Origin of the sequence: Micromonospora zingiberis, assembly GCF_004331455.1 — a bacterium.
Lineage (GTDB): Bacteria > Actinomycetota > Actinomycetes > Mycobacteriales > Micromonosporaceae > Micromonospora > Micromonospora zingiberis.
The window spans coordinates 56,383-114,053 of the sequence record NZ_SJJR01000009.1 but is presented as its reverse complement, the minus strand read 5'-3'; the positions used below and the strand labels follow the sequence as shown (position 1 = coordinate 114,053).

48 protein-coding genes (2 of these 48 only partly in view) are annotated in these 57,671 nt (G+C 70.5%); 18 read left to right on the top strand and 30 right to left on the bottom strand.

Translation table 11 applies throughout. From position 1 onward, the window contains the following. Positions 1-2,136, bottom strand: the 5' portion of a protein-coding gene (locus E0H26_RS15360; protein ID WP_131304328.1) for a helix-turn-helix transcriptional regulator. It extends 441 nt beyond the left edge of the window; 2,136 of the gene's 2,577 nt are visible here — the first part of the coding sequence; its start codon is at positions 2,134-2,136; the stop codon falls past the left edge of the window. A 207-nt stretch (positions 2,137-2,343) separates the two neighbouring features. After that, positions 2,344-2,685 carry a cupin domain-containing protein gene (locus E0H26_RS15355; RefSeq protein WP_131304327.1) on the bottom strand — a complete coding sequence of 114 codons (342 nt, stop codon included), beginning with the start codon at positions 2,683-2,685 and terminating at the stop codon, positions 2,344-2,346. Positions 2,686-3,615: 930 nt separating this feature from the next. Between E0H26_RS15355 and E0H26_RS15345 the strand changes: the two genes are divergently transcribed. Then, a complete protein-coding gene (locus E0H26_RS15345; protein ID WP_131304445.1) occupies positions 3,616-4,242 on the top strand; it encodes an Eco29kI family restriction endonuclease in 627 nt (208 codons plus the stop codon). Here E0H26_RS15345 and E0H26_RS15340 read toward each other — a convergent pair. Further along, the gene (locus E0H26_RS15340) at positions 4,199-4,849 is read right to left on the bottom strand and encodes a very short patch repair endonuclease (protein ID WP_240742192.1); all 651 of its coding nucleotides are present in this window, start codon (positions 4,847-4,849) and stop codon (positions 4,199-4,201) included. The two genes, E0H26_RS15345 and E0H26_RS15340, sit on opposite strands and share 44 nt — an antisense overlap. Before the next feature lie 172 nt (positions 4,850-5,021). Beyond that, positions 5,022-6,308, bottom strand: coding sequence for a DNA cytosine methyltransferase (locus E0H26_RS15335; RefSeq protein ID WP_240742191.1), 1,287 nt, complete (start codon positions 6,306-6,308; stop codon positions 5,022-5,024). Positions 6,309-6,432: 124 nt separating this feature from the next. Here E0H26_RS15335 and E0H26_RS15330 point away from each other — a divergent pair, with 124 nt between their 5' ends. Beyond that, positions 6,433-7,170 carry a GIY-YIG nuclease family protein gene (locus tag E0H26_RS15330; RefSeq protein ID WP_131304325.1) on the top strand — a complete coding sequence of 246 codons (738 nt, stop codon included), beginning with the start codon at positions 6,433-6,435 and terminating at the stop codon, positions 7,168-7,170. Between the two features lie 255 nt (positions 7,171-7,425). Here the strand turns inward: E0H26_RS15330 and E0H26_RS15325 are convergent, their stop codons facing one another. Further along, complete coding sequence (locus E0H26_RS15325) at positions 7,426-8,148, bottom strand: SDR family oxidoreductase (RefSeq protein ID WP_131304324.1); 723 nt, start codon at positions 8,146-8,148, stop codon at positions 7,426-7,428. Between the two features lie 101 nt (positions 8,149-8,249). Here E0H26_RS15325 and E0H26_RS15320 point away from each other — a divergent pair, with 101 nt between their 5' ends. Further along, on the top strand, positions 8,250-9,089 hold the full coding sequence (locus tag E0H26_RS15320; RefSeq protein WP_206025152.1) for a LysR family transcriptional regulator: 840 nt from the start codon (positions 8,250-8,252) through the stop codon (positions 9,087-9,089). 221 nt (positions 9,090-9,310) lie between these two features. On the opposite strand, the gene E0H26_RS15315 is transcribed toward E0H26_RS15320, so the two are convergent. The 6 genes from E0H26_RS15315 to E0H26_RS29345 form a co-directional block, all read right to left on the bottom strand. Next, positions 9,311-11,746, bottom strand: a complete 2,436-nt coding sequence (locus E0H26_RS15315; RefSeq protein ID WP_131304322.1) for an alpha/beta hydrolase family protein — start codon at positions 11,744-11,746, stop codon at positions 9,311-9,313. Positions 11,747-12,008: 262 nt separating this feature from the next. Beyond that, positions 12,009-14,198 carry a DUF4153 domain-containing protein gene (locus tag E0H26_RS15310; protein WP_131304321.1) on the bottom strand — a complete coding sequence of 730 codons (2,190 nt, stop codon included), beginning with the start codon at positions 14,196-14,198 and terminating at the stop codon, positions 12,009-12,011. 98 nt (positions 14,199-14,296) lie between these two features. Next, positions 14,297-14,854: an ester cyclase gene (locus E0H26_RS15305; RefSeq protein WP_131304320.1), complete on the bottom strand. Its 558-nt coding sequence runs from the start codon at positions 14,852-14,854 to the stop codon at positions 14,297-14,299. An 88-nt stretch (positions 14,855-14,942) separates the two neighbouring features. Further along, positions 14,943-15,632, bottom strand: coding sequence for a dihydrofolate reductase family protein (locus E0H26_RS15300; protein ID WP_131304319.1), 690 nt, complete (start codon positions 15,630-15,632; stop codon positions 14,943-14,945). Between the two features lie 76 nt (positions 15,633-15,708). Next, positions 15,709-16,995, bottom strand: coding sequence for an RNA polymerase sigma factor (locus E0H26_RS15295; RefSeq protein ID WP_240742190.1), 1,287 nt, complete (start codon positions 16,993-16,995; stop codon positions 15,709-15,711). Then, a complete protein-coding gene (locus tag E0H26_RS29345; protein WP_206025144.1) occupies positions 16,959-17,330 on the bottom strand; it encodes a YciI family protein in 372 nt (123 codons plus the stop codon). Before E0H26_RS29345 ends, E0H26_RS15295 begins: the two co-directional genes overlap by 37 nt. A gap of 184 nt (positions 17,331-17,514) precedes the next feature. Between E0H26_RS29345 and E0H26_RS15285 the strand changes: the two genes are divergently transcribed. Both E0H26_RS15285 and E0H26_RS15280 read left to right on the top strand, forming a co-directional pair. Then, positions 17,515-17,784, top strand: coding sequence for a hypothetical protein (locus E0H26_RS15285; protein WP_131304317.1), 270 nt, complete (start codon positions 17,515-17,517; stop codon positions 17,782-17,784). Then, on the top strand, positions 17,784-18,821 hold the full coding sequence (locus E0H26_RS15280) for a hypothetical protein (protein ID WP_131304316.1): 1,038 nt from the start codon (positions 17,784-17,786) through the stop codon (positions 18,819-18,821). The genes E0H26_RS15285 and E0H26_RS15280 overlap by 1 nt, the downstream gene beginning before the upstream one ends. 307 nt (positions 18,822-19,128) lie before the next feature. Here E0H26_RS15280 and E0H26_RS15275 read toward each other — a convergent pair whose 3' ends face one another. The 5 genes from E0H26_RS15275 to E0H26_RS15255 form a co-directional block, all read right to left on the bottom strand. Next, the gene (locus E0H26_RS15275) at positions 19,129-19,782 is read right to left on the bottom strand and encodes a GNAT family N-acetyltransferase (RefSeq protein ID WP_131304315.1); all 654 of its coding nucleotides are present in this window, start codon (positions 19,780-19,782) and stop codon (positions 19,129-19,131) included. A 14-nt stretch (positions 19,783-19,796) separates the two neighbouring features. Continuing rightward, positions 19,797-21,290, bottom strand: a complete 1,494-nt coding sequence (locus tag E0H26_RS15270; protein WP_131304314.1) for an APC family permease — start codon at positions 21,288-21,290, stop codon at positions 19,797-19,799. A 101-nt stretch (positions 21,291-21,391) separates the two neighbouring features. Further along, positions 21,392-22,126, bottom strand: coding sequence for a GOLPH3/VPS74 family protein (locus E0H26_RS15265; protein WP_131304313.1), 735 nt, complete (start codon positions 22,124-22,126; stop codon positions 21,392-21,394). Next, positions 22,123-22,350, bottom strand: a complete 228-nt coding sequence (locus E0H26_RS15260) for a hypothetical protein (protein ID WP_131304312.1) — start codon at positions 22,348-22,350, stop codon at positions 22,123-22,125. Before E0H26_RS15260 ends, E0H26_RS15265 begins: the two co-directional genes overlap by 4 nt. Next, positions 22,347-22,613 carry a hypothetical protein gene (locus tag E0H26_RS15255; RefSeq protein ID WP_131304311.1) on the bottom strand — a complete coding sequence of 89 codons (267 nt, stop codon included), beginning with the start codon at positions 22,611-22,613 and terminating at the stop codon, positions 22,347-22,349. Before E0H26_RS15255 ends, E0H26_RS15260 begins: the two co-directional genes overlap by 4 nt. Before the next feature lie 454 nt (positions 22,614-23,067). Between E0H26_RS15255 and E0H26_RS15250 the strand changes: the two genes are divergently transcribed. After that, positions 23,068-24,003 (top strand): helix-turn-helix domain-containing protein, encoded by a 936-nt coding sequence (locus tag E0H26_RS15250; RefSeq protein WP_165521888.1) that lies wholly within the window; start codon positions 23,068-23,070, stop codon positions 24,001-24,003. Continuing rightward, a complete protein-coding gene (locus E0H26_RS15245) occupies positions 23,996-24,193 on the top strand; it encodes a DUF397 domain-containing protein (RefSeq protein ID WP_131304310.1) in 198 nt (65 codons plus the stop codon). The genes E0H26_RS15250 and E0H26_RS15245 overlap by 8 nt, the downstream gene beginning before the upstream one ends. Before the next feature lie 255 nt (positions 24,194-24,448). On the opposite strand, the gene E0H26_RS15240 is transcribed toward E0H26_RS15245, so the two are convergent. After that, a complete protein-coding gene (locus E0H26_RS15240) occupies positions 24,449-26,605 on the bottom strand; it encodes a carbohydrate-binding module family 20 domain-containing protein (protein ID WP_131304309.1) in 2,157 nt (718 codons plus the stop codon). 264 nt (positions 26,606-26,869) lie between these two features. Between E0H26_RS15240 and E0H26_RS15235 the strand changes: the two genes are divergently transcribed. Then, a complete protein-coding gene (locus tag E0H26_RS15235) occupies positions 26,870-27,799 on the top strand; it encodes an LLM class F420-dependent oxidoreductase (RefSeq protein WP_131304308.1) in 930 nt (309 codons plus the stop codon). A gap of 7 nt (positions 27,800-27,806) precedes the next feature. Here the strand turns inward: E0H26_RS15235 and E0H26_RS15230 are convergent, their stop codons facing one another. Next, entirely contained in the window at positions 27,807-28,205 is a 399-nt protein-coding gene (locus E0H26_RS15230) for a hypothetical protein (protein ID WP_131304307.1), read from the bottom strand. A 58-nt stretch (positions 28,206-28,263) separates the two neighbouring features. Between E0H26_RS15230 and E0H26_RS15225 the strand changes: the two genes are divergently transcribed. Further along, positions 28,264-29,499, top strand: coding sequence for a D-arabinono-1,4-lactone oxidase (locus E0H26_RS15225; RefSeq protein WP_131304306.1), 1,236 nt, complete (start codon positions 28,264-28,266; stop codon positions 29,497-29,499). Between the two features lie 267 nt (positions 29,500-29,766). Here the strand turns inward: E0H26_RS15225 and E0H26_RS15220 are convergent, their stop codons facing one another. Beyond that, positions 29,767-30,906, bottom strand: a complete 1,140-nt coding sequence (locus E0H26_RS15220; protein ID WP_131304305.1) for a site-2 protease family protein — start codon at positions 30,904-30,906, stop codon at positions 29,767-29,769. A 631-nt stretch (positions 30,907-31,537) separates the two neighbouring features. Here E0H26_RS15220 and E0H26_RS15215 point away from each other — a divergent pair. Genes E0H26_RS15215 through E0H26_RS15205 form a run of 3 tightly spaced genes read left to right on the top strand, consistent with a single transcriptional unit; the run spans position 31,538 to position 36,091 of the window. Next, a complete protein-coding gene (locus E0H26_RS15215; RefSeq protein ID WP_131304304.1) occupies positions 31,538-33,259 on the top strand; it encodes a B12-binding domain-containing radical SAM protein in 1,722 nt (573 codons plus the stop codon). Between the two features lie 11 nt (positions 33,260-33,270). After that, positions 33,271-33,891 carry an HD domain-containing protein gene (locus tag E0H26_RS15210; RefSeq protein ID WP_131304303.1) on the top strand — a complete coding sequence of 207 codons (621 nt, stop codon included), beginning with the start codon at positions 33,271-33,273 and terminating at the stop codon, positions 33,889-33,891. Next, the gene (locus E0H26_RS15205) at positions 33,878-36,091 is read left to right on the top strand and encodes a TIR domain-containing protein (protein ID WP_131304302.1); all 2,214 of its coding nucleotides are present in this window, start codon (positions 33,878-33,880) and stop codon (positions 36,089-36,091) included. The genes E0H26_RS15210 and E0H26_RS15205 overlap by 14 nt, the downstream gene beginning before the upstream one ends. 305 nt (positions 36,092-36,396) lie before the next feature. Here E0H26_RS15205 and E0H26_RS15200 read toward each other — a convergent pair whose 3' ends face one another. The 3 genes from E0H26_RS15200 to E0H26_RS15190 form a co-directional block, all read right to left on the bottom strand. Further along, a complete protein-coding gene (locus E0H26_RS15200) occupies positions 36,397-37,134 on the bottom strand; it encodes a DUF6518 family protein (RefSeq protein WP_131304301.1) in 738 nt (245 codons plus the stop codon). Positions 37,135-37,399: 265 nt separating this feature from the next. Beyond that, on the bottom strand, positions 37,400-38,185 hold the full coding sequence (locus tag E0H26_RS15195) for a L,D-transpeptidase family protein (RefSeq protein ID WP_240742188.1): 786 nt from the start codon (positions 38,183-38,185) through the stop codon (positions 37,400-37,402). Positions 38,186-38,454: 269 nt separating this feature from the next. After that, on the bottom strand, positions 38,455-39,903 hold the full coding sequence (locus E0H26_RS15190; protein WP_131304299.1) for an alpha-amylase: 1,449 nt from the start codon (positions 39,901-39,903) through the stop codon (positions 38,455-38,457). A 338-nt stretch (positions 39,904-40,241) separates the two neighbouring features. Here E0H26_RS15190 and E0H26_RS15185 point away from each other — a divergent pair, with 338 nt between their 5' ends. The 3 genes from E0H26_RS15185 (at position 40,242) to E0H26_RS15175 (ending at position 44,108) form a co-directional block, all read left to right on the top strand. Continuing rightward, positions 40,242-41,933 (top strand): ferric reductase-like transmembrane domain-containing protein, encoded by a 1,692-nt coding sequence (locus tag E0H26_RS15185; RefSeq protein ID WP_240742187.1) that lies wholly within the window; start codon positions 40,242-40,244, stop codon positions 41,931-41,933. Beyond that, positions 41,930-43,396: an NADH-quinone oxidoreductase subunit NuoF family protein gene (locus tag E0H26_RS15180; protein WP_206025142.1), complete on the top strand. Its 1,467-nt coding sequence runs from the start codon at positions 41,930-41,932 to the stop codon at positions 43,394-43,396. The genes E0H26_RS15185 and E0H26_RS15180 overlap by 4 nt, the downstream gene beginning before the upstream one ends. A gap of 112 nt (positions 43,397-43,508) precedes the next feature. Beyond that, the gene (locus E0H26_RS15175; protein WP_131304298.1) at positions 43,509-44,108 is read left to right on the top strand and encodes a redoxin domain-containing protein; all 600 of its coding nucleotides are present in this window, start codon (positions 43,509-43,511) and stop codon (positions 44,106-44,108) included. Positions 44,109-44,240: 132 nt separating this feature from the next. Here E0H26_RS15175 and serS read toward each other — a convergent pair whose 3' ends face one another. The 4 genes from serS to E0H26_RS15155 form a co-directional block, all read right to left on the bottom strand. Then, positions 44,241-45,521 carry a serine--tRNA ligase gene (gene serS / locus E0H26_RS15170; protein WP_131304297.1) on the bottom strand — a complete coding sequence of 427 codons (1,281 nt, stop codon included), beginning with the start codon at positions 45,519-45,521 and terminating at the stop codon, positions 44,241-44,243. A 109-nt stretch (positions 45,522-45,630) separates the two neighbouring features. Next, complete coding sequence (locus tag E0H26_RS15165; protein ID WP_131304296.1) at positions 45,631-46,779, bottom strand: DNA polymerase III subunit beta family protein; 1,149 nt, start codon at positions 46,777-46,779, stop codon at positions 45,631-45,633. A gap of 85 nt (positions 46,780-46,864) precedes the next feature. Further along, the gene (locus E0H26_RS15160) at positions 46,865-48,055 is read right to left on the bottom strand and encodes a saccharopine dehydrogenase family protein (protein WP_131304295.1); all 1,191 of its coding nucleotides are present in this window, start codon (positions 48,053-48,055) and stop codon (positions 46,865-46,867) included. A gap of 48 nt (positions 48,056-48,103) precedes the next feature. Further along, positions 48,104-48,505 (bottom strand): hypothetical protein, encoded by a 402-nt coding sequence (locus tag E0H26_RS15155; protein ID WP_420812851.1) that lies wholly within the window; start codon positions 48,503-48,505, stop codon positions 48,104-48,106. Positions 48,506-48,704: 199 nt separating this feature from the next. Here E0H26_RS15155 and E0H26_RS15150 point away from each other — a divergent pair, with 199 nt between their 5' ends. Beyond that, a complete protein-coding gene (locus tag E0H26_RS15150) occupies positions 48,705-51,644 on the top strand; it encodes a winged helix-turn-helix domain-containing protein (RefSeq protein WP_131304294.1) in 2,940 nt (979 codons plus the stop codon). 188 nt (positions 51,645-51,832) lie between these two features. Here E0H26_RS15150 and E0H26_RS15140 read toward each other — a convergent pair whose 3' ends face one another. Both E0H26_RS15140 and E0H26_RS15135 read right to left on the bottom strand, forming a co-directional pair. After that, positions 51,833-52,381, bottom strand: coding sequence for a DsbA family protein (locus E0H26_RS15140; RefSeq protein ID WP_131304439.1), 549 nt, complete (start codon positions 52,379-52,381; stop codon positions 51,833-51,835). Positions 52,382-52,492: 111 nt separating this feature from the next. Further along, positions 52,493-53,182, bottom strand: coding sequence for a BON domain-containing protein (locus E0H26_RS15135; protein ID WP_131304293.1), 690 nt, complete (start codon positions 53,180-53,182; stop codon positions 52,493-52,495). A 311-nt stretch (positions 53,183-53,493) separates the two neighbouring features. On the opposite strand from E0H26_RS15135, the gene E0H26_RS15130 reads away from it, so the two are divergent. Next, positions 53,494-56,229, top strand: a complete 2,736-nt coding sequence (locus E0H26_RS15130) for a cellulose-binding domain-containing protein (protein WP_131304292.1) — start codon at positions 53,494-53,496, stop codon at positions 56,227-56,229. A 116-nt stretch (positions 56,230-56,345) separates the two neighbouring features. Here the strand turns inward: E0H26_RS15130 and E0H26_RS15125 are convergent, their stop codons facing one another. Together E0H26_RS15125 and E0H26_RS29340 are read right to left on the bottom strand one after the other, a co-directional pair. After that, a complete protein-coding gene (locus tag E0H26_RS15125; RefSeq protein ID WP_131304291.1) occupies positions 56,346-56,750 on the bottom strand; it encodes a hypothetical protein in 405 nt (134 codons plus the stop codon). Between the two features lie 172 nt (positions 56,751-56,922). Further along, positions 56,923-57,069: a hypothetical protein gene (locus tag E0H26_RS29340; protein WP_165521882.1), complete on the bottom strand. Its 147-nt coding sequence runs from the start codon at positions 57,067-57,069 to the stop codon at positions 56,923-56,925. Positions 57,070-57,410: 341 nt separating this feature from the next. Here E0H26_RS29340 and E0H26_RS15120 point away from each other — a divergent pair, with 341 nt between their 5' ends. After that, positions 57,411-57,671 carry the 5' portion of an STAS domain-containing protein gene (locus E0H26_RS15120; protein WP_111218982.1) on the top strand. It continues 105 nt past the right edge of the window, so the window shows 261 of its 366 coding nt (coding positions 1-261); the start codon lies at positions 57,411-57,413; the stop codon falls past the right edge of the window.

Here is a 57,671-nt window from a genome sequence, read left to right as displayed (position 1 = left end):
GGCGAGCGAGGTCAGCCGGGCGCGTACCCCGGTGCCGTCGTGCATCCGGAGGCGCTCGTGCAGGATCCAGGACTCGGCTGCCACCGCCCGTTCCTGCGCGGCTCTGGCCTGGCCCTGCCGCAGCAGGTCGCAGGCCAGGGCGTGGTGGCCGTCGGCGTACGCCGCCCAGCCCAGCGCGATCGGGACGGTGTGGCGCAGGAATCCCAGGCCCGCCTCCGGCGAGCGTAGGTGCGTCACCCACGCCGGATCCGGGGTCAGGCCGCGTGAGCCGTGGGCGACGGTCAGCACGGACAGGCAGACCCGGGTGCAGTCGGTCATCCCGGCGGCCACCGAGGTCACGAGGCTGCGCCGCGCCCAGAGCGTCGCATCGTCCAGGTGTCCCGCCTGTAGCCGGGCCGCGCCGACGCACAGGGCGGCCCAGGCGCGCTCGAAGACCACGCCGTCGGCCAGCGCGCTGTGGTAGGCCCGCTCGGCGGTGTCTGCGGCGTCGTCGAGCCGACCATGCTCGCGCAGGGCGTGGCTCGCGTACACGAGCAGCTTGTCGCGGGTCCCGGCAGCCACCTCCGGCCCGGCCGCCGTGACCTGGTCGAGCAGTTCCTCGATGACGGCGACCGCCTCGCCTGTCTGTCCGACGTGGGTCAGGGCGTTGCTGCGGCTCGTCGCCAGCATGGTCCGGATCGGCAGCGGCAGCCTGGCGTGGTCCCCGACGGCGGACGCGAGTGCCAGCGCCTCGTCAGGGAACCCGGCGTATGCCAGGGCGTCAGCTTCGGCGACCGCGAACAGGGCGCCGACCGGTGCCCCGGCAGGGTAACGGGCGGACTGCTCCCGCAGCACGTCCCGGGCGGCGGGCAGGTCGTAGCGACCCCAGAGGATCACCTTGTGCAGGGTGACGGCGAGCAGAGCGGCGTCCGCGCCCGGCGGGGTGCGGTCCAGCGCGTCACGCAGGACGGTCACGGCCTCGTCGGCGCGCCCGGTCTCCCAGAGGGTGACCGCGAAGACGAGGGCGGCACCGACGGCGACCTCCGGGTGGGCGGTCCAGACGTCCGGGACTCGGTCGAGGCAGGCCCGGGCCAGCCGCACCGCGACGTCGGTCGCGCCGCCCGCCGCCGCGACCCGCGCTGCGGCCAGCAGGTGCCCCGGTGCCACGGCCTCCCCGGCGTCCAGGCTCAGCACGGTGCACCGTACGTGGTCGTGCGGGGTGAGGGTCCGGGCGACCGCGAGGTGCTCGCGAAGCACCGCCCGCCGCCGGGCGGGCGACAGCCCGTCCCACAGCACCTCGGCGAACAACGGGTGGACAAACCGCACGGTCTCGGCCGTCCAGACCGCGATCCCGTGGGTGACCAGGTGCTCGGTTCCGACGAGGTGCCCGGCCTGCTCGACCTCTCCGTCGTTCGCCCGACCGGTGGCGGCCAGGAAGCGGGCGGCGGCGACGGCGCTGTTGGGCAGACCCGCCAGGCGGGTCGGCAGGAGGCTGCGCAGCCCGGTCGGGACCGGTAGCGGCCCGACGGCGTGCCAGCCGACCGTCGAACGGTGCAACGCGCCGGAGCGTCGTGCGCCGTCGAGCAGCTGGGTGACGAACAGGGCATTCCCGCCGGTCCGGCGCCATACATCGTTGACCACCCCGGCGTCCACCGGGCCGTTGAGGAGCGTGTCGATGAGTTCCTCGGTCGATGTGCGGTCGAACGGCGCAATCGGCAGGACGAGGGTGCTCGACGACGCCGCGAGCTCGGCCACGACGGGCGGCACGCGACCATCGGTGGTCCGCACGGTCCCGACCAGGGTGCGTCCGGCGTCGCGGGCGACCCGCACCGCGACGGCCAGGGAGACCTCGTCGCACCCGTCCAGGTCGTCGACCGCGAGCACAGCTCCGGCTGGGACCGCCCGGAGCACCTGGGCGACCATCTCCGCGAGTGACGTCGTCGCAGGGTCAATCAGGTGTGCCAGAGCCGCCAGCGGAACGTGTGAAAGCCCGCGCGTGCCCCAGGCGCGGACCGCAGGGAGATCGGTGGACACGGCGTCGAGCAGCCGCGTCTTGCCCACGCCGGCCTCGCCGGTGACCAGGACGACATCCGTCCGTGGATCGCGTACTGCGGCGAGGACGTCACCGAACTCCTGTGTCCGGCCGATCATCGTCATGCCGGGATCATCTCCCACTCCCCGCGGTGCACCAAGCGTGACGACCGGCGCCAACGGGCATCCCCCGGCGCTCGTGAGCTGGACACGTCCAGCGGCAGCGGGTCACCAGCGATCGTGGCGGTGTGGTTCGCTCGGTGGAGACGGGGCGGGAACGCCGGTAAGCGTTCGGCGGCGGCATCGCTGTCGTCGGCAAGACCGCCGTACGCGTCAATGGGCGGGCACCGAGACACACACCATGGTGGTGTCCTCCAGCGCCTCGACGATCCCCGGCGCCTGCTCCGGCACGTGCACGTAGTCGCCGGAACGAACCGTCACGGCGTCGCCCTCGACACCCACCCGCAACGCTCCGCTGATCACCACCCAGACCTCCGCGTACGCAGCCGGTAGGTCGGCACGCGCTCCGGCGGAGAAGTACGCCGTGTAGGCGCTCATCGACCGGCCGACCTCTTTGACGAGACCCGGCGCGATAAGAATCCGGTCACCGAAGCGGACAGCGTCGTCGTCGATCATCGAGCTGAATCGGCGGACCCGCGCGGACGTGTCAGACATGTCGAAACCCTTCCTGATGGAGGGTCATGTGTCGAGGTCGGCCACGGCGGTGACGTGAACGGGCGGGGCCTGGAGCCCGAGCTGCCGTGCGATCGCCGGGATCTCCGGGTCCGCGAGGAATCCCGCATAGTCTTCCGCGTCCCAGTCGAAGACGGACCATACCCGGTGCGCGTCGTCGGGATCGAAATAGACCTGGGCGCGCCGGCAGCCGTGCTCACGCCGCTTTCCGCACCGACAGTGGTGAACACTTCAAGGAAACGGGCTGGGTCGGTGACCCTGGCGATGGTGACGATCACCTGTCTGCTCCTCAGCTCCGTCGGCCGACGCCGACTGCGAACTGGACCGTAGAACGTCAAGTCTGGTTGAAGTCAAGGGCGGTAGGCGGAAGACCCGAACGAAGCGACCATTTGGGGAACTGCTGCTGGCGACCCGGACGGACAAAGATGACGGGGAGATCCGCCGTCACAGCGACGTTCCTGGCGGGCGTGCGCTAGGAACTCGGTGTGTCGGTCCCGTCGCATGGGACCCCGATACCCAGTCGCACCTGCGTCGTCTGCCCTCGCGACCGGATTGTCAGCGGTAGGCAAGTTGCCTGTGCAACCCACGTGCCGCCGACAAAGGCCAGCCACTGGGTCTCGTCATCGACAGATGCGCAGGCACGCACGCGGGCACTCACGGCTGGCACCGTCGAGGAGCCCCATCCGAGACGTGCCCTCTCCTCCCACCCGGGCGCCACCCGAAGCTCAACCACCGCACCGCTGCGTACGACCAAGCCCCATTTGGCGAACAGCCGGGCTGCCGGATCCGCTTCCCCCGATTCCTCTGCTTGAAGCACTATCTGGTCGCGCGCCGGCGTGCGCCGCTCGTCGGGCAGACGCGCGTGCAGCCCCTGGACGGCGTGGCCCACCGCCTCGATAGCCTGTGCGGGTGATGGACCCGCAGCCCGCGTACTTCGACCCACTGTCGACCAAGGATCTAACGACCATCATCTGCGGCCGCTTCGAGCGAGAGCCGCTGCGGTCGTTGAAAGCTGAGTTGCCTCGATTCGACGGGTCGGGATTGTACGCTATCTATTGCGTGGGGCCGGGTAGTAATCTGTACGAGCCCTTGATCTCCCTCACGATCCCGATCTATGTGGGTAGTTCGCATTCACATAGCAGCGCTACTGGTGACCCGGCATCCACCGCTGATCCTCTGTGGAGGCGAGTGAGGGGGCATCGGATATCCATCGCCGAGGCGGGCAACCTTGAGGTATCTCAGTTCGGCGTCCGGCTTCTACGCATGCCCGATGTGCATTGCGACCTCGGAGAGAACGGCCTGCGTGTCGGCTACCGGCCGGTCTGGAACAGCATCCTGACTGGATTCGGCAGCAACGAACAGGGAGCGAAGACCAGGACCAGTGCGAGGAGTAGGTGGGATACCGTTCATCCGGGCCGGAAGCGCACCTTCGGCCAAGAGGCCCATGACTCCGGAAAGCTGCGAGCTCGAGTCCAGGAACGGGTGGCCGAACAGGTCAATGGCTATCACCTTCTGCCCTGGCGATCTTACGGCGTATGATCTCGCCCTGGCCTTGCCGTGCGATTCTGGCCCGAACCGCCTCGGCTACCCGTTGAGCCGCCTCAAACGGTTCCTCGTGTTCCCAGACGCGAATGACCATCCATCGCTCGGCGGCCAGCAGGCTGTCGGTCTGGACATCGCGCGCTTTGTTGCCCGCGAGCTTCTCGGTCCAGAAGTCAGAGTTGACCTTCGCGGGCCGGTGGTGGTCGGGACACCCGTGCCAGAAGCACCCGTCGAGGAAGACGGCCACCTTCGCGCGGGGAAAGACGACGTCGGCCGTCCGCCGGATCTTTGGAAGGGGGCGTACTCCGACTCGGTAGCGCAGGCCCAGCCTGTGTATCGCCGAGCGGAGCGCCAGCTCGGGTTTCGTGTCGCGGCCCTTGTTGCCTCGCATGACCGATCGGACGGCGGGCGACGACGCCCAAGACGCCGGCTGGCGAACGCCGCTCGTGGGGGCCTCGTCGGCCGCGACGACAAGGGTTAGTGATCGCTTGTGAGCGAGGCGCCAGGCCATCGCCAAGTTCGCGGAGCGGGTCTGCTCTGCCACCTCGCCGACGTACCGTTCGTGAGTCTTGCCATCGACTGACCAGCGGAGGTACGCGTACACGCGCCGACCCTTAGATGGCAGCCGCAGGCAGATCGATCCCACGGCGGAATCACCATCGGGCAGCGCGACCATGCGCGCGTCGCGGCACCCAGCGGCTAGGTCTTGTTCCTGCCGACGAGCCGTGGCCGACAGCCCTCTTGGCGCCCGCCACGCCGCGTCGGCTGGCTTGGCCTCACGCCAGCGACTCGTCATCGGGCCGCCCACCCAGCTCGGCTGAGCCGCGATTCCGACGAAGGGTCTCGGCGACCGCGTCAGCCACCGTCTCGGCTAGCCGGACCGGAACGGCGTTGCCAAGCTGACGCATCTGCTCGCCGCGAGGGCCTTCCAGGCGCCACTCATCAGGGAAGGTCATAACGCGCGCCGTCTCTCGCACGGTCATGTAGCGGATCGTACCGTCATCCTTACGCATGACCGTTTCCCCGCCAGGTACTCCGTGGACCCCCGCCTTGACGGTCTTCGCGGGAAGGTCGAGGTCGTTCGGCGTGTGCCCCGGGTACTCGCGAGCCCCCGGCCAGAAGCAGTGATGCAGCCAGGGGGGATTCTCCTCCTTCACGCCGACCGGTTCCGGTAGTCCTCGGATGGCGTCGCGCAGCGTGCGCCACCGCTCCGTTTTGCCATCGAACGGAGGGAGGGTCTCCGCGACGGACTCGGGGCGAGGTCGTAGGCCGTGCTCCTCCCAATACTCGCCGCTGTCCTGCGCGTGCAGGAGGGCCAACTCGGAGTGGCTCGGCTCGGGGAAGTTCCACTCGCCGACCCCCAAGTCCTTGCGGAAGGCCACGACGAACACCCGCCAGCGAACCTGCGGAACGCCGTAGTCCGCCGCGTTGACCAGGTGGTAGGTGACGTCGTAGCGCTCCGTGAGGTCCGAAGCCTCGGTCTCTAGGGCGCTGACGAGTCGGATCTGGTGGTCACGCCAGTCCTCGCCCTCGCCGCGCTGCTCGAAGGGTGCCTTCAGCTCGTTGATGATGTATTCGTAGTACGGCTTGAACGATGGGCGCAGCAAGCCCTTGACGTTCTCGGCGATCACCGCGAGGGGGCGAGTCTCCCGAACGGCGCGGAACAGTTCCGGCCACAGATTACGGTGATCGTCGTAGCCCTTGTGCGCGCCGCCCAGACTCCAGGGTTGGCACGGGACGCCACCGGCGATCACGTCGACATCCCCTCGCCATGGTGTGAAGTCGACCTTGTGTACGTCGCCCTCGATCAGGGGCCATCTGTCGTCTAGGTGGGTCGGCGGGGCCGCGTCGGAATCGAACGCTAGAGCCTTGTTCCGTAGCAGGGTCGCGCACGCGCGCTTGTCCAACTCGACCGCGAGTAGGTGTCGGAAGCGGGCGTTGTGCATGGCGATGGCCAGCCCGCCGCCACCGGTGAACAGTTCGATGCTGGTGCCCGCCTCGCGGACCGGCGAGGTCGTCTCCGGGGGCGCTGCGGCTTGATCGGGTTCAGCGGTGATCGTCACGGCTAAACCATACCGCGGCCGATTGATCGACTCGCTTCACGGCTCGGGTGTGTCCGTCGAGTAGGCTGACGAAGATCTGATTTTGATCGATTCGCCTACGCGAGCGTGGAGGTCGCTGTCGTCCATGCCCAACAGCGCTGAGTTCCGACTAAGCATCACCCGGGCACTCGGTGACCAGCTCGCCACGGCGTTGGATGAGTTGACACCAGCGCCCCTCAACCTGATCAACCTCGCCGCCATCTCTCCGCGCCCGGGCGTGTACCAGCTCTACGAGGACGCCCGCTTCGTCTACGTCGGCAAGGCGGACAACTCATTACCCGGCCGACTCATGGAGCACCTGACCAAGATCTCGGGCCGCCTGCACGTCGGCCGTATGATGTTCACCTGCATCTACGTCGAGGAGGATCTCCACGCCGTAGCGCCCGAGAAACTGCTGATCGCGCGCTACAGGGGTGAGGGTCAAGCACCTTGGAACAACAACGGGTTCGGCAACAACGACCCCGGCAAGGAGCGAGACACGACCGACTTCTCCAAGAAGCCGCATCATTTCGACGTCATGCACCCGGCGAACCTCGACTGGGTCTGCGAGAGCGTCACCCCCGGTCGCTACACGGTCGCCCACCTCCTGAAGCGTCTCAAGGAATCCCTCCCATACGTCTTTCGATACCAACAGGCACCGTTCCACAAGCAGGTGTTCGTCGACGTCACGGCCGAGGGGCAGACCGCCGACGAACTCTTCCAAATCGTGGCCTGGGCGATCGCGGACGTGGAGCCGGCCTGGCAAATCACCGCGTTGCCCGGATACGTGATCATGTACCCGAGGAAGGGCCCGTATCCGAGCGCGCGTCGCGTGTACCCATGACCGCCTAGCCGCCGCTCACCCGAGCCAGCGCCTGGCTCGTGTTCCGGTTAGCTCCCGTGCCTCGATCCGCTCCAAGAAACGATCAGCGCGCGGCTGGTGACGGGTTGGCGTGCCGGGAGGCGGTGCGGACCTGGCTGCGACGCCGGCACCGTACCGTCGACCGACCGTCCTGCCGATCATGGAGTTGTGGCACCCGTGAGCGGGATGGATGCACCGACCACAACTCCATGATCGACGGTTGCGGGCTGGGTGGAGCTACCAGGGGATGACGCCGTCGTCGTTGAAGAACGAGCCGGTCGGGCCGCCGTCGGGCAGGGTGGCGAGTCGGATCGCGGTTGCCGTGGCCTGCTGCGGCGGGCGGCCCTGGAAGCCGGTGAAGTCGGTCGCGACCAGGCCGGGGCAGGCGGCGTTGACGAGGATGCCGGTGCCGGCGAGTTGTCGCGCGTAGTGCACGGTGATGGCGTTGAGGTACGACTTCGTCGGCGAGTAGGCCGCCATGATCGGGCCGATCTCGATGGTCGGATCCGCCTGCCAGGTCACCGACCCGACGCTGCTGGAGATGTTGACGATGCGCGGGGAGGCCGAGCGTCGCAACGACGGCAGCATCGCGTTGGTCACCCGGATCACGCCGTAGACGTTGGTGTCCACGACCTGGCGGACGACGTCGAGGTCGAGCGTGGTCGGATCCTGGGTCCATCCCGGTCCGGTCTCGCCGGAGATGCCCGCGTTGTTGACGAGGACGTCCAGGCGTTCGATCAGCTCGGCGGCCTCGGTGGCGCTGCGGTCACTGGTGACGTCCAGCGGTACGACGAACGCGTCGACTCCGGTGGCGTGCAGCGACTTCACGGCCGCCTCCCCCCGGGCCCGGTCGCGGGCTCCCACCGCGACGCGATAGCCCAGGGCGCCCAGCCCTGCCGCGATCTCGTATCCGAGTCCCTTGTTCGCGCCGGTCACCAGCGCGGTCTTCTGGTCGCTCATGACGACGATGGTGGCTCGGCGGCCAGCGGTGTCGTTACACCGTTCCGGTGCGCTGTCATACCTGGTCGGTATCACCGCAGTATCGTCGGACCGTGGACCCGCTGGAGACCCGCGAGCTCAGGTACTTCGTCGCAGTCGCCGAGGAACTGCACTTCAGCCGGGCAGCCGAGCGCCTCGGCATCGCACAGCCGCCGCTGTCGCGGGCGATCCAGCAGCTCGAACGGCGCCTCGGGGTCACCCTGCTCGAACGCGACCGCCGCGGCGTCACCCTCACCAGCGCGGGGCAGCTACTGCTCGGCGAGGCCCGAGCCATCCTCGACGCGGCCGCCGCGGCCGCCCGCCGTACCCGACGGGCCGCGTCCGGAACGAAGCGGCTGATCCTGGCGACGAAGGCCGGCGCGAACCACGAGCTGTTGCGGAAGCTTCTCGACGCCCACGCCGCCGAACCTGACGCGACCGAGATCGAGGTGCTGCTGTGTGGCATGGGAGATCAGGCGCGAATGTTGCGCGATGGCCGCGCCGACGTCGCACTCATGCAGCGGCCCTTCGACGCCCTCGCCGGTCTCGACACCGAGGACCTGCTGACCGAGCAGCAGGTCGCCATCCTGCCCGCCGGGCATCCGCTCGCCGCGCGTACGTCGTTGACCATGGCTGATCTCGCCGCCGTACCGGATCTGCCGGTCGCCCGCTGGCCCCGTCACGACGGCAGCTACGAGCCGGGCCCCGGCCCGGAGATCCACGACCAGGCGCAACTGGCCCAGCTGATCGCGCTCGGGCGCACCGTGGCCGTTCTCTGCGCCTCCTCGCGATCGTGGCTGTGGGACGCGCACACCGCCGTACCCCTGGCCGACGCACCCCACGTCACCACCGTCCTCGCCTGGCCCCCGCACAGCCGCTCCCGGGACGTCGCCGGGCTCGTCCGCACGGCGGCCCGGCTGTAACGAGGACCGCGCCAAACCATCCCACCGCGTCACCGGCGGTACGGCCTCCTTCCACCGGCCGGACCACAGCTACAACCTGGAGGCATCCGCCTGCTATCAGCCGGTCCCCGGCACCCAGCGCCGCCTGGCGCTGAACATCCCCGAGCCCTGGTGACGCCGAGCGGCGAGGCGAGGCTGGTGGGGTCGACCGGGACCGGGTCGACCCCACCAGGTACGGGCCGTCAGGCCGTGTCGTCGTCGAGCACGGTCAGCCAGGCGAACCCGTCGCCGATCGCGGCACCGACCGGCGCCGAGATCGTGATCTTGTAGCGGAGCGAGGCGGTGTTCACGACCGTGTTGCCGACGATCGGCACCTCGATCGTCGCCTTGGTGGCGCCCTTCGGGATGGTGACCGGGAACGACTGCGCCGGGACCTGACCGGCGGTCGCCGACCCGCTCGCCGCCGTCTGGACCTGGACGGTCGCCGCCGCCTTGAGCTTGCCGCTCAGCGACAGCCTCATGGTGGCGGTGCCCGGTCCGTCGCCCTCGGCGACCGTGGTGTCCTCGATGCTGACCAGCACGGCGGAGGTGGCGCCGCCACCGCCGACCCCCGGGCTGTCGAGCGCGATGTCGGACAGGTACGCCCCACCGGTCGGGGTGGCCGGTCGCACGGTCAGGTGCCGGAGGCTGGTCACGTCCACCCCGGTCAACGAGGCGATCGGCACCCGGACGGTACGCAGCCAGGTCTTGCCCAGCCGGTTGATCCCGTTCGACGTGTTGGTCGAGGCGGGGAACGGGGTGAGCGCCGGGCTGACGGCGCCGACCAGCACGCTGGCCGTGGCGCCGAACTTGTCGACCACGGTCACGGCGAGGTCGACGTCGCCGACCGCCGACTCGTCCCGGGCGACCCGGAAGGTGAGCGCGTCGTACTTGGTGACGTTCCCCTCGCCCGGACCGAGCGCCACGCGGACCTCGGGATCGGTCGAGGCGGCGCTCCACTGGAGCCGCAGGACCGGACTGATCGGCACCGACGGGGCGAAGGTCGCCGGCGTCCAGTGCGGGACCCGGGAGGTCGCGGTGGTCGCCGAGCAGGGGGTGTCGCCGGGGCGTACCCGGGCCGCCACGCTGTAGCAGTAGGCGCCCAGGTCGAAGCCGCTCACCGTGACGTTCCCGGCCGGGCCCTCCAGCGGCGCCAGGTCCAGCCGGCGCGAGCCGGGCTGCTGGGCCTGGGCGTGCACCTCGGCGCGACCGGCCGACGGCACGGTGCCGTTCGTGCCGTCGAACAGCGACAGGAACACCGTCTCCCCGCCCTGCACGAGCCGGAAGAACCCGGCCATGTACGCGGTGCCGACGGCCCGCTGCTCGGCGCTGCTCAGCCGGCTCGGCGCGGCGCTGCCGCACACCTCGTCGTTGGCCGGCGACCAGTCGTCGTTCGACGGCGCGATCGAGACGCCGGGCGTCCACTCGGTGTTGAAGAAGTTGTGGTTCGCGCCCATGATCATGAGGGCGGAGCGCAGCACGTTGTCCCGCACCGAGTAGCGGGTGTCGTCGTAGAAGTGCTGTCCCTGCTGGTTGGAGACGTCACCGTCGCAGTAGGGCAGCAGCACCGCCATCGGCACGTCCGGCATCGTCGGCCGGCCGAAGTCGACCGGCGCGAGCGGCAGCACGGCCCGGATGCCGTACGGGTGCTTGCGCTCGGCGTTGAGCAGTGCGGCCTCGACGACTCCCTCACCGCCCCGGGAGTGACCCATCAGGCCGACGTTGGACATGTCCAGCCGTCCGGCCAGTGGGTGCCCGCTGGTGGTGTTCCACGTGGCCAGCAGGTCCAGGTTGTCCAGCACGAGCTGACCACGGGCGACGGCGCCGTTGTCGTCGGTGAAGCTGGCGTCCTTGGCGTTGATCCCGTTGGCGCTGATCGACACGACCACGTAGCCGTGCGTGGCCAGGGCCTCGGCGGTCTCGGTGTAGCCGAGGTAGCTGTCGATCGGGATGAAGCCCGTCGCACAGGGCCAGTTGGTGTTGTTGGTGCCCCGGGTGGTCGGGTTGTAGCAGGCCGAGTGGCGGCCGTGCAGGAAGATCACCACGGGTCGGTGACCCTTCGCCCCGGCCGGAGCGTAGACCGCGCCCCGGATCTCCGCCGGCAGGCCGCTGAGGCCGGAGAGTGTGGTGGCGGTGTCGCCGAGGTCGTAGTCGAGCCGCTCGACCTGGTACGGACCGGGCTGCGCCGGGTCGGTGTAGAGCTGCTTCTTCTTCAGGCCCTTCGGTGTCGTCGGGGCGGCGGCCGATCTCGGTGGCGACGCCACCGACCCGGGTACCACCCCGTTCCAGGCGACCTCGACACGCTTGGCCTTGGTGACGCTGGTGTCGGTGGTCTCCACGACGAGGCTCAGGCCGTCGGGCGACTCCTTGGCCGCTCCGATGATCTCGCCGTCGACGGCGAGTTCGGGCGCCGCGTCGCGGACCGGCAGCGGTTCGTCGAGCCGTAGCGTGACTCGCGCCCCACCGTCGGGCAGGCTCTCGACGGTGAACCCTTCGGTAGCTGTCGATCCCTCGCCGGGTTCGGTGGCGGCGGCGGACGTGGCGGTGAGGCCGGATGCGGCGATGCAGCCAGCTAGGGCGGCGGCCGATACCGCGGCCGTCAGTCGGATCCGCCCCCGCGGGGGTGCGAAACGGGCCATCTGCGACTCTCCTTATCGCGCCGTCGGTACGAGCGCGAGCGGACCGTACGGACGGCGTGTTCCAGGAGATCGCCAACAAGGAAACGCGCTGGTTGCGGCCTTGTACGAGGCTGTTTCGTAAGATCACTCCAAGCGCTTTACGTGATCAAATCGGTGGAGATCGGCCGACGTCCGCGCCACCGCGCTGGTCGCGTCCCGCCGGGCGTCCGGGCCACGGGGGCGGGCGGTGCCCAGCCGTCACCCGGATGCCGGTCAGCCCGGGTTAACGGCGGGTCTTCGGCAGGTCGAACTGGTCGGCGCGACGGCAGTCACGCTGGTTGCCGATCGCCTCCGGCCCCAGCCGGTCGAGCACCGCGCGGGCCCGGTCCCGGCCCCGGTTCCAGGCGTACCACGGGTCCGGCTCGGCCAGGTCGTCGGCGATCCAGCTGAGCGTGCACCGGCGGACCGGATCCGGCAGGGCGGCCAGCGCCGGCGTGGCGTCGGCGGAGAGCGCACGCAGGTACCAGGCGTCGACGCGGCCGGTCTCCTGGTACCGGGCGACGTTGCGGCGGGCCGCGTAGTCCTCCGGGTTGAGCACCGCCAGACCGAGCAGCATCACCACCGCCAGCGCGGTGGCCAGCCGGGGGATCCAACCGCCGCGCCAGCGTACGCCGGCCACCAGGACCATCAGGAAGACCGCGCCGAGCAGCAGCTCGAAGGCCATCACGAAGATCCGCTCGCCGGTGAAGCTGTACACCTTCTGGTACGTGTACATCCGCGACAGCGCGGACACCACGATGACCACGGTCAGCGCGCTGAGCAGGCCGAGCAGGACCCGCAGCAGCACCCGGTCGAGGTGCCGGTCCCGGCGGGCCCAACGGGTCACCCCACCGAGCACCGCCAGGGTCAGCACGGTCACCACGACCAACTGCCAGAAGCCGCTGCGGGCGTACTCGGCGTAACTGAGACCGGTGGTCCGCAGCACGTGCCGCTGCCCACCGAAGAGCACGGTGAACTGCACCGCGACGAAGCCACCGAACAGGGCCGTCAGCGCGGCGATCGGTGGCGCCCACTCGACCAGGCCGACCCGCCGTCCGGTCGCCCGGTCCACGGCCGACAGGTCCGGCGGCGCGGCGATCGTGTAGACGGCGGCGACCGCGATCAGGCCGCCCACGGCCGCCAGGAACAGCCACCGGAACACGCCACTGACACTGATCTCCGGCACCACGGCGCCGAGCACCCGGGAGAAGGCGGCATCGGCGGAGGAGAGCAGGGGACCGAACACCACGAGCACGAGTACGGTGGCGGCCACCGACCCGACGACGCGGCGTACCGCGCCGGGGCTGCCGGGCGAGCGCAGGTGGCCACGTACCCATGGCAGCCCGCGCAATCCGGCGATCGGGGCGGCCACCAGGCTGAACAGGATCGACCGCACCCGCTGTCCACCGACGATGGCCAGGGCGGCGCAGCCCAGCGCCCCGAACACGCAGAAGGTCACCAGCCACCAGGCGTTGCGGAAGGTGAGCACGGCGAGCAGCGCCAGGGCGGCGCCGGCCCAGCCGGCCCGGACCCAGCGTTCGGCACGGGGAAGCTCGGCGGTGTGCTGGCGTACCGCCATGGTCACGCCGGCGGTGAGCACCAGCCAACCGAGGAACCAGCCGATGCCGGTGCGGCCCAGCGGCACGAAGGCCGCCACGCCCAGCGCGCCGGCCAGGACGGCCAGCGGGGTGGCCCAGTTGCGGGCCGGTGCCGGGCCGGGCCACGCCCGCTGGAAGAACGTCGGCGGTAGCGGCGTGCGCTGGAAGGCGTACGGCGAGCCGGGTGGCGGGTAGTGCGACGTCCGGCCGCCCGGCCCCGCCGCGGCGCCGCTGGCCGAGGCCGGCGTGCTGCTGAGGGCGCTGCCGGTGGGCGATGTCGGGGTGCTGCCGGTGGGCGGTGCCGGTGCGTCGCCTGGCGCTGCCGGAGTGCCGGTCTTCGGCTCGTCGGTGGCGGGGGAGTCCGGCGCGGTGGTCGCCGATGGCTCGTCCGCACCGGAGTCCGTCGACGCGGGCGCGGGGGTGACCGGCACGGTCGTCGTCGGCCTCCGCTGGGCCGGTGGTGCCGCCGCTACCGGGCCGGTCGAGGTTGCCGCTGCCGGGCTGCTGCTGGGCGCGGCTGCGGGGGTCGGCGCGGTGGACGACGTTCCGGCCGGGGCGGGCGGAGGTGGTGGCGCGCCGCCCGGCAGGTCGCCCGCCGGCACCAGCGGTAGGAAGATCGCGTAACCCAGGGTGCCGGCCGGTACGGAAACCGGGATGGCCCAGGCGGTTTGGTCGGCCGGCCCTGGCCACACGATGGCCGGCAGCCCATCGGTCTGCGGCGCGACCAGCAGTTGGGGCGCTGTTCCGGCGGGGGCCGCCGGAACAGCGGGTGGGACGGGGGCCTCGCCGGACTCCCCGCTATCCGGGGACGACTCGGCCGGTGGCGGCTCGGACACCACGCCTCCTTGATCGACACATGTGCCGTCACTCTAGGCTCAAGTGCCGGTCCCCGTTGTCCCGATCGGTGCCGCGGCTGATCGTGTTCGGTACGGCGTCACGCCTCACCGTTTGCCGGTTGGCTGAGCAGGCGGGGGTCCGGCTTGCCGCCGGCCATCGCGAGCATTCCGCGTACGACGCGTAGCAGGGTGAGCAGATCGCGCGGTCGCTTCTTGTCCAGACCGCTGATCACCTGTTTGAGGATGGACAGCTGGTCGAAGTACACCCGCTCGGTGACCAGGTTCTCGTGCTCGTCGAAGATGAAGTAGGCGGTCATCCGGGTGCGGTGGCGACCACCGGTCGGCGGGATCTTGCCGAGCGGGCCGAGGTGCGTGCCGATCAGCCAGAACTCGACGATCACGGCATCGTGGCTGTGCCGCATCGAGATGATCTCGTGGTGCTGGTCCGGAAAGGCGACCCGGGTCTCGTGGTAGTACCCGCGCACCGCGGCGTCGCCGTCGTGCACCGTCATCGAGGCGATCAGTTCGTAGTGGGGGTGCGGGAAGGTGGTGAGCACGCTGTCCCAGTCCTGGCGAACCTCGTCCTCGAAATGGTCGAGGACCAGCTTCTCCCGGGCGCGCAGCACATCCTCGGACGGAAGGGTGAATGCCGACAAGTGACTCTCCGAAGTGTCCGGTCGGGCGACTGGGTACCGGCCGGGGCCGGCCGGCACCAAGTGATCGACGATAGCGCGCCCGCGACGCTCAAACCCCGGTGCCGCTGCCCCGGTCGTCCAGGACCAGCGGGGCACGGCCGTGTACGGCGTACCGGATGTGGGTGACCTGTGGCGTGGGTACGACGCGGGTGGGGGTCAGCTCGATCGCCTCGAACTCGTCGAGGCCGAGGTCGGCGTCGAACAGGCGCAGCCCGGTGCCCAGCACCACCGGCACCACGTGCAGTTCCAGTTCGTCGAGCAGGCCGGCGCGCAGTACCTGCCGGACCAGGCTGCCGCCGCCGGCCACCGCCACGTTCTTGCCGCCCGCGGCGGCCCGGGCCTGCGCCACCGCGCTCGCCACACCGTCGGTGACGTAGCTGAAGCTGGTCCCGCCCTGGCGCAGCAGGGTCGGGCGGGGCCGGTGGGTGACCACGAAGACCGGCGCGCGGAACGGCGGCTCGTCGCCCCACGGCACCTCACCGCCGTCGGCCATCCGGCGGCCCATCACGTACGCGCCGGCCGCCTCGAACGACTCGCCGACGATCTCGGAGTTGACGTCGTGCGTGCCGCCGGCGAACCCCTGCCGTTCGCGCCAGGACATCGCCTCGGTGACCCAGCGGGTCACCCGGAAGAAGCCGTGGCTCTCCGCCGATCGCAGCCAGTCACCGTCGCCGTCGTGACGTGGGCCGGCGTAGAAGCCGTCCAGCGACACCGACAGCTGCGCGGTCACCTTGGTCATGTCCGTTCCTCCCGGTTCTCGCGGCGCCCACCACGGGCGCCCGCTCACCGGTGGATCGGAGCGGATCCGGCGCCAACTACCGCGTTTCGTTGTGACCTGGGTCACCTGCGGCGGCGGCGCGCCGGTGCAGGTGCCGCCGCTCGGGGTCGCTGCCGGCGAGTTCGGCCGCGCGCCGCCAGGCCGCCGCGGCGGCGGCCCGGTCGCCGGCCAACTCCAGCAGGTGGGCGCGGACGGCGTGCAGCCGGTGGTGTGCGGCGAGGGCCGACTCGACCTGCCCGAGCAGGGCCAGCCCGGCGGCGGGCCCGTGCACCATCCCCGCCGCCACCGCCCGGCTCAGCGTCGCCACCGGGTTGGGCGCGAGGTGCTCCAGCAGCTCGTAGAGGGCCAGCACCTGCGGCCAGTCGGTGTCCTCGGTGCTCGGCGCCTCGGCGTGCACGGCGGCGATGGCGGCCTGGATCTGGTACGGCCCCGGGGGTGAGGTGGACAGGGCGTGCACCACCAGCGCGCTGCCCTCGGCGATGGCCGTCCGGTCCCACCGCAGCCGGTCCTGCTCGTACAGCGGCACCAACTCGCCGGCCGGGCCGACCCGCGCGGCGGCCCGTGCCTCGGTCAGCGTCATCAGCGCGAGCAGCCCGGTGGTCTCCCCGTCGTCGGGCAGCCGCTCGTGCAACCGCCGGGTCAGTCGCAGTGCCTGCCGGGTCAGGTCGGCCCGGCGTAACTGCGGGCCGCTACTGGCGCTGTAACCCTCGTTGAACATCAGGTACAGCACCTGGCGGACCACCGCCAGCCGGGGGCCCAGCTCGGCCGCCGGTGGCAGTGCGAACCGGGCGCCCGCCTCCCGCAGCCGCTGCTTGGCCCGGAAGATCCGCTGGCCCATGGTCTTCTCCGGCACCAGGAAGGCCGCCGCTACCTCGGCCGTGGTCAACCCGCCCACCGCGCGCAGGGTGAGGGCCAACTGCGCGCTCGCCGGCAGCGCCGGATGGCAGCAGAGCAGGAACAGCTCCAGTAGGTCGTCGCGGGGTGCTTCGACGTCGGGCGGCGGCCCGACCAGCGCGTCGCGCGGGGTGGTGTCGAGCACCGTACGTTCCCGGCGGGCCCGGGCGACCTCGGACCGGACCTGGTCGACGTACCGGCGGGCGGCCACGGTGTGCAGCCAGGCCGCCGGATGCTCCGGTACGCCGTCGCGCGGCCACGCCTCGACGGCGGCGACGACCGCCTCCTGCGCCGCGTCCTCGGCCCGGGTGAAGTCGCCGTAGCGGCGTACCAGCGCGCCGAGCACCTGGGGTGACAGCCGGCGCAGCAGATCGGCGCTGGCCTCGTCGAGGCTCAGTGGTCCTGCTCGGTGCCGGTCATCAACGGCCACATCTCCAGGCCACCACTGTTGCCGGGACCGAACCGCAGGCCCGGGTAGGACCGGGCGATCTCCAGAGCCCGCTGCTCGCTGTCGACGTCCACCACGAAGTACGAGCCGACGTACTCCTTCGCCTCCAGGTACGGCCCGTCGGTGACCACCGGGGTGTCGCCGCTCATCCGCACCGACCGGGCCCGGGTCACCAGGCCCTGCACGTCCACCAGCTCACCACGGGCGCGCAGTTCCTGGTTGAAGGCGTCGACCTCACCGATCAGCGTGGTCAGATCGCCCGCGGGCAGGCTGCCCCAGATCTCCTCGTTCCCGTAGATCAGCATCAGGTATTTCATACGGAATTCTCCCCACAAGGTCGTGGTGTCCGGAAGGTGACAGGACGTCAGGGCCTGCCCCGATGCACTGTTGTAGCAGGTAGAGAGGCTGCGGATGGCCGGGCCACATCCGAGCCGTCGCCGATCCCGCCGCGCCGCTGACGCTCTCCGCCGGCCGTGGCGAACCCGCAAGGAAGGAACCGCCATGGCCTCTCCCACCGTGACCGCCTCGCTCAACGCGGCTACCTACGCCCCCGGTGCGCAGATGTTGCTCACCATCAACTACGGCGATCCCGACACCAAGACGCTCACCGTCACCGTGGTGGTCACCGACGCGCAGGGCAACAGCAGCGCGCCGGCCAAGGTCAGCGCCGTCATCGACCCGCTCACCATCACCGTCACCGACGATTCGAGGCGTACCTGGACGCGGGTGTCGGACAACGGCGCGGTGGCCGTGTATCGGGCGGTGGCCTGATGCCCCGGGTCACCGTCACCGTGCGTGACTCTACCGGGCAGACCGCCACCGCCGTCGCCAACTACACGCTCGTCCCACCGGTTCTCGGTGGCTACTACCTCTCCGGCAACGCCGACCCGACCGCCGACATGTCGGGCGGCAACTTCCGGTCGCTGACCCAGTACCGCAGCTTCGCCGACGGCAACATCTTTCCCGGCTACAACCGGCCGTGGCTGGTCACCCTGGGCCGGTCGGGCGTACAGGTCAACATGGTGCTGGAGTTGAAGCACTACGGCGCCGGTGACGCCGGCCCGCAGACCTTCACGGTGGACGGGGTGAGCTACACGGTGCCGGCACCGGCGATGACCATCCAGCAACGCCCGGGGACCGTCTGGCCGAAGGCGTACGGCTACAGCCAGGTCATCGCCGGGCAGTGCGACGGGTTGTTCGCGCGGGCGCTGTCGCAGTACCGGACGATGGGGTTCGGGGTGAACATCCAGCTCGCCTCCGAGCTGGACACCGACCACGAGTTCGGCACCACCGAGGCCGGTAAGGCGTACACCTGGGCCGAGTCGGACGTCCGGGCGGTGCAGGCGATGACCTACATCGTCAACTGGTTCCGGGTCAAGGCATTGCCCCAGAACACCACCTTCTCGGTCGGCGTCGGCGGCTTCGACCGGCCGTCGTTCCAGCGCACCCACCCCGAGTCGCTGATGTCGCGGCTGGACTTCCTCCAGTGGAACGTCTACGCGACCAGCCCGTCGCACACCGCGCTGGACCGGTTCCGGCGGACCAAGGACTGGGCGGTGGCCGACCTCGGCCCGGTGGCGCTGTCCCGACCGATACTCGTCGCCGAGTGGGGGGTCCGGGTCGCCGAGATTCCGGACCAGGCGGCCTGGATCGCCACCGTGCCGCCCGCGATCGCCCGGCTCAACGCCGAGCGCGGGCCGTACTTCGCCCGGACGAACTACTTCAACTCGGGCTGGGGCACGTTGAGCCCGAAGGCCACCGGGCTGGCCGCGCTGCGGGCCGCGTACGCCCGACCGCCCTACGTCTGACCGTGCTGATCCAGCGTCGTCAGTCGCGGCAGTCCTCGTCGGCGCCCTCGCACCGTCGCTCCTGCCGGACCAGCGCGACGGTGTCACCGTCCACCGGTCCGGCGGACGCGCCGGCCGGTCGGAAGGTCAATCACCTGACCGGAATTTCAGCGGCGATGCCCTGCGCGGTGGTGGCCCGGAGGCCGCCAGGTTAGGTATAGCCCTGTCGAGCTGAGGGCGTCAACGGATCGCGGTGGCCGGCCGCCAGTGGTGTGTGCGCCGCTGGCCTGCGCGGGTCGGGTGGGTGGCGTGGTCACGGTCGAGGCGGTCACAGTGATCGCCGGCGTGGCGTGGTGCGTGGGAACGGGCTCCGGCCTCGGTTGGTGGGGGTGCCGCGCCACATCCGCCAGATGACCGGGCCCTGGGTGGGTAGCGCGATCGTGGGGCCGGCGGTGTAGCCGAGGCGGAGGTAGAGCCGCCGGTTGTGCAGGTTGCTGGCTTCGAGGTACGCGGGCAGGCCGAGTTGGTCGAGTCGGCGGTGGTGGTGGGCGAGTAGCGCGGCGCCGATGCCTCGGTTTTGGCGGGTGGGGTCGACGGCGAGGTAGGCGAGGTAGTGGTGTGGGTCGTCGGGGTGGAAGGCGTCGAGCATCTCCTCCAGCAGCAGGAACTTCGGGGCGTGCGGGCCCGCGATGCGTTCCAGTGCCTCCAGCCGTTCCCGGGTGTCGGTGGGGGTGGGTTCGAGTCGGGGGTACCAGATGGCCACGGCTGTCTGGTCGGCGGTGGTGTGGACCTGTCCGTGTTCTAGGCCGTGGTGGAGCGCGTCGCGGAAGTAGCGGTAGTAGACGGTGCGCCGGTCGGTCGGGTCGGGGATGAGCCAGTCGGCGAGGGGGCCTTCGTGGAACGCTTCGGCGAGGACGCCGATCAGCGGTCCGGCGTCGGTTTCGGTGGCGGGGCGGACGACTGGGTTGTTGGTGAGGGTCACGGCTTAGCTCCTGGTCAGGTGGGTTGGCGGGCGGTGTCGGGGGTGCGTAGTGGTCCGGTGTCGCTGTGGGCGCCGAGGCCGATTGCGGCGTAGGCGTCGGGGTGGGTGGTGCGTAGGAGCAGTGCCCAGGTGATGCCGAGGAGTGCGGCGGCGGCGTAGGCGGTGGGGAACGTCCAGCGCAGTGGTGAGTCGGGTGCGATGCCGAGGAGGGTGGCGAATTCGCGCAGGGTGGCGGTGAGGATCCCGGCGAGTGCGATGGTGGCGGCTCCGGGTGCGATCAGCGTCCGCCAGGTTCCTTCGGTGTGGCCGATGCGGGCGAAGTAGCCGATGACGGCGGCGGAGGTGATGGTCATCAGGATGAGTACGCCGAGGCCGCCGGTGACGGTGATCCAGAAGAACAGGTGCACGATCGGGTCCGCCCCGGCGAGTGCGTAGCCGGCCAGCACGCTGAGGGCGAGCCCGCTCTGCACGAGGGAGCCGACCTTCGGCGCTCCGGTACGCCTGCTGGTCCGACCGAACACCGCCGGCAGCACCCGCTCGCGGCCGAGGGCGAACAGGTACCGGGCGACGGTGTGGTGGAAGGAGAGCAGGGCGGCGAACAGGCTGGTGATGAACAGGATCCGGGCGACGGTGATGACGCTCTGGCTCAGGTACGGCGACACGAGGTTGAAGATCAGATCCGTGCCGTCGGTACGGGCGGCTTCGACGATGTGGTCGGGGCCGGTGGCCACGGACATCGCCCACGCGGACAGGCCGTACAACACACCGGTCACGGCGACCGCGATGTAGGTGGCGCGGGCGATCGTCCGCCGGGGGTCCTTCGTCTCCTCGCTGAACACCACCGTGCCCTCGAAGCCCACGAAACCCGTGATGGCGGTGACCAGCGCCGCGCCGATCCCGGCGGCGAACACATGCGACGGGGCGAGGGTGTCGAAACTGACCGTCCCGTCGGCGGGGTGGGTGACCATGATGGCGTCGAACGTCAACGCGACGACACATTCCGCGACGAGGACGACGGCGAGGACCCGCCCGTTGAGGTCGATCCGCGCGACCCCGAGGACCGCGACGATGGCCCACACGGCGAGGGCACACACCCACCAGGTGAGCTGCCAGCCGTAGCGGTCGTTGAGGAACTGCGCGGTGACCGCGCCGGCCCCGCCGTACAGGCCGATCTGCATCGCGTTGTAGGCGAGCAGCGCGATCATGGCGGCGCCGACACCGGCCGGGCGGCCCAAGCCCCGGGTGACGTAGGTATAGAAGGCACCCGCGTTGACGATGCGGCGGGACATGGCCACGTACCCGACCGCGAACAGGGCGAGCACGGCCGCGACGACCAGGTAGGACACGGGGATGCCGGTGACGCCGGTGACCGCGTACCCGGTGGTCGCACCGCCCGCGACGACGGTGAGGGGTGCGGCGGCGGCGATGACGAAGAACACCACCGACGGGATACCGAGCCGTCCCCGTGCGAGGACAGCGGACACGGTGTCAGGTCTGGTGTGGGACATCAGTTCTCTTTCCGCGAAGGTGAATGGGGTTGGTGACGGCCCGACGCGGCGACGCCGGGTCAGCGGGTGATGGGTGCGGTGGTGGTGGGGGAGAGCGGTACTCAGGTGGTGCGGTGGCTCAGCACGGCACCACCGACCACGGCACCGAGATCCGCGAGCAGATCACGCAGCGGCGGGTGGGCCCTCTCGACCTGTTGCCGCAGAGACGCGCGGATCGCGAGGGGCGTGCCGTCGAGCAGCACCGGATCGAGTCCGGTGTGCGACGCCAGCCCGGCCAACGCCACGTCAAAGGCGTTGAGTGGCTGGTAGTTGCGGAGTTGGAAGGAGAGACGGGCCCACGACCAGGCGGCGGTGTTCATGTCCGTCGGCACGTAGACGACGCGTTGCCGCCACAGCCGGCCGACCTGCTCCGGCCGGAGCAGTCCGAGCTGCCACATCCGGGTCGCCACCTGCTCGTAGGCGGTCGTGCCGAGAAACGCCAACCACGTCCGGGTCGCGGTGTGACGCGGCTCCGCTGCGAGGCGGTCGAGCACGAGGTGTTGCAGCCAGTCCTTCGGCGGCAAGGCGTTGGTCACCCACAGGTGCCGTCCCTCGAAGGTGATCCGGCCTTCCTGGTACAGCTCGACCAGCAGCGCGGCGGCCAAACCGTGTGCCGTGGCGAACTCGAACAGACGCGGGCGGCCGGTCTGGTCGTCGTGCGCCAGGTAGAAGAACTCGTCGGCAAGGCGAATGGTGGTCTGCGCGGCGGCGCTGCCGACGGCCCGTACCGGCCGGCTCGGTGCCGGGTGCTCACGCAGGTGTGGGACGTACTCGCCACCGTGGGGTGTGGTGTTCACCGAGGCTGGCCTTCCTCGCTCGAACCGTCAACCGGAAACCCGAGCCGGCGCAGAAGCTCCCTGCCGCCCCGGTGGCGGCCCAACTCCCCGACCGCCCAGGCGTACTGCCCGCACCCGCCCGCGCCACAGTCGAAGCAGGTCCCGCCGTCGCGGTGCTGGAGCACGCTGTTCCGAGCGGACTCGAACCGATCCACGGCCCGGTCGCTCTCCTCGGTGCCGGTCACGACGCCCGCTCCCGACCCCGCAGCGCCGCCACCGCCACCCGTACCTCCATGCACGGGGGATGCCGCTCGACATGCGGGTAGGCGCACTCAGGCCGGTGACCGAGCACCCACACCCACTCCTCAGCCCGATTCGGCAGGTCCCGAACGCTCGTCACGGTGACGGCGATGGGCGTGCCAGGCGTGAGATCCCGCCCGTACGACCAGTCACCCGGGTCGAGCCGCAGCAGCGTCCCCGCCGCGACCTCAGGTACCGACTGAGCCACAGCCCCACCCCTCACGCTGGCCCCGACCTCCGGCCGTCACCCCGACCGGTCCCGGTACGAACGACTTGACGCGCACTGTCGTCACCCTTCTGCGAGAGATGCGCGGCCGGGCCTTCCCTGGCGCCGACCGCGCACCCCGGCTGGGGTGCGGGGACCGCTCCGATCGGGGAAGCGGTGCGGACCCCGCACCCGGCTCGTGAAGCCTGTGGACTCCAGGGCGGTGCGTGTCTGTCCTCAGTGGATGTTTGCCGGGTCGGCGAGGACGAGATTGCTGCTGCCGCATGGGTTGGGCGACAACCTGCTGAGAGTCATCGTCTGGCTGCGGTCAGGCAGAATGCAATGCAGCACGTCAATTGAAATCATGAAGGGGGTTGCACATTAGCGCAGTCCACGAGACGTTAGCCCTGGTCAGGGCAGCAATTTGCAGAACGTGATCAAGTGGCCCATCGTTTGTATGCTGCTGTTTGGCAAAGTGGTGATAGGAGGCTCCGTGTCCGACACGGACGGATCGGCCCTGTTGAGGCGAAGGATCGGCCGCAAGCTGGCAGCCCTTCGTAGAGAGACAGGGATGAGTCAGGAGAAGGCCGCCACGCTTCTCCAGCGCAGCCCCGCAACCATCCATCGCATCGAAGCCGGCGACCCCCGCGTCAAGTTCCGCGACATCGAGATCAAGGCGATGTGCGAGCTGTACGAGGCCAGCGCCGAAGACCGCGCCGAGCTGCTTGCCCTCGGGGGTGAAACCCGCACCAAGGGCGCGAGCGCCTGGTGGCACGACTACACCAACACCCGCCTACCGAGCTGGTTCGGTCTGTTCGTCAGGCTGGAAAGCAGTGCCGAGCGGATTCGGGAGTATGGCCCTGAAGCGGTACCAGGACTCCTTCAGACCCGTGAATACGCGACGGCTGTGACGGGCGTACCGAAGGGCCTCATCGGTGCCGAGGACGTAAAGCGGCAGGTCGATTTTCGGATGGAGCGTCAAAGACTGCTCGCCAACCCGCGACCGCCGCACCTCGCGGTCGTGTTAGGTGAGGGGGCTATCCGACGAGCCGTCGGTGGACCGGAGGTCATGGCCGCCCAGCTCCAACACCTGCTGGACGTCGGCAGGTCGCCCAGCGTGACGATCAGGATCCTCCCCTTCGAGGCCGGTGCGCATGGTGGCATGACGTCCGCGTTCTTCATCTTGGAGTTCCCAGATGTGCCTGGTACTTCGGAACCCCTAGAGCCACCGCTGGTCTACGTCGACAGCCTCACCGGTGCGCTCTACCTCGACAAGGCAACCGAGGTCGCGGCGTACAGACTCGCGTGGGACGACGTGACCTCACGAGCACTCGACGAGAAGTCGTCGAGGACGTTGATCACCGCAACGATGGAGGCATTCACCCGTGGCTGACACGACGACTGTCCAGTGGCGCAAGAGCAGCCGCAGCGGCAACCAGGGAGCCTGCGTGGAGGTCGCCGAGGTGCTGCTCGGGGGCGCCGTGGGCGTCCGCGACAGCAAGGACCCCAGCGGCCCAGTGCTGACCTTCTCGCCCACGTCCTGGGCCACCTTCACCACCAGCCTGCGTACCCCCACCCCGTAACCGAAGCGCAGCAAACCACCCGCCCCTGAGCTGATGGTGGCCGCTGACCCAGCGGCCACCATCAGCGCTTCCTCCGAGAGGCGCCAGCACCCGAAGTGCCGAGCAAGAGCGACCGGCAATAGGCCGACACGTCCTGATAGCCAGCCCGCCACCCAGGGCGGGGAAGATCTTGGTACGAATCTGCCCCTTGAGGGGCGCACTCGTACCAAGATCTCCCCGCCCTGGGGTGGCGGGAGGGGCCGCACGGTGGTGCGGTCAGCGCCAGGTGTCGGTCAGGGTCAGCGACCCGGACACGGTGGCGGTACGGTTCGCGCCGGACTCCCAGACCACCTGGCCCGAGTCGGTGCGCTTGACGTACTTGTAGACGAAGGTGGTGCCGGCGGGCAGGTTCAGCTGGCCGGTCCAGACCGGGTAGCCGGTGGGCGAGAGCCGTACCCCCTTGGCCGGATCCCAGCCACCGAGGGCGGGCAGGTCACCGACGACGTAGACGTGCTGGCCGTACACCGTGGTGGCGGTGGCCTGGACGGAGACCACCGCGTTGCTGGCCGGTTGGTTCCAGGTCGCGGTGAACGCCGTCGCGCCGGTGCCGGTGCGGTTCGGGTCGTTCTCCCACTGCACCCCACCGTTGCCGACCTTGACCAGCTTCCACTCGAACGCGGTACCGGCCGGGATGTCGACCGCCCCGGTCCACGTCGGATAGCTGCCCGACGTGGTGGACAACTTCACCCCGCTCGCCGGGTTCCAGGAACCGAGCTGTGGGATCGACCCGACGACGTACACCTCCTGTCCGGGGTTGGTGGTGACGGTGGCGGTGAACCGGGTGGACCCGGCCGGGTGGGACGGGCTGGGGCTCGGCGTCGGCGTACCGGTCGGGGTCGCCGTCGGGGTCGGGGTGGCGCCGTCCAGGCGGGCCTCGACGTGCAGGGCGACCGCCTGGTCGGGGGCGATGGCGGCGGTGAAGGCACCGCCGGTGACGCTCACCGCGCCGCCCGGGCAGGCCCCGGTGCCACGGTCGTACGCACCCCGGCCCACGTTGCAGTACCGGCCGTCCGGCAGCGGGGTGCTGAAGCTGCGGCTCCACGTGCTGCCGGTGGCGTTGAAGGCGGCGTACCCCCGGCTGCCCCGGGCGAAGGCCAGCCGGCCGTTGCCGTCGGTGACCACCGACCCGATGCCGGTGCCGGCGACCGCGTTGCGGAAGCCCGGCATGCCGGCCACCCCCGGGTCGCGGTGCTCGCAGATCCAGGCGCTGCTGGCGCAGTCCGTGGCCAGGGTGGTGCCGTTGGGAGCGCTGGGCGGGCCCTGCCCGTGCACCGACCCGAACGCGTAGCTCGACATCAGCTGGGGCCGACCGTACGGATGGGCCATCATGAACGTGTCCGCCAGGTAGTAGCGGGCCCCGCTCTTGTAGGTCAGCGTCGGGTTCTCCCGCTGGGTGTCGTGGTTGTCGACGAACACCACCGCCTGCTGCCCGGTCAGGCCACCGTAGTTGGGTAGGTTGCCCAACTGGGCGATGTTGCCGTCGCGGAACGCCGACGAGACCGCCCGCTGGTAGTCGAAGTTGGTCACCCCGCCATAGGGGGCGTACGCGGTGTAGGGGATCGTCCCGTCGCCGTACACCTCGTGGAACAGGTCCGGTCGACCGCCGAAGCCGGGCACGTCGCGCAGCCGGCTGATGATGTCGGCCAGGTGCGCCTCCTGCACGTGCTTGGCCGCGTCCACCCGGAACCCGGCCACCCCCAGGTCGATCACCGCGTTCATGTACTTGGCGATCTTCCGGCGGACCTCGGGGTCGGCGGTGTTCAGGTCGGCCAGGTCGAGCAGCTCGCAGTCCTGGACCTCCTGCTTGTTGCCCCAGTTGCTGATCCGGCGGTAGCAGGGCGCGAAGTCGGCGTAGCCGTAGCTGTCGCCGGAGCCGTCGTTGAACAGGTTCGGGTAGCTGTACTTGCTGTAGACCGTGCCGGCGCTGCCCGGGCCGCTGCCGGCCGAGCCGGTGCCGCTCATGTGATTGAGCACCATGTCCACGTAGATCTTCACGCCCTGCGCCCGGCAACGCTCGACCATGTCGACGAACTCGGCCTTCGTGCCGCGCCGGGTCGCGTCCAGCCGGTACGACACCGGCTGGTAGTCCTGCCACCACGGGTAGGTGGCACCTTCGGCGCTGGGCAGCACCACGTGCTCCTGCGGCGGGGAGACCTGCACGCCACCCCAGCCGTTGGGGCCGAGGGTGCTCTCGCACTCGTCGGCGACGGAGTCCCACCGCCACTGGAACAGATGGACGATCGCGTCGCCGTTGACGCGTACCTCGGCGGCGCTGGCGGGGGCGGTGCCGGCTACGGCGGTGAGGGTGGCCGCGGTCAGCGTCGCGGCCAGGAGGGCCGCGGGAATCGCGGCGCGGGGACGGGGAATGTGCACGGGAGCCCTCCTCTGGGGACGGTCAGGTGCAGTCGCGGTGACGGGAAGGATTCCTGCAAGTTATGCAAGAAGTTGCGGTGATGGCGTGACCGTAACAGGGGTGTCGATGGTTGTGAACCTCTGTTTCACGCCTTGATGCAACCGCGAGCCGGCCCTTGCGTGCGACTGAAAACCCTGCAAAGATTTCCGTCCACCTTGCTCGCTCGCCCTCCCGGTAAGACCCGACCGCCGCACCCGGCGCCGCCGGCTTTCTATGCTCGACCCATGGAACTGCGGATCTTCACCGAACCCCAGCAGGGCGCCAGCTACGACGACCTGCTCGCCGTGGCCCGCCGCGCCGAGGAGACCGGCTTCGCCGCCTTCTTCCGCTCGGACCACTACCTCAAGATGGGGTCGGTCAGCGGCGAGCCCGGACCCACCGACGCGTGGACGACCCTGGCCGGGCTGGCCCGTGACACCCGGACCATCCGGCTCGGCACGCTGATGACCGCCGCGACGTTCCGGCTCCCCGGGCCGCTCGCGATCACCGTCGCCCAGGTCGACCAGATGAGCGGCGGCCGGGTCGAGCTGGGCATCGGCACCGGCTGGTACGACGCCGAGCACAGCGCGTACGGAATCCCGTTCCCGGCGTTGGGGGAGCGGTTCGACCGGCTCGACGAGCAGCTCGCGGTGATCACCGGACTGTGGCGTACCCCGTCGGGCGGGACGTTCGACTTCACCGGCCGCCACTACCAGGTCAGCGACTCACCGGCACTGCCCAAGCCGGTGCAGCGGCCACACCCGCCGATTCTGATCGGCGGCATGGGTGCCAAGCGCACCCCGCAACTGGCCGCCCGGTACGCCGACGAGTTCAACCTGCCGTTCGTCTCGGTCGCCGACACCGTCACCCAGTTCGCCCGGGTCCGGGCCGCCTGCCAGGAGATCGGGCGGAAACCGGACGAACTGACCTGGTCCAACGCGCTGGTGCTCTGCTGCGGCCGGGACGACGCCGAGGTGGCCCGGCGGGCCGCCGCGATCGGCCGGGAGCCCGCCGAGCTGCGCGAGAACGGGCTGGCCGGCACCCCCGCCGAGATCGTCGACAAGATCGGCCGGTACGCCGCCGCCGGCAGCCAGCGCAGCTACCTCCAGGTGCTCGACCTGAGCGACCTGGACCACCTGGACCTGGTCGCCAGCGAGGTGATGCGCCAGCTCTGACCGGCGATCAGCGGCTCGGAGCGCGCAGCACGGTGTCCAGCCGACCGTCGCGGTCACTGTCCAGATAGGTCACGTCCGGCACCCCGTCGCCGTCCAGGTCGAACTGCACCACGTCGGCCACCCCGTCGCCGTCGAAGTCGGTGACCACCTGCACCGAGCCGTCCAGGTGCCGGCTGACGATCGACCGGGCGCCGCCGCCGACCCGGGGCGGCGGCCCGGGGGTGGGCACCGGCGTCGGCGCCGGTCCGGGTGCCGGGTTCGGCTGCGGGCCGGGCTGACCCGCCTCGACTCCGGCGTACGCCCCGGCCGGGCCGCTGGCCGGCTCCACGCCGCTGCCGCCCGGATCGATCTCCTCCTCGGAGGGGTACACGTCGCCCCGAGGGGCGGGATCACGGTAGCTGCTCATCGGCGTAGGGTTCCCCGACGGGGCCGGCGGTAACCGCCGGCGCGGAGAGGGGGTCGCAGTGCCGACGCACCGTAACTGGGCGGGCAACATCCGGTACTCCGCCCGGGCACACCACCGGCCAGCGTCGCTGGACGAACTGTGTGCGCTGGTCGCCGGCAGCGACCGGATCCGAGCGGTGGGCAGCGGACACTCCTTCAACCGGCTCGGCGACACCACCGGCGACCTGGTCGACCTGGCCGGGCTGCCGGCCACCGTGCACCTGGACGAGACGCGCCGCACCGTCGACGTGCCGGCCGCCACGCGCTACGGCGACCTGGCCAGCTGGCTGCACGAGCGGGGGTACGCCCTGGCCAACCTCGCCTCGCTGCCGCACATCTCGGTGGCCGGCGCGGTGGCCACCGGTACGCACGGCTCCGGCGCGCACATCGGCAACCTGGCCAGCGCCGTCGCCGGCCTGGAACTGGTCACCGCGACCGGCGAGCTGCGCACCGTGCACCGCGACAGCGCCGACTTCGCCGCGATGGTGGTCTCCTTCGGCGCGCTCGGCATCGTCACCCGCGTCACCCTGGACGTGCTGCCCACCTTCGACATCCGCCAGTACGTCCGCCTCGACCTGCCCCGCCCCGCGCTGGACGAGGCGCTCCGCTCCGCGTACAGCGTCAGTGTCTTCACCGACTGGCGCTCCACCCGCGGCACCCAGGTCTGGCGCAAGCAGCTCGCGGACCAGCCCCCGCCCCCGGCGGACTGGCTCGGCACCACGGCGGCCGACCGCCCCTGGCATCCGGTACCCGGCATGCCGACGGCCAACTGCACCGAGCAACTCGGCGTCGCCGGGCCGTGGCACGAGCGGCTGCCGCACTTCCGGCTCGGCTTCACCCCGAGCAGCGGTGACGAGTTGCAGTCCGAATACCACCTGCCCCGCGCCGACGCCGCCGCCGCGCTGGCCGCGCTCGACGAGGTGGCGCACCTGATCGCCCCGGTGTCGCAGACCAGCGAGCTGCGTACGATCGCCGCCGACGAACTCTGGCTCAGCCCGCAGCACGGCCGCGACACCCTCGCCGTGCACTTCACCTGGATCGCCGACGCGGCGCAGGTGCTGCCGGTGGTCGCCGAGGTGGAACGGGCCCTGGCCCCGTTCGTGCCCCGCCCACACTGGGGCAAGGTCTTCACCATCGCACCCGAGACGATCGCCGCCAGCTATCCCCGCTGGTCCGACTTCGCAACCCTGCGGCACCGCCTCGACCCCACCGGCAAATTCCGCACCGCCGCCCTAGCCCACCTCTTCCCCCACTAACCCCACCCCTCTCACACCCCACCCCACCCCGCTCCACCGCCCCTTGCCCACCGCGCCGCCCCTTGCCCACCGTGCCGCGCCGCGCCTTGCCCACTGCGCCGCGTCTTGCCCGCTGCGCCGCGTCTTGCCCGCCGCGCCGCGTCTTGCCCGCCGTGCCTTGCCCGCCGCGCCGATCTTGCAGTTTTGGTCGTTGGTATGCACTTTTTCTCGCATTTGCACCGACCGGAAGTGCATGATCGACGGTGCTGGTGGGGTGGGGGTGGGTGGTCAGCGGGTGGGGGTTAGGTGGTCGCGGAGGTGGCCGCGTTGGACGGCGCGGCTGATGTCGCTCGGCGAGACGATGCCGACCAGGCGGCCGTCGGCGACCACCAGCGCCCGGCCGTCGGCGCACTCGGTGAGCCGGGGCAGCAGGTCGGTGAGTTGCTCGTCGGGGGAGGCGAGGACCAGGTCGTCGGCGCGGCAGGCCACCGCCTCCAGGGTGGTGCTGCCCCGCTGGTCGGCCGGCACACCACGAACCCGGTCGAGGGTGACCAGGCCGACCGGCCGGCCGTCCTCGATCAACGGCAGCGCCGTGTGCCGGTAGGCGAACAGGTACTTGTCGACGAAATCGGCCACGGTCAGCTCACCCGAGGCGGTCTGCGGCTGCGGCGTCATCACGTCGGCGACCCGTACCCCGCGCAGCGCGCTGCCCATCCGCGCCTGCCGCTCCTCCATGGTGGCCGCGCCGATCAGGAACCAGCCGATCAGGGCCAACCAGAGCCCACCGACGCCGGCACCGGTCAGGAACCGCCACAACCCGAACCCGATCAGCGCCACGCCGAGCACCCAACCGGCGCGGGCCGCCACCACCGACGCCCGGGTCCGGTCCCCGGTGGCCTTCCACACCGCCGCCCGCAGCAGCCGCCCGCCGTCCAGCGGCGCCGCCGGCAGAATGTTGAACAGCGCCAGCAGCAGGTTGATGCCGCCGAGCCAGGCCATCACGCCCAGCCACAGCCCGTGCACCCCGGCCAGGCCGAGCAGCATGGCGATCACTCCAAAGAACGCGCCGATGATCAGGCTGACCAGCGGCCCGACCCCCGCGATGCGCAACTCCGCGCCCGGCGTACGGGCCTCGCCCCGCAGCTCGGCGACCCCGCCGAAGAGCCACAGCGTGATCCCCTGCACGCCCAGCCCGTTGCGTTTGGCCACCACCGCGTGGGACACCTCGTGGGCGAGCAGGCCCCCGAAGAAGACCACCGCCGCAGCCAGACCCGCGAAGACGTACGCGACCACCGACCGGCCCGGATACGACACCGGGAACAGGTTCGCCGACAACCCCCACCAGATCAGCGCGAAAATGACCAGGACACTCCAGTTCACGCCGACCGGCACACCCACGATCCGACCGAGCCGAAAACTCGCCCTCATGCCTCGGTGATACCCCGCGCAAGTGATCCCATGCCAGGGGCGAAGGTCACCTTTCGGCCGTACTGACCGTTTGTTGATCGAACACCTGCGCAGCTGCCCGCCGCCCAGGCACGTACAACACCTACGGTGTGGGGGATTACGAGATGAAGCATGAGCTGTACGGCCCTGCCGGCTCGGATCAAAACGAGAGGCTGGTTGGTTACTGCGCGGCGCCATGCCGCTACGTCTGGCGCGGATATCCGACAGTGGGACGCAATGTGGCGGGGTCGACACCGCAGCGGGCTATGACCGGTCAGGACCTGGGACAGAGCGACTCGTGCGGCCCTGGCAGGGCCCGCACTCAGCCCATCATCCAGTCCTACCACACCATCACCTTGCATCTATGGGCTGACAGGTACGCGGCCCGTCGTTAGCCTTTTATGCATTATTGACGCCGTCAGATGGGTCTTCGTCCTCTTGCGAACCTCGGCTGCTGTGCGCCGAGGTCATCGTTGTGCCGCGAGCGGTGTTGGTCTTGGCCCGGCATCGGCTCTGAGCGCCAGCTTGAGATCCAGAAACGACGGACCGATGGCTAGAAGAACCTGTGACCAGCAGCGTTGCTTGGTCTGCAAGTCTGTAGGCGGGAGGAACCTTGCCCAGCAGCCATTCAACGCAGAGCTTGTACGAGCGGCCCCTCAGGATGTTGACAGTCGCACTCTACTCCGAGCGATACCCGGCGATCGGGGAAAATCACGGCCTGTCCGCCGTCTCTGGAGCAGTTGGCGCGGCGGCCGGCGACGAGCTGTCGGTGTCATCGATAGACATGGTGGAGTGGGGTGAGGAGAACGCGGACCGATTGATCGACGCGATCAATGAGGTGCGACCCCACATCCTGGGCATCGGCCTGCAGTACGGGACGTTCTCTTTTTTCAAGGAGAACTACGCACGTCTGCGGCGCGCGACGGGTCAGAACGACCCTCTCATAATCGTAGGCGGGCCGCTCGCAACGTATCTGAGTGACCGGATCCTGGAGGAGGTCGCATCCGACGCGGTTGTCGTCGTGGGCGAGGCGGACGAGGCGTTGCCACGGCTGGTCCAGTCGTGGATGCGCGGCGACACCGACTGGTCGGAAGTTCCGAACCTCCGATACAGGGATCGCGCGGAGTCGCAGCGTCATGTACGGACGAATCGGCGTCTCGTCAACCTCGAAGAAATACCTCGTCCAGCACGTGGGCACCTCAAGAACATCATTGCGTTGGGCGGTGAGATATTTGTCGAGACGAGTCGTGGTTGCTCCTGGGCCGCTTGTACTTTCTGCCTGAGAGGTCTCACTGATATCCAGGGGCGCGGGCACGAATACCGACGGAAGCCACCGAGCCTGGTGGCCGAGGAGTTGTGCGAGGTTGCAGAGTTAGGCGTCAGAGATGTCACCATCGCTGACGAAGACTTCCTGGGTGGCCACCTCGACGACACGGAACGTTTTGTCCACGGGCTGTTGGCCCAGCCGCTTCCGGAGATGCGGTTCGATGCCAGCCTGACTGTCCACTCTGTGTGCACGAGAAGGGATTCGGCAGAGTCGAAAGCCAGGCGGCTGGCGTTGCTCCAGGCGCTTGTTGGCGCAGGGTTGCAGAAGGTCTTCCTCGGCATCGAATCGTGCTCGCCTGCCCAGCTCAAGCGGTATGCCAAGGGCCACACCCGGGCGGAGGCCGCCGAGGCGGCGGCAATACTCCGATCACTTGGGGTGCGGGTGGAGGTCGGCGTCATCCTCTTCGATCCCCTGTGTGGACTGGACGAAATCGAGGACAGCCTGCGATTCATGCGCGAGCACAACCTGGCCTCGGTGGCCTCCGGGATCAGCGCCGAACTGCGGCTACAGGACGGCACGCACTACCTCGCCCTTCTTCGTCAACACGAGGCCAGGACCGGGGTCGCACTCCACAGTGGAGTTCTCGATCCCGATACTCTAACCTACGCCTACACGTTCGCTGATCCGGACGTTCAACGGCTACACCGGACGGTAAAGAGTTGGAATGAGCGGTTGCATTCCCTTTACTACCCGGCCAAGAGCCTTTCCCGTTTCGGATCATCGGGCGCGCTTGGTGGCTTGGTTCATGAAATGAGAAAAGCGACAAACATTTTTCGGGATGAAACCTGTGATGCAATAATTGCCGCGATTGGCGGCTGGAGGAAAGGAGCGGATTATCAGGTGGCGCTGGATTTGGCGCTCGCCGACGCCGGCCGAAATCTCGCGGACTCTGTCATTGAGAACTTGGGCGCGGAAAGCGCAGCCGACACCCACCCCGTGATCCGACGAGCATTAACGGCAGCGCACAACATTGACCACTTGGTGGTCTTCGACAGCAGGCGGCAGTGAGGAAATAGCTAATGAATGCCGAGCGAGTGCTTGAGTCCATGGCTGAGATTCATTCTCTGACGAGGCTTCCCCGTATTGGGTGGGTGCTGGCAGGGGTGGCCGAACCGGAGTCGGTCTCCGACCATTGCTTCGAAACGGCGATCATCGCCTACCTTCTGGCTCAGCAGATCGATGAGCCGGTCGACATGGGGAAAGTCCTTGCGATGGCGTTGTTTCATGAGATCGGAGAGGTCCGTATCACCGACCTGCCAAGGCGGTCATCGCCGTACGTCAAGAAATTCAAGCGTGAGGCCGAACGTCAGGCGTCAGTGGACATCCTTGGCGGAGTGGCCGACAGCGTTTTTCCTTTACTCGAAGAGATGCACGACCAGCAGACATTGGAGGCGCGTCTGGTCGAGGCGGCGGAGGAACTGCAAATAATCGCGGCCGCAATGTATTACGCTAAAGAGAACAACGGTGACATCAGCGAGTACCGGCGGGACGCGGAGAAGTACGACTCGCTCGGCATCGTTCCGGCCGCTCAGGTCGCCGAGGTGGTGCGGCGGAAGCTTGGTGAGTACCTGGGCGACAAGCCCTACTGGGAACTAGGTTACAGTCGTCACTCCGGGGCGGCCGACAATGCCAGGAGCTAGCCGGAAGTACGATGTATTTCTGAGCTACAGCAGTCGCGATGCCGAATCCGCGGCACGGCTGAATGTTCTTCTGTCGCAGAGCAGGCACCGTGGTCGCCGCCTCAAGGTGTTCCATGCGCCCACGACGGTCCGGGTTGGAGAATCGATTCCAGCAGCCATCGCGGAGGCACTGGAGCACTCGCGATGCTTGATCGCACTCTTATCGCCGGACTGGATCGAATCCGAGTGGACGACGCTGGAATCGGAGGTGGCGCTGTGGCGTGATCCGGCAGCCCGCCGTCGGCTTATCCTGCCGATCTTGCTGAGGCCGACCAGACTGCCGCCCATGCTGGCTCGTCTCCAACATCTTCGGCTCGAAGAACGTGAGGATGCCGAAAGCGTTCTTTCTCCGCTGCTTGACGCGATACGATGGTCCATCGCCGAGGACGAGGCCAGTGAAAAATTCTCCGGTGAGCGCCGTGAGCTGCTGTCATCCCCAATTCTTCCATGGCTCGGGCCAAGGGGTCCGAGCTTTGAGTTTGTGTGGCCTGAAATGATTATAGACCCAGAAGTTCGAGTTCGGCGCCGACCGGGCAAGGAAATTCGTCTTTCTGGTTGGTTCGAGTCCGTTTCGGCTGTGCCGGGCTGTGTTGCGATCGTCGGAGATGCCGGCGCTGGAAAGACCACCGCCCTCCGGTCGATAACCCTTAGTGGTGCGGGTGATCTCTCAAGCCAGCGAGTCTTCGTACATGCGCGAGAGGTGCCGCGTCGGATCAAGGAGCTGAGGGCGCGCGCAAGGCGTAAGTCAGGACTCGTACTGCTGGTTGATGGCCTGGATGAGGCCGGCGACGAGATGGTCAGCACGATCGGTGCGGAGCTGGGTGGCCTGGTCGCGACCGGGGTCACCGTTTTTGTTGCATCACGCACGGATTTTTTTGAGCGTCAGGCGGACGTGCTCGTGGGCGGGCTCGGATCCCTGGAGGAAGTTCTTGAGGTCAAGGCCTGGGCGCGATCCGACATCATCGACTTCTCCGAAAGATACGCTAGCAGGGTCGATGACCCGCTTGTAGCCTCACGCGTCCGAGAGATCCTGGATTCGGTTCCTGGAGCTGTCGATATTGCCTCCAATCCCATGCGTCTGACTCTTCTACTATATTTGCTTGTGACCCGGGCAGACATTGACGTACTGCGTCTCAATGAACCGTACACCCTCTATGAGATGTTCTACAGCGAATGGCTCAACAAAGAGCGTCATCGTGGGACGTCGGGGGGGTCTGCTACCGCCATAGTGGCTGCACATGTCCAGCTTGCCCGCTGGTTCTATCGGCACAAAGGCGAGCGCTCCTCGTCTGTGCGGGAGATTGGGGTTGAGGGGTGGGATGAACTCCGACTGGACAGCGCATTCAGCGATCTGCTGGATTTCGAAACCAGCATCGACGAGGGTGGCGAGGTCGTTCGTGGATTCCGCCACGAGACGCTCGGCGAGCACCTGATCGCTCGGTCGATTCTGCATGCGTTCGACGCCGGTGGACCGGTCATCGACAAAGCTCTCGCGATAACGGTTGCGGACGACGTCAACGGATTCGTGAGGAGTGGCCTAGCTCAATTCAGTGCCGCGCGTGTTTCCGCGATTCAGGCCAACCTTGGCAGACGGTATGACGAGTTGAAGCGCGACGCCGAGAGTGTGTCGACTGACGAGAATGAACGATTGCGGGAGCAGATTCTCTATTATGTCGGCCGGCTTCCGGTGAGAAAGGTGCCGGAGGTTCTAGTGGTCGCGTCCGTCTCGGAAACGACGCCGCTGCTTCGTCGCGCGGCCGCGCTCGGTGCGATCCTGCACGGAAACGTGGAGGTCGAGAAGCGCTATCTGCTCATGCTGGATGACGCGTCGGAGGCGAGATTGAACCGGTCGGTGCAGATGGTTTACTTTGGGGACGTTCATGACGACCTGCACACCTTTGAGGACTCCGGTGAAGACTGGAGCAGGACGCGAAGAGCAATCTTCCGGAGACTCGGCGGCCGGTCTATTCGGGATAATCGGCTGCGCCAGTGGGATCTGCGTACGCTGCGCTCGTTCATTGAAAGCCGCCCTGGTTCGGTGCTGTCCGGCGAGGAGTCCATGATCCTCCGCGCGATACAGCTTCCAGGAATCGGTGAGGAGGATCGTGCTGCGGCAATTCGACAGGAAATCGATCTTGTCCTGGGCCTGGCGGGAACGTGAGGTGGCAAAGCACTGGTGGGCCTTTCACGGGTGTTCGAGCGGTTAGCTCCCGATGCCACGGCGCCCGCAGCCAGAACCGATCCACCGGCCGGTGCCGTGCCGACGGTGACTGATGCCATCCAAGACTGCCCAACTCGGCGAGTCTGCGTGGTGCTCGCCCCGGTGGCGGTGCCCAAGGCGAAGAGCCGGTGGCTCCGCTGCTGATCTTGGCGGCCGAACGGCAGACATGCTAGTCCGCGGCGGGCTGTTCGGGATCTATCAGGTAACGGAGGTCATGGCTCGATGATCGACGGCAGGGTGGGTTGTTAGAGGGTGGTGGTGAATGAGGTGAGATAGTGCCAGAGCAGCGCTCCAGCCAGGCTGGCCAGCGCGGAAGTGGCGACGAAGATCGGCCATGACTTCGCTGCCCGGCGGCGGGTGAGCAGCACGGTCAGCCCGATCGCCGCGAGCAGGATGCTGGCCCCGGCGGAGAGGACGCGGCCCAGGAAGAACGCGTCGAGGGCGTGCCAGGCACGGAAGATCATCAAGAATTCCAGGCCCTGACCGGCAAGGAGCCCGAACGCCGCCCCGGCCGCGACCGACGCGCGGATCCGTGTTCCGCGTCGGACGACCGCGCCCAGGTAGCCGAGCGTGATGCCGGCGACGACCGAGGCGGCGAGCCAGAACACGGTGGCCCGGCCGACCGAGGCCAGCCCGGTCCAGGCGGACGAACTGCCGTCCTCAAGGGTGCCGAGGCGCCAACGTCGGCCGTGAGCGAGGATCAGTCCGTAGTAGACGACCGTGGCCACCACCAGGACAGCGGTCGCGTTGATCGGCGCCACCGCGCGACGGGTCGCCAGGTAGCCGGCCAACAGGGCGGCACCGCCCCAGGCGAAGCCCGTGCTGGTGAGCGTCAGCATGACCACACCGGCGATGCCCGGCAGTTCGTCGCCGACGAAGGCGAACAGGCCCAGACCGGCTCCGGCCAGCAGCAACGGCTTCCACGGCAGGGTTCGGTACGCGACTGCGACCAGGCCACCCGACCCGGTCCGTGCTGTGGTCATCGGTGGTCCTAACTGGCCCAGGCGGCGAGGTCCCTGCTGGCGGAGGGCGGTCGGTTGTTGCGGGGCGGTGTCCGGCCGCCGGTCAGCGTTGCGGGTGCCCTGCCCGCCGAGCATGCCACGGCCTCCGTGGGGCCGACCCGGGTGCTGCGGGCGATCCTCGAACAAAGGTCACCCTGCCCGCCGAGCATGCCACGGCCTCCGTGGGGCCGATCGTCGGGCTCCCGGGCAGCGGGGTGGCGGCCTGCGGCGGGCCGGGTGTGCGGGCTCAGGCGGTCGGGGGTGGGGTGGGTAGCTTGTCGACGACCACCACCGGGGTGCCCGGGGGTACCTGGTCCAGCAGGAGTCGCTGGCCGGAGCGGGTGAGTCGGATGCAGCCGTTGGTGGTGCGCTGGCCCAGTTCGCCGTCGTGGTACCAGGTGTGGATGCCGATGTGCGCGCCGCGCAGGCCGCTCGGTACGGATTCCGGGTCGTCGGGTACCGAACCGAGGGCGTAGATGTCGACGCCACCGTAGACCGACTCGGGCGGTGGCGTACGGCCCAGCACGAAGGTGCGGCCGAGCGGGGTTTCCTGGCCCCGCTGGCCCAGGCTCACCTGCCAGCTGCGTTTGGCGACCCCGTCGCGGTACCAGGTCAGCCGGTACGGCACCCGTTCCACGATGATCTGGTCGCGCAGCTGCACCGTCCGGAAGCCGCCGGGTGGCAGCCAGGCCAGCCTGCGGTTGGCCGAGGGCAGCAGCACTGCCGTCCAGCCGGCCTCGCGGCGGGCGATCGGGATGGTCAGCTCCACCTCGCTGATGGTCGGCATGAGGAAGGCGATCGGCCGGCCGCCGGGTGCGTCGTAGGCGGCGAGTCGGCGCTGTGGGCGTACGCCCCTGGTCAACGCCGTGGTGTCCAGCGCGTCCGGGTCACGTGGAAAGCCGTCGGGTGCCGGATCGTAGTCGATCTCCGGCAGGTCGTCCGGCGCCGGCGCGGCCGGCGCGATGCTCTCGCCGGCCAGCGGTGCCGACAGCGTCGCGGTCGGCGCCACCGTCGGGTCGCCCGACTGCCCCACCGACCCCGCCGACGGCGTCAGCGCCCACCCGGCATAAGCCGACCCGCCCAACAACACCGCAACCCCGACCGCCGCCCCAACCCTCCGCCAACCTGCCATAAAACCCCCATCAACCACACACCACCCTAACCACCCCAACACCCTAAACCACCCCAAACCCCCGCCCCGAACAGCGTTGATCAAGAAGTTTGCGTCAGGAATCCGCGAGATTCCGACGCAAACTTCTTGATCAACACGGGCGAGGGGTGGGAGGACAGGAGGGGTGGGGGTTAGGGGAGGCGGGCTTGGAGGTGGAGGGCTATGGCGTCGTGGGCGGGGACGTTGGCGGCGAACCAGCCGTTGGCGTCGACGGTGATCACCGGGCCGGAGCAGGTGCCGCCCGAGAAGGTGCCGTGGATGACGTCGCAGTAGCGGCCGGCGGGCAGGCCGGTGTAGTAGGAGCGGCCGTTGATGGCGAAGTCCTCGTCGTTGATGGTGATGAAGCCCCGGCCGGTACGGCTGAACGCGATGTGTTGGTAGCCGTTGTCGTACCAGTTGCTGACTCCGGTGCCTTCGGTGGCGTTGCGGAAGCCGACCATGTTCGCGATGACTGGCCAGCGGTGCTCGCACTCCCAGCCGGAGTAGCAGACGGCGTTGAGCGTCTTGTTGTTGCCGTCCGAGGGCGGGCCGGCGTCGCGGCTGCTGTAGGTGTAGCTCGACATCACCGTCGGCGAGCCGTACGGCCAGGCCAGCATGAAGGCGTTGGCCAGCGCGTAGATGCCCCGGTCGCGGTAGGTGAGCACGCCGGGGTCGTCGCGTTGGGTGTCGTGGTTGTCGATGAAGACCGACGAGACGCCGCCGGGCAGGTGGCCCCAGCCCTCCCCGAAGTTGCGCAGGTAGGCCAGCCGCTCGGAGCGGAAGACCCGGGCCAGGTCCTTGCCGTAGCGGAACTCGTGCACGTCACCGTTGCCGGTGTACTCCTCGGGCCGGATCGGCTCGCCCGCGCCGTAGATGACCTCCTGCACGATGTACGCCGGGCGGTTCAGCCGGCTGAGGATGTTGGCGATGTCGGCGGCGGGCATGTGCTTGCTGGCGTCCAACCGGAAGCCGTCCACCCCGAGCGAGAGCAGGTCGTTGAGGTACGCGGCCAGCCGGGAGCGGACGTAGTCCGAGCCGGTCTTGAGGTCGGCGAGGTTGACCAGCTCGCAGTTCTGCACCTCGTACCGGTCGAGGTAGTTGACGATGTCGTTGTTGCCGTTGCGGCCGCAGTAGTTGAAGTCCTGCGCCTGGTAGATGCCGGGATAGACGTAGTGCTGGTACGACGATCCGGCCCAGCCGGTGCCGCCGTTGGCCTGGCCGGACATGTGGTTGACGACCGCGTCGACGATCACCTTGACGCCGGCGGCCTGGCAGGTGGTGACCATGGAGCGGAACTGGTCGCGGGTGCCCTTGCGGGATTCGATCCGGTAGCTGACCGGCTGGTACGCCACCCACCACTGGTTGCCGCGGACGTGTTCCTGCGGTGGCGAGACCTGGACGTAGCCGTAGCCCTTCGGGCCGAGGGTGCTGGTGCACTCGCTGGCCACCGAGGGCCAGTTCCACTCGAACAGGTTGGCGATGACCTTCTTGCCGCCGGCCGGGGCGGCGACGGCCGCCGGTGCCGTCACGACGGTGGGGGCGAGCAGGCTGGCGATCGCGCCGAGGGCGACGAGCGCCGTACGGAGTCGACGTCGATGCATCGGGAGCTCCTGGGGCGGGGGAAGGGTTGCCCGGATCTTGCAATCAGGGCTGAAAATTTCGGCAAGGTTACAAGCTGATTTCATGGGCTGTCAACGTATGGACATGGATCAGTGGCCGGATCGGGCCTACACGCGCCGGGCGTGGGGATGGTTCGACAACTTGTCGAGATTTTTTTGGCGTTGACTGATCCGTCCGGCCGCCGACTGCGTACTGGTGTGGGGAACAGGGTCGGCCGGTGGTACGCCGCCGCGAGACGATCGAGGAGCACATGGCCCGGGCTACGCAGAACGAGAAGCCGCCTGCCGTCCGTACCAGCAGCAGCAGTAGAGGTATTCGGGTGGCCTCCCGCAGTCAGGTCCTGGCGCTGTCCGCGTCCGGACTCGCCGCGGTATGGGCGCTGGTGATGCTCACCGGCGCCGGCCAGAGGGCCTACGCGATGGGCTTCTTCTTCACCGAGTTCTTCGCCGGCGTGATCGCCCTGGTCGCGCTGAGTCTCACGGTGATGATGGGGCTGCTCTCCACCGACCGGCTGGTGCTGCTCATCCGGCACCGGGTCCTGTTGCAGTCCGCGCACCGGGCGACCGGCATCCTCGGCGTGGCCGGCCTGGTCTTCCACGTCATCACGAAGATCGCCAGCGGTCGGGCGGGGGTGACCGACGCCGCCGTGCCGTTCGTCGGCGGCCGGGGTCTCTACGTCGGGCTCGGCACCATCGCCGCGCTGCTGATGGTGGGCGTGCTCTGGACCGGGATCATCCGGGCCCGCTTCGCCGACGTCGGTCCGAAGTGGGTGTGGCGGGCGCTGCACTCCATGGCGTACCTCTCCTGGCCGTTCGGCATCTTCCACGGCCTCGGCGCCGGCCGCGCGCCGGCCACCTGGGTCAGCCTGAGCTACTGGCTCTGCGTGGTGCTGGTCGTGGTGGCGCTGTTGGTCCGACTCTCGGTCACCCTGCAGCGGCGTAGCCGCGAGCAGCACCAGGCCGCCGCCCTCAACGAGGCCATGACCGGCAAGGGCAGCGACGAGACCCGGACCAAGACGCTGCTCGGCAACCTGACCAAGCGGGCCGGCGAGGGCGAGCGGACCCGCCGCGACACCAGCTGGGCCGAGAGCACCTCGGGCACCTGGGCCAGCCCCACGATCCGGCGCAACGACCCGGAGCGGTTCACCGTGCCGGTGGTTCCGGAGCCGGGCACGCTGCGCGAGCCGGTCCGCCCCGGGCGGGAGCGCCGCGACGAGGAACTGGAGCCGGTCGCCCGGCGCACGTCGCGGCGCGACGAGGAGGAGCTGGAGCGCGCCGTACGCCGGGAAACCGAGCTGCTCGAACCGGTGGCGCGCCGCCGTCGCGACGAGGAGCCGACCGGCCGACGCAGCTCCCGCCGGGACGAGGAACTGGACGCCACCGACCGGCGTTCCCGGCTCGACGACGACCTGGAGCCGGCGCCGCGCCGCTCCCGGCGCGACGAGGAGCCGAGCCGGCGACGGACCGCCCGGCGGGAGGAGGAGTACGAGTCGGCGGGCCGCCGCTCGACCCGCCGCCGCGAGGAGGAACTGGTCGCGGACGCCGATCGTGACTCGGGCGGCCGGCGCCGCCGCGACGACGAGGAGTACGGCCGGTCCCTGCGGTCGCGGTCCGAACTGGACGCCGGCACCCGCTACTCGTCCCCGCCGCAGCGGACCGACGAACCGGAGGAGCCCTGGGACAGCCCGCGCCGGTGGGAGTCCACCGCGCCGATCTCCGGCTCGCCGATCTCCGGTTCACCCATCTCCGGCTCGCCGATCTCCGCCGCGCCGCGCAGTGGTGGCGGGCGGCACAGCGCCGAGGACGACGTGCCGGAGGCCGAGACCGACTACTGGCGCCCCCCGGCGCGGTACGCCCCGGAGGACGCCGCCGACGACGACACCCCGACCCTGGTCGACCTCGCCTCCCGGCGGGCTCGCCGGGCCTCCGGGGAGAACCGCCGCCGGCGCCGCGCCGATCCGGATTCCGTCGACGGGGCCTACTGGGCGGGCCTGCGAGGTGAGGCCAAGTGACGATCCGTACCACGGTCCCGCCGGTGGCCTGCGTCGGTGAGCCACGGCTCACCGCCGGGTTCGCCGAGTTCGGCCGCCTCGACCTGCGCGCCCACGAGATGGTGCACGGCCCGATCAGTCCGATGGAGCCGTCCGCGCTGCTCCGGCTCGCCGAGGGCATCCAGCTCAAGGGCAAGGGCGGCGCCGGTTTCCCGTTCGCCAGGAAACTGCGCGCGGTGCTGGAGTCCTGCGAGCGCCAGGACCTGCCCCCGGTGGTGGTGGTCAACGCGACCGAGGGGGAGCCGGCCAGCTGGAAGGACAAGGTCATCCTGACCCGGGCGCCGCACCTGATCCTCGACGGTGCCGCGCTGGCCGCGTTCGCGCTCGACGCCGAGGAGATCGTGCTCTGCGTCGCCGACGACCTGTTCGGCCGGGACTCCCTGATGGAGGCGCTGGAGGAGCGGCGGATGCCGGTACCGACCAGCGTGGTGACGGTGCCGCACCGGTTCATCAGCGGCGAGGGCGGTGCGCTGGTCAACGGGATCAACGGACTGCCGCACATCCCGCCGGGCACCAAGAAGCGGTCCAGCGACTCGGGCGTGAACAACCTGCCGACCCTGCTGTCGAACGCCGAGACGTACTCCCAGATGGCGATCGCGGCCCGGCTCGGGCCGTACGAGTACGCGGCGCTCGGCACCGACGACGAGCCCGGCACGGTGCTGCTCAGCATCACCGGTGCGGCCAAGCGGCACGCGGTGGTCGAATGCGCCGCCGGCACTCCGCTGCGGGAGATCCTCGAACTCTGCGAGGTGCCCGACGGTCCAGGGATCCTGATGGGCGGCTACCACGGCAAGTGGATCACCAGGGAGGCGGCGGAGAAGGCCGAGGTCTCCCGCAAGGGGCTGGCCGCGGTCGGCGGCACCCTCGGCGCCGGCATCATCGTGCCGCTCGCCAACGACACCTGCCCGCTCGGCGAGGCCGCCCAGGTGGTGCGCTACCTGGCCGGCGAGTCCGCCGGGCAGTGCGGCCCGTGCAAGCGAGGGCTGCCGGACCTGGCCCGCGCCGTCGACCTGGCGGTCTCCGGCAGCGCGCCGGTGGAGGTCGTCCGGGCCGCGGCCGGCGACGTCAAGGGGCGTGGCGCGTGCAGCCACCCCGACGGTACGTCCCGGTTCGCGCTGTCGGCGATGGAGGTCTTCGCCGACGACCTGAAGAAGCACACCACCGGCGAGGGCTGCGGCCGGCGGGTCAAGGGCGTGATGGGTCTACCCGGTGCGCCCGACGCCAATCCGCAGAAGCTCGTGCTGGACTGGTCCCGGTGCGACGGTCACGGCCTCTGCGCGCACGTGGTGCCGGACTTCATCCGGCTCGACCAGAACGGATACCCCGCCTTCCCGCCCACCCCCGTGCCGACCTGGCTGCGGGAGGGCGCGTCGAAGGCGGTCAAGGTCTGCCCGGAACTGGCGCTGCGACTGACCAAGGCCTGACCGAGGTCGGACCGAGCCGCGCGGCTACCGCGCCCGGCTGCGACCTGACCGCTCGGTGGCCGGCCCTCCCCGGCGGAACCGGGGGCGGCATGAGCGAACGAAGGAGACGCGGATGGGCACGGCACGAACGACGGGACGGTCCACCGGTACGCTCACCGCCGCCCTGCTGGCCGTCGTACTGGCCGGTGCCGGGTGCGGCGCCGACGCGGGCGCCGAGGCGGCCGCACCGGGCGGTGCCCCGCCCGCCGGGACGCCGGCGGTCAGCGCCGCCGCGTCCCCGTCGGCCGGCCCCACCGGCCCGGTGTCCGTACCGGACACCCTCCGGTTCACCGGCAAGGCCCTGGACGGTACGGCGTTCGACGCGGCCACCCTGGCCGGGCGGCCGGTCGTGCTCTGGTTCTGGGCGCCCTGGTGCGCCGCCTGCGCCAGCCAGGCGTGGACGGTGGCCGAGATCGCGCCGCAGTTCCGGGACACCGTGCCGATCATCGGGGTCGCCGGGCTCGGCGAACACCGGGCGATGTCCGACTTCGTCACCGAGTTCGAACTGGAGCCGGTGCCGCAGATCGACGACCGGGAGGGTGCGATCTGGCGGCGGTTCGAGGTCGTCCAGCAGAGCACCTTCGTGATCATCGACCGGGACGGCCGGGTGATCCACCAGGGTTGGCTGGACGGGGAGGACCTCACCCGTCGGGTCACCGCGCTGGCGGCCTGAGGCCGGGGTCGCCCCGGCGTCGGTGGCCCGCTGCTGCCTGCTGACGGCCGTCGGCGTGGCGTCAGGGCCGGACGGGCGGAAAACCGGCGTTGACCGTCGGGGGTCGCGCGGCGCGGCCCCCGACGGTACCGGTCAGCGTGGGGTGAGGCGGTCGGTGCCGAGCCGGTCGCGGAGCACCTCCGGCACCAGCACCGAACCGTCGGGCTGCTGGAACTGCTCCAGGATGGCCGGGAACAGCCGGCTGGTCGCCAGCGCCGACCCGTTGAGGGTGTGTACGAAGCGGGTCTGCTTGCCGCCCGGCTCCCGGTAGCGGATCGCCGCCCGGCGGGCCTGGTAGTCACCGCCCCAGGAGACCGAGGAGACCTCCTTGTACTTGCCGGTGCTCGGCATCCACACCTCGATGTCGAGGGTCTTGCGCATCGAGGCGCTGGAGTCACCGGCGGCCAGCAGGCTGCGCTGGTAGTGCAGGCCCAACCCCTCGACCAGGCTCTCCGCGTGGCCGACCATCTGCTCCAGTGCGGCGTCGGCCTGCTCGGGCAGGGCGAACTGGAAGATCTCCACCTTGTTGAACTGGTGGCCGCGGACCGTGCCCCGCTCGTCCGAGTGTGACCCGGCCGCCTCCCGGCGGTAACAGGGGGTGTACGCGAACACCCGCAGCGGCAGCTTCGCGGTCTCCAGGATCTCGTCCTGGTACGCCCCGAGGATCGCCGTCTCGGCGGTGGGCAGCAGGAACTGCCCGCGCTGGCCGGACTGCTTGTCCAGGTGGTAGACGTCGTCGTAGAACTTGGGGAACTGGCCGGCGGCGAAGCCGGCGGTGTCCAGCAGCAGGTGCGGCGGGAGCAGGAACTCGTACCCGGCCTCGATGTTCCGCTCGATCAACCAGTTGATCAGCGCCCACTCCAGCCGGGCACCCAGCCCGGTGTACATCCAGAAGCCCGAACCACCCAGCTTGACGCCGCGCTCGTGGTCGACCAGGCCCAGCATCCGGCTCAACTCGACGTGGTCACGGATCTTCTCGATCGCCGGTGGGGCACCGAAGGTCTTGACCACCCGGTTGGCTTCCTTGCCGCCGCTGACCACGTCGTCGGCGGGCAGGTTCGGCAGCTCGCTCATGACGGTACGCAGCCGCGACTGCACCTCGTCGAGCTCGGCCTCCAACTCGGCGACCTGCTTACGGCCGGCCTCGCTGGCCACCTCCGGCTCGACACCGGCCCGCTTGGCCTGCGCGTACGCCCGGGCCTCGGCCTTGCGGCGCTGCCGCTCCCCGTCGATCTCGGTGATCAGCCGGCGGCGCTCCCGGTCGAGGTGCTGGATCTCGTCCAGCGCCCGGTCGACCTCGGTGGCCTCCAGCCGCTTTGCCAGCGCGGTCGCCACCGCGTCGCGATCCTTCCGGATCAACTCCATGTCGAGCATGCTGCTCCGTACGCTCCAAGTCAGGCTGACCCGGTGATGCTACCGCCGGGCCCCGATCCCCTTTTCTCCCGCACCCGGCCCCCACGTCGGGTCAGCGACGGCACGGGGCTCAGAGCCGGATCGGCATCAGGATGGAGAAGGCCCCCTCGTCGTCCGGGCGGCGGATGGCCAGCGGCGTGAGTGGGCTGTCCACCTCCAGCGTCAGGTGCCGGCGGCCCGCCGCGCCCAGCGCGTCGAGCAGGTACGCGCCGTTGACCCCGACCCGCAGTTCGGTGCGGTCGCCGGGGTCGGCCGGGTTGTCGTCGCCGGTCAGGTCGTCGGGGCCGAGCAGGCGGAGCCGGTCCGGCGTACCCAGGCCGAGCACGGTCACCGGCCACGACCGGCCGGCGTACTGGCGAACGGCCGCCGGCCCGCCGGCCCGCAGCGCGGTGACCAGCCATTCGGCGTCGACCGGAACCCGACGTGCCGGCCCGGCGGCACCGGATCGCGGCAGCAGCGCGTGGTAGTCGGGGAAGTCGTCCGGCAGCGCGGTGGCCCGCAACCGGTGCCCGGCCACGTCGGCGACCAGCGACGAACCGGCCACGGTCAGCGTCACCTCGCCCCGGGCTGCCCCGCCGTGGTCCGCCCCGTCCTGGTCCGCTTGGCCCCGGGTCGCCGTGGTGAGGAGCTGGCGTAGGGCGTCGACGGCGTCCAGCGGCAGCACGGTACGCACCGCCGGGCCGTGCACCGCCGCCTCGGCCGTCGCCACCGCCAGCCGGTGCCGGTCGGTCGCCACCAGTTGGACGCCCGTCTCGGCCACGTCGAACAGGACCCCGGTCAACGCCGGCAGCTCGGGGTCGGTGCCGACGGCGAACCGTACGGCGTCCACGGCGGCGGCCAGCGCGGCCACGGTCAGCGTGAGCCGGGTGACCGCCGACGGCTGGTCGGCCGGCAGCAGGGAGCGGATCCGGGACACCTCGCGGCGGGCGTCGGCCAGCCCCTCCTCCAGCCGGCGTACGTGGGTGTCGAGCAGCCGGTGCACCACGGCGGGTTCGGCGCGTACCGCGCGGGCGATCTCGGCCACCGGCATGCCCACCCGACGCAGCCCGGCCACCAGCCGGGCCGGTGCCACCTGGTCGTCGGTGTACCGGCGGTACCCGGTGGCCGGGTCGACCCAGGCGGGCACCAGCACCCCGGCGGCGTCGTAGAACCGCAGGGCGCTCACCGTCAGTCCGCTGGCCCGGGCCAGCTCGCCGATGCTGCGCAGGTCACTGTCCACGCCCGCGATCCTGCCCCCTCGACCTGGTCGAGGGTCAAGTCGCTGCCGCAGGTGTTAACCGGGGACCCCTGCTCTACCGCAGGCGTTAACCGGGTGCCCTTCCTTCCTCCAGGACCCGGAAGGTGAGGCCGGCGGCGGTGAGGCGGTGCAACAGGGCGTCACCCATCGCGGTGACCGGGGTGACCTGCCCGGCGGTGGCCGGCAGGTCGTCCAGGGCCAGGCAGAGCGCCGACTCGGCGAGCATCTTGGCGGTCTCGTCGTAGCCGGGATCGCCGCCGGCCACCTCGGTCACCACCCGCCGGTCGCCGCCGGAGCCGACGAACCGGACCCGGAACCACGACTTGGCCCGCTGCTCGGCGTTCGGGCCCTGGCCGGAGGTGAGCCGGCCGAGCAGCCAACGCCGGGCCGGCGGCACCTTCACCAGCCCGGCCAGCGCGCCCAGGCCGGCACCGGCGACCAGCACCGTCGGCAACCGCCGTACCGCCGCGAAGTGCCGGTAGCGGAAGTCCGGCCCGTACTCCGGGCGGGCCGCCGCCGAGCGGCGTACCACCTGCGGGTCGATGGTCGGCAGCGGCACCGCCCAGGCCGGCAGGTCGCGCGACCGGGCCAGCTTCCCCGCGACGGCCCGCACCCGGCGGTCGGTCGGGCGCGGCTCGACGGCGCGGCGCTCGCGGGCCGCCCGGGACATCTCGGCGGTACGCGAGAAGGCGGTCAACACCGAGTGGTAGGTGCCGGCGGAGAAGCGCCCACCGGCCCGCACGTAGCCGTCCACGGTGATCGGCACGTCGGCGGGCAACTGCTTGATCGTGAACCAGACGCCCAGGTCGTGGGGGATCGAGTCGAAGCCGCAACTGTGCACCAGCCGGGCGCCGGTGCGTACCGCCTCGGCGTGATGGCGCAGGTACATCAGGTCGACGAACTCCGGCTCGCCGGTGATGTCCAGGTAGTCGGTGCCGGCGGCGGCGCAGGCGGCCACCAGCGGCTCCCCGTACTCGATGTACGGCCCGACGGCGCTGGCCACCACCCGGGCGGCCACGGCCACCGCCCGCAGCGAGGCCGGGTCGGTGGCGTCGGCGGTGAGCAGCGGCAGCCCGGCCAGCGCCGGGTCGATCGCGGTCAGCCGGTCGCGGACCGTGGCCAGCTTGTCGGGGTTGCGCCCGGCGATCGCCCAGCGCAGCCCGGGTGGTGCGTGCCGGGCGAGATAGTCGGCGGTGAGACCGCCGGTGAAGCCGGTCGCCCCGAACAGCACGATGTCGTACGCCCGCTCCGCAGCCATCCCGCGATCATGCCAGTCCGGACGCGCAGCCGCCCGGCTCGGCGACGCTCAGTCCGGTCGGCCGGTCGGCGGCACCTCGCCGGCCTCGGCGAGCCGTTTGGTCTGCCACAGGGCGTGACGTACCGCGAGCTGCGGATCGTCGCCCACCAGATGCGCGGCCAGCCCGGTGGGGCCGGTGACCGGCCGGGCGGCCAACTCGGTACGCCGACCGCCGGGCGGGCGGCGCAACTCGACCTGTACGGCGCCGTCGAGCTGGCGCAGTGGCTCCGGCCAGACCCCCGCCGGCAGCACCTCGTCGGGTGGGCGGTCGATGGTGACCACCTGCCACGGCGCGGTCCACCCGCCGGCCCGTCCCGCCTCCGGCCGTGCCGGCCGCCGGAGGGCGGTGCGCCGCTCACCGGCGGCGCGCCCGGGCCACCAGCGGGTGAGGGCGCTACGTACCGCCCGGATCGTCGCCGCGCCGAGGACGCCGGCCACCGCGAACGCCGTTCCCACCCGTCCCACCGGCACCTCCCGAAGTCCGCGCGACCTCCACCGTCCCCACAGCCCGGGTGAACCGGGCTCCTCCGGAAGGGGTGAACCGCCCAACGTCGGGTAACCGCCGGCCGCAGGACCGGGGGAGGGGAACGCGTCCGTGGGGGTGAGCCGGATGCTGGATGATCGCAGCGATGTCCGGGCCACCACGACGGCCCGTACGCCGGGCGGTCCGCCCCTGCTGGCGTCCCGCATGTCACCCGCCTTGCTGCCCGAGCCGGTGGTGCTGCGGCCCCGGCTGGCCCGTTTGCTGGACGACGCGGTGGCCCGGCCGGTCACCCTGCTCCGCGCGCCGGCGGGCTGGGGAAAGACCACCCTGCTCGCGTCCTGGCGGCGGACGGTGGTGGAGAACGAGCCCGATGCCCCGGCACCGGCCTGGGTCTCCGTCGAGGCCGGCGACGACGCGGACCGGCTCTGGGGGTACCTCGCGGCCGCGCTGCGCTCGATCGTGGACGTGGCGGCGGATCCGGCGACGATGCCGATACCCGACCGGCCGCCGCGACCGGACGAACTGGAGGTGCTGGCCGCCGCCCTCGCCGCCCGGGAACGGCCGGCGGTGCTGGTCCTCGACGACCTGCACCGCGTCACCGACCCGGCGGCGTTGGCCGGGCTGGAGTTCCTGCTGCGCCACACGGAACAGCGGCTGCGCCTGGTGGTGACCGGGCGTTCCGCCCCACCGCTGGCGGTGCAGCGGCTCCGGCTGGCCGGTGAGTTGACCGAGATCGGCCCGAACGAGCTGGCGTTCACCGGTGACGAGATCGCCGACCTGCTGGCCGCGCACGGGGCAGCGGTGCCGGTGGCGGCCGTGCGGCGGCTGCGGCAGCGTACCGAGGGCTGGCCGGCCGCGCTGCGGATCGCCGCGCTGGCCCTGCGCAGCCAACCGGACCCGGAACGCTGGATCGACCAGCTCGGTGCGGATCAGCCGGAGATCGCCGGCTACCTACGCGAGGAGGTGCTCGCCGGGCTGGCCCCGCAGGACCGTGAGCTGCTGCGCCGGGCCGCGGTCGCGGACACCGTCTGCGCCGGCCTCGCCCACGCGCTGGTCGGCGACGCGACCGCCGAGGGCCGGCTGAGCGCGCTCGCGGACGACGCCGGGTTGCTGCACCCGGACGGTGGCCACCCGCCGTGGTACCGCTGCCATCCCCTCCTGACCGACCTGTTGCAGCGCGAGTTGGGTCGGCTGCCCGCCGACGAGCTGCGTGATCTGCACCTGCGCGCCGGCAGCTGGTACGCCGGCAACGGCCGGCCGGCCGACGCGCTGCGGCACGCGCTGGCCGCCGGGGACTGGGTGAGCGCCGCCGACCTGTTCGTCACCCGGTGGCCGGAACTCGTCCCGTACGACCGGGTCGACCGGACCGGACCACCGCCCGCACCGCCTCCGCTGGATGCGGTGGCACGGGATCCGGAACTCGCGCTGGCGTGCGCCGCCGAACGGGCCCTCCACGGCGATCCGAGGGCGGCCGAGGCGCAGCTGCGGCTGGCCGCCGAGCACGGCCGCTCGCTGCCCGAGCCGCGCCGGGACCGGTTCGGCCGGCTGGTCGCCGCCGTGGAGCTCACCCTGGCCCGGTTGGCCGGCGATCCGGCGACGGTACGCGCTGCCGCGGCCCGCCTGCTCGCCACCGGGACCGCGCCGACGTCGGCTACCGGAGACTCCGTGGTCCCCGTCGAGGACGCCGGGGCACTGCGGACCGACGCGAGCGACGACGCCGACGTACGGGCGGTGGCCGGCATCGAGCTGGCCCGGCTGGCGCTGGACGCCGGTGAGCTGACCGAGGCGGCGGACGGGTTCGGGGCGGCGTTGACCGCCGCCCGGGTCGCCGGCCGGCCCCGCCCCGAGCTGGTCAGCGCCAGCCGCTGGGCACTGCTGGCGGCGCTGCGCGGACAGTTGCGCGCGGCCGAGGAGACGGCCCGCGCCGCCCTCGCGTTGCCGCCCTGCCAGGGCTGGTCGGCGCAGCTCGACTGCGGGTACGCCTACCTGGCCCTGGCGTTGGTAGCGCTGCACCGGGACCAGCCCGCCGAGGCGGAGGCGAACCTGACGCTGGCCGCCCCGGCCCTCGGTGAACCGCCGGCCGGCGCGCTGGCCGCCTGGTGCCGGTCGTACCTGCGCCACGACGAGGGCGACCTGACCGCCGCGCACCGCCTGCTCGGGGCGGCCCGCGAGTGTTGGTCGGGACGGTCCGGCCCGCTGGAAACCTGGCTGCTCGCCGCCGACGTGGACCTGCACAGCGCGCGGGGTGACCTGTCGACCGCCCGCGAACTGGCCACCGCCGGCCTGACCCGGCCCACCGCCACCGCCCCGTCCCGCCCGCCCGTCCCGGCCACTGGTCCGCCCGGGTCGACCGTGTCGGGCACTGCTGGTCCGCCCGGGTCGACGCTCCCGTCCGCTGGTCCGTCCGGGTCGACGCTCCCGTCCGCTGGTCCGTCCGGGTCTACTGTGTCGGGCGCTGCTGGTCCGGGGGGCGAGACCTTCCCGGCCGCCGCGCTGTCGGTGGCTGCGGCGCGGGTGGAACTGCGGGCCGGTGACCCGCACGCCGCCGCGCGCCTGCTGCCGGACTGGGCCGCGCCGGCGGCAACCGACTGGCCGCTGCCGGTACGCCTCGACGCCGCACTGCTCGACGCGGTGCTCGCCGCACGCGGCGGCGACGACCGCCGGGCTGGTCGCATCCTGGAGCAGGCGCTCGGCCTCGCCGCACCGGACGGCTACCGCCGACCGTTCACCCGGGCCGAGCCGGGCCTGCGGCACCTGCTCACCGCCCACCTCGACGCCGGTACGGCGCACTGGCCGATGGTCAGCGAACTGGTCCGTGTGGTGGACGTACCGGCGGAGTCGACCGTGGCCGGTGCCTCGGTGGCGCCACTGGACGAGCCCCTGACCGAGCGGGAGCTGACCATCCTGCGCTACCTCCAGAGCATCCTGTCCAACGTGGAGATCGCGGCCGAACTGTCGGTGTCGGTGAACACGGTCAAGACCCACGTACGCAACATCTACCGCAAGCTCGACGCCACCCGCCGCCGCGACGCCGTCCGCCGAGCCCGAGACCTCCACCTAATCTGACCCCCACCGCACCCCCACCCCCACCCCACCCTCACCCCGTGCCCACCGCTCCGTTGATCAAGAAGTTTTGGTCGCGGTAAGGGCCGCAGCGTGACCAAAACCTCTTGATCAACCGGGCGGCCGCCGGGGTGGAGGGGCGGCCGCCGGGGTGGAGGGGTGGAGACGGGGTGGGAGGGGGTGGAGGGGGGTTAGGTGGGGGTGGCGGCGTCGATGGTGGTGAGGAGGGTGGCCAGGTCGAAGTCGCCGTCGTGGCGGGTGCCGTTGACGAAGAGGGTCGGGCTGGCGTCGACGCCGCTGCGGATGGCGCCCACGAAGTCGTGCCGGATCCGGTCGCCCCCCGCGTGTCGCCCGATCTCCGCGTCCACCTCCTCCACCGGCAGCCCGAGCTGCTCGACGCCGAGCGTCAGGTGTACCGGATCCAACTGGTCCTGGTGTTCGTAGAGCCAGTCGTGCATCTCCCAGAACCGTCCCCGCCGGCCGGCGGCCTCGGCCGCCTCGGCGGCCGTCTCGGCGTACGGGTGGACGTTGGCGATGGGGAAGTGCCGGTACACCAGGCGGACGATGTCGGCCCGCTGCCGGAGCACCTCCCGCAGGTTGGCGTGCGCCTGGCCGCAGAAGGGGCACTGGTAGTCGCCGTACTCGACGACGGTCACCGGGGCGTCCGCCGGCCCCCGGACGTGGTCGCGTTCCGTGACGGGTGTACGGAGTCGCGCAGTGACCTGCAATGGCGTGGTCAGCCGATCGGTCATAACTGCCAGGCTCGTACCCGGCCGGGTGAGGGCGGCTCACCCGGCCCGGGTGGTTCGGCGCCGCCCGGCTCAGCGGAGTACGGGGGCGACCGCGATGGCTCAGCGGAGTACGGGGGCGACCGCGATGTGGTTCTGCACCTCGCGGATGCCCGGTGCGGACCAGACGACCCGCTCCACCTCGGCGCGTTCGGGCATCGAGTGCACCAGCCCGCCCAGCAGGACGGTGTCGCCGTGTACCCGTACCGTCACCTGTTCGGCGGCGGTGGCCCGGTTGCGGGCCAGCGCGTCGACGATCCGGTTGGCCAGGGTGGCACCGTCGGGGCGGGTCGCCGGCCGGACGCTGATGCCGTTGCTGACGCCGCGTACGCCGCTCAGCCGGTTGACCGACTCCTCGGCGGCCCGGCGCTGGTACTCCCACTCGACCTCGCCGTGCAGGGTGACCCAGCCTTCCGAGACCGTCACGTCGAGCTGCTCGACCGGTACGAAGGCGTGCCACTGTAGGGCGTGTTCGACCGCGCCGGCGATCTCCGGGTCGGTGCGCTCCGCGCCGGTGACCAGCCGTACGGCGACGTCGTTGGCGACCGCCCGGACCTGGGTGACGCGGTGGGCCGCCCGTTCCGCCGCCCACTTCTTGGCGTAGCTGTCCACCCGACCGGTGAGCGTCACCACGCCCTCCGCCACGGTCACCCCGATCTCGTGTGGCTGCACCCGGGGTTCCCAGTCCAGTTCGTCGAGTACTGCGGACCGGATGTCCTGGTCGGTGCGGTTGATCGTCGAAATGCTGGCCATCGGTCGCTCCTCTCTTCGGCCGTCGGTGGCGAGACCCCGCCGGGTCCGTGAGACCAGCCTGGCGGCCGTACCCCGCCGGGTCCGCGGGACCAGCCTGGTGGTCGTCCGGGTGATCCGGCCTCACCCGCGCCGGGGGAGATGCTTGGGAGCGCTTCCATATGACTTCCGGAAGGGCTAGGGTAAGCGCATTCCTCGGGTGCGGGAGCCATCGCGCCGGTGCCGGAGCCAGGGCAGCTCCGACGGGTGTTCCACGTACGTCGCCCTGCCCTCGGCACGGGGGTGTGGGGCGTGTCCCCCGAGAGGAAAACCAGATGCGGAGAAGTTTCGTCGGCGCGGTGGTGTCCGCGCTGGCCGCCGTCACAGCCGTGGTGGCGGTGCCGCTCACCGCCTCCTCGGCGCCGACCGCGCAGGTCGCCGCCGAGTCGTACACCTGGCGCAACGTCCGGATCGACGGCGGCGGCTTCGTTCCCGGCATCATCTTCAACCCGACCGAGCGCAACCTGATCTACGCCCGCACGGACATCGGTGGGGCGTACCGGTGGGATCAGGCCAACCAGTCCTGGATCCCGCTGCTGGACTGGGTGGGCGAGGACCGCTGGGGCTGGAACGGCGTGGTCAGCCTCGCCACCGACCCGGTGCAGACCAACCGGGTGTACGCCGCAGTCGGCATGTACACCAACAGCTGGGACCCGAACAACGGCGCGATCCTGCGCTCCACCGACAAGGGCAACACCTGGCAGGCGTTCGAGTTGCCGTTCAAGAACGGCGGCAACATGCCCGGCCGGGGCATGGGGGAGCGGCTGGCCGTCGACCCGAACCGCAACAGCGTCGTCTACTACGCCGCCGAGGGTGGCAACGGTCTCTGGCGCAGCACCGACTACGGCGCCACCTGGGCGAAGGTGACCAACTTCCCGAACGTCGGCAACTACGTCGCCGACCCGACCGACAGCAGCGGCTACCAGTCCCAGAACCAGGGCCTGACCTGGGTCGCCTTCGACAAGTCCACCGGCACCACGGGTAACGCCACGCAGACCGTCTACGTGGGCGTGGCGGACAAGCAGAACCCGGTCTACCGCAGCACCAACGGCGGCAGCACCTGGGAGCGGATTCCCGGTCAGCCCACCGGCTACCTGGCGCACAAGGGCGTCGTGGACCACGTCGGCGGTCACCTCTACATCGCCACCAGCGACACCGGCGGGCCGTACGACGGCGGCAAGGGCGACGTCTGGAAGTTCACCCGCGCCACCGGCACCTGGACGCGGATCAGCCCGATCCCGTCGAGCAGTTCCGACGCGTACTTCGGCTACAGCGGCCTGACCATCGACCGGCAGCGACCGAACACCCTGATGGTGGCCACCCAGATCTCCTGGTGGCCGGACGCGATCTTCTGGCGCAGCACCGACGGCGGCGCCACCTGGAGTCGGATCTGGGACTGGGGCAGTTATCCGCAGCGGGTCAAGAAGTACACCATGGACATCAGCTCGGTGCCGTGGCTGACCTTCGGCGCCAACCCGCAGCCGCCCGAGGAGACACCCAAGCTCGGCTGGATGAACGAGTCGGTGGAGATCGACCCGCACGACTCGAACCGGTTCATGTACGGCACCGGCGCGACCATCTACGGCAGCACCGACCTGACCCGATGGGACACCGGCGGCTCGTTCACCATCCGACCGATGGTCAAGGGCCTGGAGGAGACCGCGGTGCTCGACCTGGTCAGCCCGCCCTCGGGCGCACCGCTGGTCAGCGCGCTCGGCGACATCGGCGGTTTCCGGCACACCAACCTCGACGCGGTGCCGGCGCTGATGTTCACCCAGCCGGTCTTCACCAGCACCACCAGTCTGGACTACGCCGAGGCCAACCCGTCGGTGATGGTCCGGGCCGGCAACTTCACCGACGCCGACCGGCCGAACGACAGCCACGTGGCGTTCTCCACCGACGGCGGGGCGAACTGGTTCCAGGGCACCGAGCCCGGCGGGATCAACAACGGCGGCACGGTCGCCGCGGCGGCCAACGGCAGCCGCTTCGTCTGGGCGCCGGGCGACGCCGGCCAGCAGGTCGTCTACTCGGTCGGCTTCGGCAACTCGTGGACCGCCGCGACCGGCATCCCGGCCAACGCGACCGTCGAGTCCGACCGGGTGAACCCGAACAAGTTCTACGGCTTCAGCGGCGGCCGGTTCTACGTGAGCACCAACGGTGGGGCCAGCTTCACCGCCTCTGCCGCGACCGGGCTGCCCACCACCGGAAACGTACGGTTCAAGGCCCTGCCCGGTAAGGAGGGTGAGCTGTGGCTGGCTGGGCAGGGTGGGCTGTGGCGCTCCACCGATTCCGGGGCCACCTTCGTCAAGTCGACGAACGTCAGCACCTCGGGCAACATCGGCTTCGGCCGGGCGGCGCCCGGGCAGACGTACCCGGCGCTCTACCTGTACGGCACGGTCGGCGGCCAGCACGGGGTCTACCGGTCGGACGACACCGGGGCGAACTGGGTACGCATCAACGACGACCAGCACCAGTACGGCAATGCGGGTGACGCGCTCACCGGCGACCCCCGGGTCTACGGGCGGGTCTACCTCGGCACCAACGGCCGGGGCATCCTGGTCGCGGACCGGGCCGGCGGTAACCCGACGCCGACGCCGACGAGCCCGTCACCGAGCCCGACCAGCCCGACGCCGTCGCCCACCGGTCCGTCGCCAACCCCGGCGCCCACCAGCCCGTCCCCGTCCCCGACCACTCCGCCGCCGCCGGGCGGATGTTCGGCCACCTACCGCGTCTCCGGTTCGTGGCCCGGTGGGTTCCAGGGTGAGCTGGTGATTCGCAACGCGGGCACCGCGTCGATCAGTGGCTGGACGCTCGGTTGGACGTTCCCGAACGGCCAGCAGATCACCCAGGTCTGGGGCGGCACCCACACCCAGACCGGTGCGAGCGTCTCGCTGCGCGACGCCGGCTACAACGGCGCCCTGGCGCCCGGTGCCACCGCCACCGCTGGCTTCCTGGCCAGCGCCCCCGGCGCGAACAATCCACCTGCCACCATCACCTGCACCACCCGCTGACCGTCCACACCCGGTCAGCGCAGCGGGCCCCGTCCGACCGTCATGGTCGGGCGGGGCCCGTCACAGTGTCAGCCCGTCGACCCGCTGGCTCGGCCCGAGCCGCGGGCCGGCTGAAGTCAGCGGTCGGTCTCGGCGGGGGAGTCGGGGCGTTCGACGTCGACGAACTCGATGTCCTCGACTGAGCGGTCGCGACTACCGGCGGCGCGGGCGGCGGTGCCGGCAGCCCAGCCGATCGCGGCGCCGACCAGCGTCGCGCCGATCAGCAACGTCCAGGGCAGTGCGGGACGGCGCCCGGCCAGGGCGTCGAAGGCGCGGGTGGCCCGGCGGCGGGCCTCCTCGGCAGCCGACCCCATCACGTCGCCGGCATCGTCGGCCAGCCCCACCGAGGTGTGCCGGGCCGACCGGGCGGTGTCGCGGATGTTGTCACCCGCGCTGTTCACCGCCGACACGAGGTGTTGCCACGCGTGGTCCGCGATCCGTTCCGGCTTGCTGCGGCGTTCCAGCAGGTTGGTTCCGAACATGTGGTTCCCTCCTCGACGGTGCCGAGGGCGGTACCCGCATCAGACCTCCTCGGCGGCTTGCCCGGCGTGCGGCGGGGTGCGCCCAACGGAGGCTGTGCCCCACCGGACGCCATCGCAAACCAGGACGGCCGATCAAGTGCCGCCGTGCCGGGTCGCGGTGGCCCGTCGAGGGTCAGCGGGACAGCACCACGGCGACGCTGCCCCGGGCGAAGTCGTCGTCATCGTCGTCGTCATCGTCTTCGCCGCCGCCGAACCCGCAGGCCAACACGAGGGCGAGCAGGGCGCTGACACCGGCCAGGGTGGCGAGTCTGCGAAGCATGTCGTCGTCCTCTCGTCGTAGCGGTCAGTCGTGATGCTAGGCACACTTGTCCAGTAGCCGCACGCCGGCTACCAGCGGTGCTGGCTTTGCGGCGAGCGCGTCGTCGGGTCGGACGTCAAACGGACTGGCGCCGGGCCGTTACCCTGGTTCGGCGACGTGGGCTGGCAGCCAGAGCGTCGAGTGATAGGACATGAAAAGTCCGGATAAGGGCGACTTGGAACGCCCCTGTCCGCGAATTGCTCATCCCGAGGGGTGGCGACCGAGGCCGTTGGAGGAATACTCTCGGTCGCGGCCCGCGTACTGATGAGGCGCCCGTCGTACGGGCGAGTGGAGGTGCTCGCGTGAGCCTGTCGATCCTGCAAACGGTTCGGCCTGGTGGTGTCATCGAGATCGCCCCGCGGGGCGAGATCGACGTCGACACCGCGTACGAGGTGAAAGAGGCCATTGCCGAGGTGCTGGCCAAGGGGCGTCCGGCCCGGATCGAGCTCAACATGCGGCTGGTCACCTTCATCGACTCGGTGGGCATCAGCGCGATGGTCGCCGGCTTCCAGACCGCCGAGGTCAGTGGCGTGAAACTGGTCGTCACCGAGCCGAGCCGGTTC

What these genes read in the sequence shown, in the direction of transcription:
- E0H26_RS15160 (WP_131304295.1), bottom strand. Translation starts at nt 48,055, where the DNA reads ATGGCTGCGGAGCGGGCGTACGACATCGTGCTGTTCGGGGCGACCGGC.
- E0H26_RS15230 (WP_131304307.1), bottom strand. Translation starts at nt 28,205, where the DNA reads ATGAGCAGCTACCGTGATCCCGCCCCTCGGGGCGACGTGTACCCCTCC.
- E0H26_RS29345 (WP_206025144.1), bottom strand. Translation starts at nt 17,330, where the DNA reads ATGAAATACCTGATGCTGATCTACGGGAACGAGGAGATCTGGGGCAGC.
- E0H26_RS15175 (WP_131304298.1), top strand. Translation starts at nt 43,509, where the DNA reads ATGGGCACGGCACGAACGACGGGACGGTCCACCGGTACGCTCACCGCC.
- E0H26_RS15200 (WP_131304301.1), bottom strand. Translation starts at nt 37,134, where the DNA reads ATGACCACAGCACGGACCGGGTCGGGTGGCCTGGTCGCAGTCGCGTAC.
- E0H26_RS15205 (WP_131304302.1), top strand. Translation starts at nt 33,878, where the DNA reads ATGCCAGGAGCTAGCCGGAAGTACGATGTATTTCTGAGCTACAGCAGT.
- E0H26_RS15210 (WP_131304303.1), top strand. Translation starts at nt 33,271, where the DNA reads ATGAATGCCGAGCGAGTGCTTGAGTCCATGGCTGAGATTCATTCTCTG.
- E0H26_RS15250 (WP_165521888.1), top strand. Translation starts at nt 23,068, where the DNA reads ATGCTGCTGTTTGGCAAAGTGGTGATAGGAGGCTCCGTGTCCGACACG.
- E0H26_RS15220 (WP_131304305.1), bottom strand. Translation starts at nt 30,906, where the DNA reads ATGAGGGCGAGTTTTCGGCTCGGTCGGATCGTGGGTGTGCCGGTCGGC.
- E0H26_RS29340 (WP_165521882.1), bottom strand. Translation starts at nt 57,069, where the DNA reads ATGCTTCGCAGACTCGCCACCCTGGCCGGTGTCAGCGCCCTGCTCGCC.
- E0H26_RS15135 (WP_131304293.1), bottom strand. Translation starts at nt 53,182, where the DNA reads ATGGCCAGCATTTCGACGATCAACCGCACCGACCAGGACATCCGGTCC.
- E0H26_RS15300 (WP_131304319.1), bottom strand. Translation starts at nt 15,632, where the DNA reads ATGACCAAGGTGACCGCGCAGCTGTCGGTGTCGCTGGACGGCTTCTAC.
- E0H26_RS15330 (WP_131304325.1), top strand. Translation starts at nt 6,433, where the DNA reads ATGCCCAACAGCGCTGAGTTCCGACTAAGCATCACCCGGGCACTCGGT.
- E0H26_RS15125 (WP_131304291.1), bottom strand. Translation starts at nt 56,750, where the DNA reads ATGTTCGGAACCAACCTGCTGGAACGCCGCAGCAAGCCGGAACGGATC.
- E0H26_RS15325 (WP_131304324.1), bottom strand. Translation starts at nt 8,148, where the DNA reads ATGAGCGACCAGAAGACCGCGCTGGTGACCGGCGCGAACAAGGGACTC.
- E0H26_RS15130 (WP_131304292.1), top strand. Translation starts at nt 53,494, where the DNA reads ATGCGGAGAAGTTTCGTCGGCGCGGTGGTGTCCGCGCTGGCCGCCGTC.
- E0H26_RS15150 (WP_131304294.1), top strand. Translation starts at nt 48,705, where the DNA reads ATGCTGGATGATCGCAGCGATGTCCGGGCCACCACGACGGCCCGTACG.
- E0H26_RS15315 (WP_131304322.1), bottom strand. Translation starts at nt 11,746, where the DNA reads ATGGCCCGTTTCGCACCCCCGCGGGGGCGGATCCGACTGACGGCCGCG.
- E0H26_RS15285 (WP_131304317.1), top strand. Translation starts at nt 17,515, where the DNA reads ATGGCCTCTCCCACCGTGACCGCCTCGCTCAACGCGGCTACCTACGCC.
- E0H26_RS15345 (WP_131304445.1), top strand. Translation starts at nt 3,616, where the DNA reads ATGGACCCGCAGCCCGCGTACTTCGACCCACTGTCGACCAAGGATCTA.
- E0H26_RS15355 (WP_131304327.1), bottom strand. Translation starts at nt 2,685, where the DNA reads ATGTCTGACACGTCCGCGCGGGTCCGCCGATTCAGCTCGATGATCGAC.
- serS (WP_131304297.1), bottom strand. Translation starts at nt 45,521, where the DNA reads ATGCTCGACATGGAGTTGATCCGGAAGGATCGCGACGCGGTGGCGACC.
- E0H26_RS15280 (WP_131304316.1), top strand. Translation starts at nt 17,784, where the DNA reads ATGCCCCGGGTCACCGTCACCGTGCGTGACTCTACCGGGCAGACCGCC.
- E0H26_RS15235 (WP_131304308.1), top strand. Translation starts at nt 26,870, where the DNA reads ATGGAACTGCGGATCTTCACCGAACCCCAGCAGGGCGCCAGCTACGAC.
- E0H26_RS15270 (WP_131304314.1), bottom strand. Translation starts at nt 21,290, where the DNA reads ATGTCCCACACCAGACCTGACACCGTGTCCGCTGTCCTCGCACGGGGA.
- E0H26_RS15190 (WP_131304299.1), bottom strand. Translation starts at nt 39,903, where the DNA reads ATGCATCGACGTCGACTCCGTACGGCGCTCGTCGCCCTCGGCGCGATC.